This window comes from Pelomicrobium sp. G1, assembly GCF_051905455.1.
Lineage (GTDB): Bacteria > Pseudomonadota > Gammaproteobacteria > Burkholderiales > UBA6910 > Pelomicrobium.
Genome location: NZ_JBQACR010000020.1, coordinates 1 through 46,427, shown reverse-complemented (window position 1 = coordinate 46,427; position 46,427 = coordinate 1). Strand labels below are relative to the sequence as shown.

Here is a 46,427-nt window from a genome sequence, read left to right as displayed (position 1 = left end):
CGGATTGGAGCATCGTCGTTTCTCGCGTTTTGTTGTTGGGGCGTTAGAATGAGTGAATTATTAGAGGTTCCCTTAAGTTTGCGCTCCGATAGAGCCGAAACAGATTCATTGGAGGATTGCAGGAAGGATGGCCAGCGGGACCCGGGCAAGCGGCGGGATCGGGCGCAGCAGCCCCAACAACGCCGAAGTAAAGTCGTGAAACTTCCTAATCAGGGGGATGAGGGAAATTCCGTGGCGTGTAAGTAGACTTCCGCATTGCTGGGCGTGATCCTTTTTCTTATGGTTGCGGCAAAAAGGGGGGCGCCCGAAGGGGACGACCGGTCGCGTGCAAGCCCGCCTCTCCGGTATGCTTGCTTATCGATTGATTTTCGTATCTGCTTACAATCGAACACTTGAGCTAAGCTCACCGACACGAAGGAGGATTGTTATGCCCATGAAGTCAACGTGGTGCGTCGGTTGGAAGCCGAAATCGTTGATCCTCGCCTCGGCTCTCGCCCTTGTGCTGGCGGGACTTTTGCCTGCCGCTCCCGTCTCCGCCGATGAGACCAGTTGCTCTCCCTTCACGCCGTTGATCAAAGGGCAGGAGGAGTTCGTCTACGTCTGGACCCTCGGCGTCGAGGGGGTGGGCGACGGCTCCGACAAGCTGGTGACGGTGGACGTGAACCCCAAGTCCAAGAAGTTCGGCAAAGTGATCCATACGGTCTCCGTGGGCAGCCGCGGCGAGGCACACCACATGGGACTTTCCGACGATCGCCGCTACCTGTGGGCGGGGCAGCTCGACTCGAGCAAGATCTACGTGTTCGACATCGCCACCGACCCGGCCCAGCCTAAGCTGGTGAGAACGATCACCGATATAGCGGATAAGACCGGCTACGTGGGTCCCCACACCTTCTACGCCATCCCCGGGCGCATGCTGATCCAGGCCCTGTCCAACAACAAGGACCATGGCGGGATCACCGGCATCGCCGTGTACAACAACCAGGGCGAGTTCGTGGCCAAGTACGACATGCCCCTGGGCGAGATCGGCGGGGTCAAGGGCGACGGCTACGGCTATGACATCGGCATCAATCCCCAGAAGAACACGATGCTCACCACCTCCTTCACCGGGTGGAACAACTACATGATGGACCTGGGCAAGCTGATCCAGGACCAGGAGGCGATGAAGCGCTTCGGCAATACCTCGGTGATCTGGGACTTCAAGGCGATGAAGCCCGTGAAGATCTTCAATACGCCGGGGGCACCGCTGGAAGTGCGCTGGTCCTGGAAGCCCGGCGACAACTGGGCGGTGACCACTGCGGCGCTCACCTCGGCCATGTGGGTCTTCAAGCAGGATGCCAAGGGTGAGTGGCAGGCCCATAAAGTGGCGGACATCGGCGATCCGACGAAGGTGCCCTTGCCGGTAGATATCAGCCTGAGGAGCGACGCCAAGGGCTTGTGGGTCAACACCTTCATGGATGGGACGGCGCGCTATTTCGACATGTCGAATCCCCTGCAACCAAAGCAGGTGTACGCGAAAAAGATTGGATCTCAGGTCAACATGGTGTCCCAGAGCTACGACGGCAAGCGGCTTTATTTCACCAGCTCGCTCCTCGCCAACTGGGACAAGAAGGGGCCCGAGGACGAGCAGTTCCTCAAGATGTACCACTGGGACGGCAAGGAGCTCAAACTCGCCTTCCATATCGACTTCTACAAGGAAAAGCTCGGGCGTGCCCATCACATGAAGTTCCAGGTGCGGGACCTGAAGAAGCTCAAGCCCCTGGAGGCGGCGCTGCCCCCCGACCACGCCAAGCTCGCGGTGAAGGAGTGATGGCTACCCGGCTCATCGCCAACAATAACCTCCCTCAGAGCCTTCGCCTCCTGCTTGCAGGAGGCGTTTTTTTCCTACTGGGCCTCCCGCTCGCCCAGGCTCACGGGGAGAAGGACGGGGCGCCGGCGGCGGCCCCCGTCATGGACTTCGTGCCCCCTGCGCCGGGGACTTACGTCCTCCATCCCATCATGCGCGCCGCCGACGGCGTGGTATTGGACTCGACGGGCCAGCAGCGCCGGCTTTCGGAATTCACCGGCGGCAAGGTGACCCTCCTCACCTTCATGTACACGTCTTGCGCCGATCCTGGCGGCTGCCCTTACGCCCTCTACGTGTTCCACCAGGTGAAGCGGTCGGTGGAGGAGGACCCCCGCCTGTACGGCCGGGTGGGGCTGGTGACCTTAAGCTTCGATCCTCTGCGGGACACGCCCGAGGTCCTGGCGGGACAACAGGCGCTCCAGGCCGGGCGCCCAGGCGCGGTGGCCTGGCACTTCCTCACCACGGCCTCCCTCAAGGAGCTGCTGCCCATCCTGGACGGCTACGGCCAGGACGTGGCCATCGAGCTCGATGAAAAGACTGGCAAGCCCACGGGTTTCTACAACCATGTGCTCAAAGTCTTTCTCATCGATAAAGCCCGTGAGGTGCGGGAGATCTACACGACCGCCTACCTGCTGCCCGCGGTGGTGGTGAACGACATCAAGACCCTCCTCATGGAGGAGGGCCACGCGCTGCGATGAAGGCGGCGGCCGCCCTGCTCGCCTGCGCCGTCTCCCTTTCGGCTTGCCAGGGAGGGCATGACGGCCGAACGAGCCCGGCGGATTCCTTCCGCCCGGCGCCGCCCCTGGGGCTGCCCGAGGTGCCGGTGCCGCCCGACAATTCCTTAACCCCGGCGAAAATCGAGCTGGGGCGTAAGCTCTTCCTGGACCGGCGGCTCTCTCACAATGGCACCCTCTCTTGTGCCATGTGCCACGTGCCGGAGCAGGGGTTTACCTCCAACGAGCTGGCGACCCCCATCGGCCTGGAAGGGCGCAGCCTGCGGCGCAACGCCCCCACCCTGTACAACGTGGCCTATGCGGCGAGCCTGTTCCACGACGGCCGGGAGACGAGCCTGGAAAACCAGGCATGGGGGCCGCTCCTCGCCCGCAGCGAGATGGGCAATCCTTCCGTCGGCTACGTGATCGAGAAAATCAAGGCCCTGCCCGACTACGACGGGCTATTTGAGCAGGCCTTCGGGCGCGGACCCGACATGCTGACCGTCGGCCAGGCGCTCGCCGCCTACCAGCGCACCCTTCTTTCCGCCAACTCCCCCTTCGACCGTTGGTACTACGGCGGAGAGAAAAACGCGCTGACGCCGGAAGAGCAGCGGGGTTTCGAGATTTTCCGCGGCAAAGGAGGCTGCGCCGCCTGCCACGCCTTCGGCGAAAAGCATGCCCTCTTCACCGATAACGGCTTCCATAACACCGGCATCGGCTGGGCCCGCAGCATGGGTGTGAAGGGAAAACATTCCGTGCAGCTTGCCCCGGGGCTCACAGTGGAAGTGGAAGAGAAGATGCTCCAGGACTTCGAGCCGCCGCTGCCCGACACGGGTCGGTTCGAGGTCACCTTCGATCCTCGAGACCGCTGGGCCTACCGTACCCCCACCCTGCGCAACGTCGCCCTCACCGCGCCCTACATGCACGACGGGTCGCTGGCCACGCTGGAGGAAGTGGTGGAGTTCTATGATCAGGGTGGAATCGACCATCCCCTGAAGGACCCCCTGCTCAGGCCCCTCGGCCTAACGGCCGAAGAGCAGCAGGCCCTGGTGGCTTTCCTCAAGACCCTCACCGGGGACAACGCGGACCGGCTCGCCCGGGACGCCCGGGCGGCGCCTTAGTCTCCAGTCCATCGTTCGTCCGCATTCACTGCCGATGCTTGCCCCCTTGCTCCGAGGAAGCAAGGGGGTGGATGGGCTGCAGCGCATAGGCTGGCAGAGACGTAGCAGCAACCCATCCCCACCCCAACCCGTCCACGGCCCGGCAGGCAGGCCGGGCCGGCTCCGCGGGCGCAGAGCAGTGCTCTGCGAAACCCCCGCTCCGCCCCCTTGAAGGGGAGGGAGCCCATCCCCACCCTAACCCGTCCACGGCCCAGCATGCTCGGCCGTGCCGGACAGCAGGTAGCGATCAAAGTCAGGAAAGCGGCGTAGGGCTTGATCGACCGGCAGCGCGCAAGCTGCGCTTCAGCGCACCCGATCCGCGCCAAAAATCTTGTTTCGGCTGTCCGGTGCGTTTCGCCTTCGGCTCAACGCACCCTACGAGACGGAAAGCCCCTCACCCCAGGCCCAGGGAATCCCACAGGGCGTCCACCCGCTTCTTCACTCCCGGGTCCATGACGATGGGTCTGCCCCAGGTGCGGGTGGTTTCTCCGGGCCACTTGTTCGTCGCGTCGATCCCCATCTTGCCGCCCAGGCCCGACACGGGGCTGGCGAAGTCCAGGTAGTCGATGGGGGTGTTCTCCACGATGACCGTGTCGCGGGCCGGATCGACCCGGGTGGTGAGGGCCCAGATCACCTCCTTCCAGTTGCGCACGTCCACGTCGTCGTCGGTCACCACGATGAACTTGGTGTACATGAACTGGCGCAGGAAGCTCCAGACGCCGAACATGATTCGTTTGGCGTGGCCCGGGTACTGCTTCTTCATCGACACCACCGCCAGGCGATAGGAGCAGCCCTCGGGCGGGAGATAGAAGTCCACGATCTCGGGAAACTGGCGCGTGAGGATGGGCACGAACACCTCGTTCAACGCCACCCCCAGGATCGCGGGCTCGTCCGGCGGCTTGCCCGTATAGGTGGAGTGGTAGATCGGATCGCGGCGCATCGTGATGCGCTCGATGGTGAACACGGGAAATCGCTCCTGCTCGTTGTAGTAGCCCGTGTGGTCGCCGAAGGGTCCCTCCAGGGCCGTTTCTCCCGGATGGATCGCCCCTTCCAGCACGATCTCGGCGGAGGCGGGCACCGAGAGATCGCTGTCGATACATTTGATAATCTCCGTGCGGCTGCCCCGCAGCAAGCCGGCAAACTGGTACTCGGACAGGGTGTCCGGCACCGGGGTCACCGCCCCCAGGATCGTGGCGGGGTCGGCCCCCAGGGCCACCGCCACGGGAAACGGCTTTCCCGGGTGGGCCTCGCCGTGGTCGCGAAAGTCCAGCGCCCCGCCCCGGTGGGCGAGCCAGCGCATGATCACCCGGTTAGGGCCGATCACCTGCTGGCGGTAAATGCCTAAATTCTGGCGCTTCTTGTAAGGCCCCCTGGTCACCGTGAGCCCCCAGGTGATGAGGGGGCCGGCGTCCCCCGGCCAGCAGGTCTGAACCGGCAACCGGGAAAGGTCCACGTCGGCGCCCTCCCACACTATCTCCTGGCAGGGGGCCGAAGACACCTCTTTGGGTGCCATCGACAGCACCTGCTTCAGAAGCGGCAGCTTGTCCAGGGCGTCCCGGAAGCCCTGGGGCGGCTCCGGCTCCTTCAAGTAGGCGAGGAGCTTTCCCACCTCCCGCAAGGCCTCCACCGATTCCTGCCCCATCCCCAGGGCGACCCGCCGCGGGGTGCCGAAGAGGTTCCCGAGCACCGGGATCGCGTGCCCCTTGGGCTTCTCGAACAGAAGGGCCGGCCCCCCCGCCTTCAGCACCCGGTCGCAGATCTCAGTGATCTCGAACCGCGGATCCACCTCCACGGCGACGCGCTTGAGCTCGCCTAAGGCTTCGAGACGGGAGAGAAAGTCGCGCAGGTCGCGGTATTTCATGGGAAAGAGGGAGTCGGGCTCGACCCATTATAGGGGAATGGCCGTTTCGTCCACCTTCAAAAGCCGAGTGTTAAGCGGATCGACATTGGAGGTCTTTCATCGGCCCGGCGGCCTCCAGGGAGGGCGGCAAGGATGGCGAAGCCCTCGGCGCCCGCCGCCGGGAAAAAATGGAAAAAGATCAAAGAATACAGTGGCGTATGACATGAAAATGGAAAACGCGAGGGCGCCTTGGAGAGGGGGCAATGCCTTGGGGCAACACCCTTTGCTGGCCTTTCCGCCCGACTGTCGGCGCTTTTATCAAACTGGCTCTGTGGTCCCTGAGGGCTTTTGGATATCCGGCTGATTTCAAGGGGAAAGGTGACGATGGCACCGCCTTTGCTTTGGACGATTTTGGACAATTTCAACAATGTCAGACTCTGCGAAAGGGGGTCCGCCATGAGAACAAAGCTACGCAAGACCGTGCTGACGCTGGCATTCGTGGCAGGGGGGTTGGGGCTGGCGGGCACCGCGCAGGCGGGTGCCTTCATTACCAATGGGACCATTACGTTAGGGGTAAACGACGAAGGGCACCTCAACGTCTTCCCAACGGATGCGGGGGTGGTCGGTACCTATCCGGGCGTGTCCTTGAGCGGGACCACGCCGGTGGGCCTCCGGTATAACCCCACGGGGGCGGAATCCACCGCCCCGGGCTGCGTCTGCGAAGGATGGGGGGCGGGGATCGTGAGCCTCGGCGTGAGCGGCTACGCCAACCGGGCGGTCGATGGGATCGTGAATCTCTCCCTGGTGAGCTTCTCCGCCACCGCCAGTACCGCGACCTCGGTGGTTGACATCCTGGGGGCCTCCGGCGCACCCGTTCTGCGGGTCACCCACTTTTATCACCCCAGCCCGTCCGTCAATCTTTATCAGGTTGATGTCACCATCCAGAACCTGAGCGGCATGGACCTGGCGGCGGGAGACCTGGTGTACCGCCGGGTGATGGACTGGGACGTGGAGCCGACGGCGTTCAGCGAGTTCGTGACCATCCAGGGCGTGCCGGCCCTGTTAGGAGTCGCCAACGGCAACAACGTGCGCCGCACAGGGAACAACGGCTTCGACACCGCTAACCCCCTGACGACCTTTGGTGCCACAATCTTCGGTGGCGCCTGCACGGCGGCGGAGTTACTCAACAGTAATTTCACCGACTGCGGTCCAGCCGATCACGGCGCCGTGTTCGACTTCGAGTTCGAGGCCCTAGCGAACGGGGCGTCGCGCTCCTTCGTCACCTACTACGGTGCGGCGGGCACCGAAGCGGATGCCGATGCGGCGCGAGCCCTCGTGGGCGCGGGGCTCTACTCCTACGGGCAGTGCGATTCCAGCTCCGACTCCTCGTGCAGCCATATCACCGGCGCGCCGAACACCTTCATCTTCGCCTTCGGCGCGACGGGGGGCGTGCTGGAACCCCCGCCGCCCACCGGCGTCCCCGAGCCAGGGTCCCTCGCCCTGGTGGGGTTGGGGCTCATGGGGCTGGCGGCCCTTCGCTCCCGCAAGCGGCGCTGAACCGACCCACGCTCGACATCCACCCCTTTCCGGCCCGGCTGGAAAGGGGTTTTTGTTTTTTCCGGGCCCGGGGCGATAATCGCTCACGCAGCATGATCGATGGAAGCCCGTCCATGGAGGTGATGCCGGTGCCTACTCGCCTTGCAAGCCGCTTTTGCCTGACCGTTCTCGCCCTGCTGGCGCTGGCGGCGCCCGGCGCCGCGCCCGCCGTGCCTTTCGAGCTGCTGGTGCCTCGCACCTCGCCCCCGGGAGCCCCCAAGACCGAGGGCGCGCCCGGCCAGGCCAAGCTCCAGGCCGGCTACGAGGCGCTCAACGGGAAAGACCTGACCACGGCGTCGAAAGCCTTTACGGAAGCCCACAAGCTCGACCCGAAAGCGCCCGAGCCCCTGCTGGGGCTGGCGGAAGTCGCCCGCCTGAAGAAGGATCTGAAGGGCGTCGAAAACTGGCTGCGCCAGGCCCTGGCCGCCGCCCCGGAGGATGCGGCGGTGCAGCGGGCGTGGGGGCGCTATGAGTTCGTCATGGGACGCTATCCCGCCGCCGAGGCCGCGTTCCAGAAGGCGATCCGCCTCGATCCCCGGTCGGCCGGGGCTTACCTGGACCTGGGCGACTTGTACATGACGGCGCTCGACAAGCCCAAGGAGGCTGCCGAGGCCTACGGAGAGGCGGTGCGGCTCGATCCCCGCCACGGGGGCGCCCGCCACGGGCTCGGCATGGCGCTCGCCGCCCAGCGAAGATTCGACGAGGCGGAGGCCGCGTTCCGCAGGGCCGCGGAGCTTTCCCCGGGAAATCCCCTGCCGCTCCAGGCCCTGGGCCGGCTCCACCTCTCCCGCGGGAAGATGGACCCGGCCCTGGCGGCCTACAATGAACTGCTGCAAGCGAATCCGGATTTCGTGCCAGCGCTCCTGGACCGGGGCGACCTCTATTGGGCGAAGGGCGAGAAAGACAAGGCCATCGCCGACTACCAGCGGGCCGTGCAGGCGGCGCCGAAAAACGCCGACGCCCAGTTCAAGCTGGGAACCGCTTACCACGGGAGCGGCCAGAAGGCGGAGGCCGAGAGGGCCTACCGGGCGACCTTGGAGGCGAACCCCCGCCACGCGCCGGCCTACAACAATCTGGCGTGGCTGCTGGCCCAAAGCGGGCAGCGCCTGGACGAGGCGCTGCGGCTCGCCAAAAAAGCGGTGGCGCTGGCGCCCGACATGGGCACCTTCCACGACACGCTGGGAACGATCCACCTCATGCGCCGAGAGCTGGACCCGGCCATCGCCGCATTCCGGAAAGCGGCCGCCACGCAGCCGCCCCAGGCCGAGTTCTACTACCGCCTGGGGGTCGCCTATAGTCGCAAGGGCAATCGCCAGGAAGCGATCGCGGCGCTCAAGAAAGCCCTGGAGATCCAGAAAGACTTCACCTACGCCGCCGATGCCCGCAAAGAGTTGGAGAAGCTGGGCGGCGGTTGAGAAGCGGAAGGCCTGGATCGCGCGGCGCTGCTGGGTGCAGCCCGCCCGCGCCGCGCACCTCGCGCCAGCACGGTAGGGTGCGCCTCGGCGCACCGCTTGGTAGGTCCCCTCTCATGGCGGTGCGTTTCGGCTGCGCTCAACGCACCCTACGCCCTCGCCGTAGGGTGCGCTTTAGCGCACCACTCCGGAGGTTCTTCCCCGCTGGGCGGTGCGTTTCGCTCTCACCCAACGCACCCTACGGATGGGGGTTGTCGGGGGCGCTTCGACGCCTAAACCCGTAGGGTGCGCCTTGGCGCACCGCTTCGGCGCTTCGAGACCTGTACCGGTGCGTTTCGGCTGCGCTCAACGCACCCTACGGGATTTCACGGTATCGAATTTCGCTCGATCTCCGCTCGCAGCGATTCCTTGTCCGTTTGAGTAGCGAGGGGCCCGAGCCGTACCTTTTCGGCCAAAGCCTCAGCCAGCGCTTCCGCTTTTGGTCCACGCCCCAGACACGCCGGCGGCCTTGAGCCGCTCCACGAAGTTCAGCGTGTCGAAAGGCGTAGTCGTCAAGCCACCTCCTGCCATCGGTTCGGCTTCTAGGCACGATCTTCGTACGGGCGAATTTCCAATACGCTGGGGCGCTCACAGCGTGCTCGCCACGATCCCGGCGAAGATCGCAGCGCCCACCCAGTTGTTGTGGAGGAACGCCTGGAAGCAGCGCTGCCGGTCCCGGTCCCGGATCAGGACGTACTGGTAGGCGGCGAGCCCCGCCGCTGCCGCGAGCCCCAGGTAGTACGCAAACCCGAGCTTGAGGGCGATACCCACGCCGGCGAGGATCGCGAGAAACGCCCCGTGGGCCGCCATCACCCCCGCCACGTCGTGGCGCCCCAGGGTGATGGCGGAGGTCTTGATGCCCAGCTTGAGATCGTCGGGGCGGTCCACCATGGCGTACTCGGTGTCGTAGGCGATGGACCAGAAGACGTTCCCGACGAGCAGCGCCCAGGCGACCGGGGGCACGCTTTCCGTGTGGGCCGCGTAGGCCATGGGGATGCCGAAGCCGAAGGCGACGCCGAGATACGCCTGGGGGAACGGGAAGAAGCGCTTGGTGAAGGGATAGGTGACCGCCAGGAGCGCCGCCGGCACGGCGAGGAGCACCGTGAGGCGGTTCAACTGGAGCACCAGCAGGAAGGCGCCCAGGGCCAGGACCGCCGCCACGGCGAGGGCCTCCCCCGGCGCGACGCGCCCGGTGGCCAGGGGCCGGTGGCGCGTGCGCTCCACATGGGGATCGATGTCCCGGTCGGCGAAATCGTTGATGGCGCACCCCGCGGAGCGCATGAGTACCGCGCCGGCGACGAAGATGGCCACCACGGTCCAGTCGGGGCGGCCGCCGCTGGAAAGCCACAGGGCCCAGAGGGTGGGCCACAGAAGCAGCAGGATACCGATGGGGCGGTCGAGCCGCACCAGCCGGGCGTAGGCGTCGAGGCGATCAGCGAGGATCACGGCCTGAGTTGGAGAACACCGGGAAGGAACACTTCGGTCACCAGGAGCGGGCGCTCCTCCAGGCGGAAGAGGGAGCGCCTCGCCCACAGCTCCGGCGGCCGCACGGCGAGGCGCGCCGCGGCGCGGCGAAACAGCCCGTCGCAGGGGCGCAGCCGGCTGAACTCCAGGGGTGTGCGGCGGACCCGGGGATCGGTGAACAAGGCCTCTCCCAAGGGCTGGTCGCCCAGGCGCGACAGCCAGCGCCACGGCCCGTTCAGATCCCGGCGCGCCGCCACCGAGTGGGCGAACACCACGGGGACCTCAGCGCAATATAGGAATACCTCCCGCACCAATGCCCGCTCCCGGGGCTTAAGGCGGAGTCGCTCCCGCTCGTCGGGCAAAGGCAGGGCGAATCCCTGGGCCAGGGGTTGCACCCTGAACGCCGCACAGGCGCGGCGCAGCCGGGCGGTGAGGGATCCCCGATCCAGGAGCCATCCCCGGTAGGCGCCCGGGCAGCCGCCGAGCCGGCCTCGCCAGACGATGAAACGGGAAGCGGCGCTCATTCATCTTCGCAAAAAAGGTGAAACGGAATTATGCCAAAGACGGCGCGGCGCGCTGAACGTTCAGCCACGGGTGAGCACGGATATCCACGAATGGGAAAACAACCTCACCCGCATCGCTAAAAATCCGCGCCCATGGGTGGTCCGCCGTAGGGTGTGTAGAGCGCAGCGAAACGCACCGAACGGCATTATACGGTGCGCCGCGGCGCGTCCTGCGCCGCACCCCATCCCCCTCCCGGCCTCCCCCTTGAAGGGGGAGGTGGACTCGGATGGCGGCCTCCCCCTTGAAGGGGGAGGATGACAGGGGCATGCCGGGCCGTGGACGGATTGGGGTGGGGATGGGCTCCCTCCCCTTCAAGGGGGCGGAGCGGGGGTTTCGCAGAGCACAGCTCTGCGCCCGCGGAGCCGGCCCGGCCTGCCTGCCGGGCCGTGGACGGGCTGGGGTGGGGATGGGCTCCCTCCCCTTCAAGGGGAGGGTTAGGGAGGGGATGGGTGCCCTCCCACGCGCCCGTGGGCAGCTTGAAAGGTAGCCCATGGATCTTGTTTGCATGGGTGTTAAGGCGAGGCATGGGAGGACAGGTTACAACCCCATGTGAATTTCAATAAATCTTTTGCTTTATTCGCGAACATCCGTGTCCATTCGTAGCCAAACTAGGTCGGTTCGATTTTCTCATTTCTTCTTCCGCGCCCGCGGATGCGCCGCGTCGTACACCTTGGCCAGATGCTGGAAGTCGAGGTGGGTATACACCTGGGTCGTGGAAATGCTCGCGTGGCCCAGCATTTCCTGCACCGCCCGCAGGTCGCCGCTCGACTGGAGCAGATGGGAGGCGAACGAGTGGCGCAACACGTGGGGATGAACGTTGGCCGCGATTTCCTGGCGCCTGGCCCAGCCCTTGAGCCTGGCCTGGATCGCCCGCGGGCTCAGGCGGGCGCCGGTGCGGGCGAGGAAGAGCGCCGCCTGCCGGGCTCCGGCGAAGCGGCCGCGCACTGCGAGCCACGCCTGCAGCGCCTCCAGGGCGCAGCGCCCCACCGGCACCACCCGGGTCTTCGCTCCCTTGCCGGTCACGCGGACCGTACCGTCGGCGAGATTCACGTCGTCCACGGTGAGGCCCGCCAGCTCCGCGAGCCGCAGCCCCGAGGAGTAGAACAGCTCGAACGCCGCTTTGTCCCGCAGGGCCAGGGGGTCCTGGGCCTGGAACGCCAGGAGCCTCGCCGCCTGGTCCGGGGAAAGCGCCTCGGGCAGCGTTCGCTTCACCCGGGGCGAGCGCACGCCCAGGCAGGGGTTGGCGCCGAAGCCGTGATCCCGGGCCAGGTAGTTGAAAAAGGTGCGCCACGCCGACAGGGCCCGGGCCAGGCTGCGGCCCGAAAGGCCCCGGGCATGGAGGGTGGCGACGAAGCGGCGGATGTGGTGGGCATCCAGCCCGGAGAGGGGCGTGGTTTTGGCCAGCTCGAGCAGCAGGTCCACGTCCCGCCCATAGCTCTTCACGGTATGGGGGCTCAAGCGCCGCTCCATAGCCAGGTGGGCCAGGAACCCCTGGCGCAGGGCCTCCGGGCCGGGTCGTGGGCGCTCGCTCACCACAATCCCTGGCCTGGATGCCTCAAGAGGAAGCGTTGAACCGGGCCACCGCGGCCCCCGCCAGCTCTCCCAACCGGGCCAGGTAGACCGTTCCCATTTCCGGGTAGAAGCGCCGTGCATCCTCGCTCGCCAGCACCAGGAGCCCCAGGGTGCGCCCGTAACGGATGGGCACCAGGGCAAAGGAGCGCAGTCGAGCCGCCGCTTCGCCGAACCAGGCGAGGGGCTCCGGCGGAAGATGGCCGCCGCAATGGCCTTGGGTCAACCCCTCGGCGAGAGCGTGCACGTCGGCGCTCACCGGGGCGAGCTCCGGCAGGTCCAGGGAATCCGCTTCCACACCCCAGACCCGCATCGCTACATGGGGCACGCCGAAATCCTCCCGCAGGTTGAAGGCGAGGACGTAGAGCGCCGAAGCCAGGTCCCGCGCCGCCATCAAGCCCAGGCTCAGGCGATGCATCTTCTCCCCGATGGCATCGTTTTCCTCACCGAAGCCGATCAGCTCCCGCAACTTTTCTTCCAGCAGCTTGTTCTTCTCCCGCAGGGCGAGCATCTGGCGTTCCGACAGGGGGATGGCGCGGCCGCCGTGGGGATGAGGCACGTAGATTTCCGCCATCTGCTCGGCATAGCGCTCGAAGAACTCCGGATGGTCCTGGAGATAGCGCGCCACGTCGTCGGGATTCATGGGCATCATGGATTTCGTTCTCCCCATTATCGATCTATTCGATCTCGATCACGCCTTCGAACACGGTCTGCGCCGGCCCGGTCATCCACACCGGCCGGCCCTCCCCTTCCCAGCGGACGGTGAGCCGTCCTCCCCGGGTGCTCACCTCGACCTCGGGATCGAGCCGCCCCCGCTGGATGCCGGCCACCACTGCCGCGCACGCCCCGGTGCCGCAGGCCAGGGTCTCCCCCGCCCCCCGCTCGTAGACCCGAAGGCGGATGTGCCGCCGGTCCAGCACCTGCATGTAGCCGGCGTTCACCCGCTCGGGAAAACGGGGATGGCACTCGATCAGCGGGCCTTCCCGCTCCACCGGCGCCGCGTCCACGTCCTCCACGATCTGCACCGCGTGGGGATTGCCCATGGAGAGGACGCTCACTTCCCGCACCGCGCCGTCCACTTCCAGGGAATAGGTGAGGGCGCGGCTCTCGGCCAGGAAGGGGACGTCCCGGGGCTCGAAGCGGGGGACGCCCATGTCCACCGTCACCTGGCCGTCGGCTTCCAGCCGGGGCACGATCACCCCCGAGCGGGTCTCCACCCGGATCTCCCGCTTGGCGGTCAGGCCCTTCTCGTGCACGAAGCGCACGAAGCAGCGGGCGCCGTTGCCGCACTGTTCCACTTCGCTTCCGTCGGCGTTGAAGATCCGGTAGCGGAAGTCCACGTCCGGCCGGGACGGCGGTTCCACCAGGAGGACCTGGTCGCAGCCCACGCCGTAGTGCCGGTCGGCCAGGCGCCGCAACTGATCCCGGGTGAGAACGATGGATTGGCGCATTCCGTCCAGCACGACGAAGTCGTTGCCCAACCCCTGCATTTTGGTGAAGGGAAGCCGCATGAGCCTCAGCCGGGCGCAGCGCCCCAGGCGAGGAGGTGGCGGTCGCTCACCACTTCCACGCGAAAGCCACCGAGCCCCGCCCCGGTAAGCTGCTTCTCCACTTCTTCCGGGCGATAGGCGGCCCGCAGGGAATTGCGAAAGTCCCGGCGCAGGACTTCGGGGGCGCCGGCGGTGTAGGTCGCCACCAGGCGCTCCAGCTCGGCTTCGCTTCCGGGCCGCAGCAGGTCCATCACCAGCACCGCCGCCCCTGGCCGGGCCGCCTGGCGCACCGCCGCCCAAAGGGCCTGGGGATCGGCCAGGTGGTGCAGGAGGCTGTTGCTGATGACGGCATCGAACCCCCCGGGAAGCGCCCGCGCGGGCAGCCGCAGGCGGGCGAAGCGGATGCGCCCCCCGAGGCCCGCCCGCTCCACCGCCTCCCGCGCCAGGACGAGCATGGCCTGCGCCCCGTCCACGCCCAGGATGTCCGTCCCTGGATAGGCCCGGGCGAAGCGCAGGGTCACGTCCGCCGGGCCGCAGCCCAGGTCCACCACCTTTCCGCCGGCGAAGGCGGGAAAGCGGTGGCGGAAATGTTCCACGAAGGCCTGATGGGGCTCAGAGAAATCCGCTTCGGCGTAGGCCCGAGCCTGGGCGGGATCGTCCATCAGCTCCGGCTCGGGAACGCGCTCCATTATCATCCAGGGGGCTGCGGGCATCGCAGCGGAGTTCGTGATCATCGAACCGCTATTCTACTCCTCGGCACTCGCTCCCTCTTGAGCGCCGCTCGACCGGTTGACAAGCGTTTCATTGCCAGGTCCGATCCCCTCACGGCAAGGTGGCGCAAAGGGCCTCAATACACCGGCGGCTCACCTGGCGGCCGGGTCTTGAAGCGCTTGTGGAGCCAGAAGTATTGCTCCGGCATCTCCAGCACCCGCTCCTCGATGAAGGCGTTCATGCGCCGGGTGTCCGCCTCCACGCTTTCTCCGGGGAAGTCCTCCCACGGGGGATAGACCTGGATGCGGTAGCCGCGCCCGCGGGGAAGTTGCCGGGTGACCACGGGCAGTACCTTGGCGCCGGTCAGGCGGGCGAGCCGGGAGAGCCCCGTGATGGTGGCGGCGGGAACGCCGAAGAAGGGCACGAAGATGGCGTCCCGCGCCCCGTAGTCCTGGTCCGGCAGATAGTACAAGGGCAGCCCCTGGCGGATCGCGGCGACCAGCCCCCGGATGCCGTCTCGGCGCGACACCAGGGTGACCGGCTCGAACCGGGTGCGGGCGCGCCGCAGCAGCCGGTCGATGTACGGATTGCTCTGGGTGCGGTACATGGCGCAGGCGGGCCAGTCGGCCGCCAGTCGCACGGCCCCCAGGTCCAGCCCCACGAAATGGGGCACCAGCAGGATGACCGGCTGCCCCTGGATCGCGTACCAGTGCTCCACCCCCTCCAGGGTCACCAGTTGCTTGAGCCGGGCCTTCGATCCCCACCAGGCGATGCCTTCCGCCAGCGCCGCCCTCCCCAACGCCTGGAAGTGGCGCCGGGCGAGCCGCTCCCGTTCCGCCTCCGGCATGGACGGAAAGCACAGCCGCAGGTTGGTGAGGGTCACCCGCCGGCGGGCGCCGGCCAGGCGATAGGCGAGGCGGCCCAGGCCGCCGCCCAGGGCCGCCAGCAGCGGCAGGGGCAGAAAGTGGAGCAGCCACAGGGCGGCAACGCCCAGCCGGGCCCCCATGGCGGCTAACCCGCTCCCCACCCTGCCCCATCGGCGGAGGAAAATGGGCGCAAGAGGAGCGGGCCCGGCAGCCGCCTCGGATTAGCGTCCGCCACGGGTGATGCCCCGCTTCGACTCCCGGATGAACCGGACCAGCTCCGCCACCATGGGCGAGGAGGATTCCCCGAGGGCCGCCAGGGCCTGCTCCAGCAGGAGGCCGGAGAGGAAGAGCGTCCGGTAGGCGCGCTTGAGTTCCCGGATGTCCTCCTCGGCGACCCCGGCCCGCTTGAGCCCCACCAGGTTCAACCCCCGGGCCCGGGCGGGTGAGCCCTCGGTGATGACGAAGGGCAGGGCGTCCTGGGAGATGCGGGCGAGCCCTCCCAGCATGGCGAGCCGCCCCACCCGGCAGAACTGGTGGATCGCCACGTGGCCGGAAACGAAGGCCCGATCGCCCACGGTGACGAACCCCGCCACCAGGGCCCCGTTGGCCACGATCACCTGGTTCCCGAGCTGGCAGTCGTGGCCCACGTGGCTTCCCGCCATGAGGAAGCAGCCGTCGCCGATGCGGGTGACGGCCCCCTCGGTGCTGCCCCGGTGCACCGTGACCCCTTCCCGCAGGACGTTGCCTTCGCCGATGACCACGGCGCTGGGCCAGCCCTTGAACTTGAAGTCCTGGGGTTCGCCGCCGATGACCGCGTGCTCGCCGATGCGGTTGCGGGGTCCCAGGCGGGTGTAGCGCTTCACCACCGCGTGGGCGCCGATGGAGCAGCCCTCGCCGATCTCCGTGTCCTCCTCGATCACGGCGTAAGGGCCCACTTCCACGCCGGGCGCGAGGCGCGCCCCCGGCGCGACCAGAGCGGTGGGGTGGATCGCTAGGCCGGACATTTCACGAGGGCCTCGGGAGGATGGTGCGGGGCCGGGCGAGGGAGGTTCCCCGCAGCCGACGAAGCCCGTGGCAGAGCCCACGGGCGAGGAGCGCAAGCGAAAGATGGCCCCCCGCCCCCGCCAGGACCCGAGGAGCTCTGCGGGGCAAATTGAGCATGGGCATCCCCCCAACCAAGGCGCTGATCTCTTTGCACCTTGGCCTGATTTTAGGGGCGTCTTCGTGAAATGTCCGGGCTAGGCTCACCTCCTCACCCCGCGGCCGCCAACACCGTCTCGCACACCCGGTCCACCTGCTGCGCAGCGAGGTAGGGATGCATAGGAAGGGAAAGCACCTCCTGGGCCGCCGCCTCGGTGTGGGGCAGGCGCAGGTCCCCGCAGACCGCCTGGTAGACCTCCTGGTGATGGAGCGGAATCGGGTAATAGATGGCGCTGGCGATGCCTGCCTGGGTCAGAGCCTCCCGGACGGCGTCGCGCCGAGGGCTCCGCACCGTGTACTGGTGATAGACGTGGCGGCCGTAGCCCGCCTCGGCCGGCGGGGCGACGGGGCTGCCTTTGAGCCGCGCCGTGTAGCGCGCCGCCGCCTCCCGGCGCCGGGCGTTGAGCCGCTCGATGCGCTTGAGCTTCACCCGCAGAATGGCCGCCTGCAGCTCGTCCAGGCGGCTGTTGTAGCCGAGCACGCAGTGGTGGTAGCGCACCCGGCTGCCGTGGTCCCGCAGCACCCGCACCTGCTCGGCGAGGGCGTCGTCGTCGGTCACCACCATGCCCCCGTCCCCGTAGGCCCCCAGGTTCTTGCTGGGATAGAAGGAGAAGCAGCCCGCGTCCCCCAGGGCGCCCGTCTTACGGCCCCGGTAGTCGGCGCCGAAGGACTGGGCGCAGTCCTCGATCACCTTGAGTCCCCGGCGGCGCGCCAGGGCCAGAATCGGCTCCATGTCCGCCGCCTGGCCGTAGAGATGCACCGGCAGGATGGCCCGGGTGCGTTCGGTCACCGCCGCCTCCAGCGCTTCGGGGTCCAGGTTGAACGTCCGGGGATCGATGTCCACGAACACGGGGCGAGCGCCGATGTAGGAAATCGCCTCCGCGGTGGCAATGAAGGTGAAGGCGCTGGTGATCACCTCGTCGCCGCATTGCACGCCGGCCGAGCGCAGGGCGAGATGGAGGGCATCGGTGCCGGAAGCCACCGCGACGGCGTGCTTAACTCCCAGATAGGCCGCCACCTCCCGCTCCAAGGCCTGGACCTGGGGGCCCAGGATGAAATGGCTGGAGGCGAGCACCGCGCCCACCGCCCGCTCGATCTCGCCGCCGAGCTCCCGATATTCCGCCTTCAGGTCCACCATGGGGATATTCATCTGTCATCCCTTCGCGAGCCATTCGGTCGCGGCGCTTCGCCGGTCGCGCCGATTCATGGCCTGGGTGATGGCCAGCGCCACCTCCAGCGCCCGCCGGCCCTCCGCCCCGCCCACCGCGGGCCGGCGGCCCTCCCGCACGCAGGCGACGAAATCCCGGATCTCGGCGGCGAGGGGATCGGGCTTCTCGAACCGCCGCTCTTCCACCCGGATGGGAAGTCCCCCTTCTGCCGCCCCGCCCCCCGGCTCCCGGCGGGCCACGGTCAAGCGGTGCTCCAGGGTGTCCACCGTGACGTAGGCGTCGGGCTGAAAAACCCGCAGCTTGCGCATGGCCTTCTGGGACACCCGGCTGGCGGTGACGTTGGCCACGCAGCCGTTCTCGAATTCGATGCGGGCGTTGCCGATGTCGATCTCGTCGGTGAGCACCGGGGCGCCGGAGGCGCGCACCTCCGCCACCGGGCTCGCCACCAGATCGAGGATCAAGTCGATGTCGTGAATCATGAGGTCCAGGGTCACCGCCACGTCGGTCCCCCGGGGCTTGAACGGGGCGAGGCGATGGGATTCGATGAACACGGGCTCGCGAACGATCTCCCGCGCCGAGAGGAACGCCGGGTTGAACCGCTCCAGGTGCCCTACCTGGAAGGTGAGGCCGCGGCGTTCGGCGAGCTCCTGCAACGCCTGGGCCTGGGCCAGCGTTTGCGTCACCGGCTTCTCCACCAGCACGTGCACCCCCGCCTCCAGGCAGGCCCGGGCCACGTCGAAGTGGCGCTCCGTGGGCACCACGATGGAGGCGAGATGGATCTCCCCGGCGAGGAGCGCCCGGAAATCGTCGACGGGCCGGGTGCCCAGCTCGGCGGCCACCTGCCTCGCCCGTTCCGGATCGGCGTCCGCCACGGCCGCCAGGGCCACGCCGTCCAGGGCCGCGTACTTCTGGGCGTGCAGGCGCCCCAGGTAGCCCACGCCGATCACGGCCGCCCGCAAAGCGCTTGCTCCTTTATTCACCCTCCCCGTCCTTTTCTCCTTGGGCGGGTGGCGGCGCCACCCCAGCGGGGACCTTGTAGCGGTTGTAGCTCCACAGGTATTGCTCGGGGCATTGCCTCACCAGGGCCTCCACCGCGGCGTTCAACGCTTCCGCCGCCTGGACCGGATCCGCCGGCAGCCGTGGCAAGGGGGTCAAGCTCAGGCGGTAGCCCGCCCCCCTGGGCAGTCGCCGGGCGAACACCATCAGCACCGGGGCCCCCGTGCCCTCCGCCAACCGCCCCACCAGGGTCATGGTATAGGCGGGACGGCCGAAAAACCGCGCCCACACGCCGTCGCCCCGGCCGGGGGCCTGGTCGGGCAGCACGCCGATCGCTTCGCCCCGCTTAAGCGCCTTGAGGAGCTGGCGCACGCCTCGCAGGTCGGTGGTGGCGAGCTTCGCCCGGCCGCGGCTGCGCCCGGCGATCATCAGGGGTTCGAGCCAGCGCACTCGAGGTGGCCGGTACAGGATGGTCATGGGCAGCCGCCGGGAGAGGTAGAGCCCCGCGATCTCGAAGCAGCCCAGGTGGGGCGTGAGCAGGATCAGCCCGCGCTTCGCCGCCAGAGCCGCTTCCACGTGCTCCCAGCCCCGGCACTCCCGCACCAAGGCGTCCGCCCGCCGGGGATCGCCGAACCACACCTTGGGAAGCTCCGCCACCGCCTTGCCGGTTTCCGCCACCGTGCGGCGCAAAAGCCGGCGGTAGCCCCGGGGCTCGGGGCACACGCCGCTCGCCTTCAGGTTCTCCCGCAAACGCCTGGCATAGCGAGGCGAGGACAGGTACACGCCCCGCCCAAGCACGCCGCCGATGGCATGGAGCCAGCTCAAGGGGAGGTAGGCCGCCCAGCCCAACAGGGGTTTCAGCATGGGCTCGCCGTTCAACTCGGAGGGGGTATCTGCTATCCTATTGACCTTTTTCGGGCCCTGGCTAGAACCCTTGCCGCAGAGAACGATGAACGAATTTCTTTTTACTTCCGAATCCGTGTCGGAAGGCCATCCCGACAAGATGGCCGACCAGATCTCCGACGCTGTGCTGGACGCTATCTTAGCGCAGGACCCGAACGCCCGGGTAGCGTGCGAGACCATGACGGCCACCGGCCTGGTGGTCATGTCCGGTGAGATCACCACCCGGGCGGTGGTGGACTACAACCAGATCGCCCGCGGCGTGGTCAAGCGCATCGGCTATGACAGCTCGGAGATCGGTTTCGACTACCAAACCTGCGCGGTGCTCACCGCCTTCAACCGGCAGTCGCCCGACATCGCCCGGGGGGTGGACCGGGACAAGGACCAGGAGCTGGACCAGGGCGCCGGGGACCAGGGCCTCATGTTCGGCTTCGCCTGCGACGAGACGCCCCAGTTGATGCCGGTGCCCATTTTCTACGCCCACCGGCTCATGCAGCGCCAGGCGGAGCTGCGCAAGGACGGGCGCCTGCCGTGGCTGCGGCCCGACGCCAAGTCCCAGGTCTCCGTGCGCTACGTGAACGGGCGCCCAGTGCACATCGAGACGGTGGTGATCTCCACCCAGCATGCCCCCGACATCTCCCACGCCGCCATCACCGAGGCGGTGGTGGAGGAGATCGTCAAGCCCGTGCTGCCCAAGGAACTGATCAACGCCGACACCCGCTACCTGGTGAATCCAACCGGCCGCTTCGTGGTGGGTGGCCCCATGGGCGACTGCGGCCTCACGGGTCGCAAGATCATCGTGGATACCTACGGCGGTTATGCCCGCCACGGGGGAGGCGCCTTCTCCGGCAAGGACCCGTCCAAGGTGGACCGCTCGGGCGCCTACGCCATGCGCTACGTGGCCAAGAACCTCGTGGCGGCGGGGCTCGCCAGCAAGTGCGAGGTCCAGATAGCCTACGCCATCGGGGTGGCGAAACCCGTGTCCCTCATGGTGAACACCTTCGGCACCGGCCGCATCTCCGACGAGCGGATCGTGCAGTTGATCGAGCGGCATTTCGATCTGCGGCCCCGGGCCATCATCCAGACCCTGGACCTGCTGCGGCCGATCTACACCCGCACCGCGACTTACGGCCATTTCGGCCGGGACGAGCCGGAATTCACCTGGGAGGCGACCGACAAGGCGGAAGCCCTGCGGGCCGACGCGGGGATCAAAGCGCCCGCCGTGGCCTGAGCGGGTTCCGTCCGGCGCCGACGTTGCGCTATACTTGCATCCACTGAGGAGCGCTGCGACCCGACCACCCAAAGGACGCCGCGGCATCGTGTATTGGTGAGGGGTGTTGTCCTTTTGGTGGTCGGGCCAGGCTCAGGGAAATCAACGGCGCTCGCATCTCGATGAGGTGCGAGCGCTTTTCTTTTTCTGCGGAGAGAAACCCATGAGCGCGGTTCCCCATTCCGACTTCACCGACTTCCAAGTGGCCGACCTCAAGCTTGCCGACTGGGGGCGTAAGGAGATCGCCATCGCCGAGAGCGAGATGCCCGCCCTCATGGCGATCCGGGAGGAATACGCGGGGCAGCAGCCCCTGCGCGGCGCCCGCATCGCCGGGTCACTGCACATGACCGTCCAGACGGCGGTGCTGATCGAGACCCTCAAGGCCCTGGGGGCGGAAGTGCGCTGGGCCTCCTGCAACATCTTCTCCACCCAGGATCACGCCGCCGCGGCCATCGCCGCCGGCGGCACGCCGGTGTTCGCCTACAAGGGGGAGAGCCTGGACGAGTATTGGGAATTCACCCATCGCATCTTCGAGTGGGGGGACGGGGGCACTCCCAACATGATCCTGGACGACGGGGGCGACGCGACCCTGCTGGTGCACCTGGGGGTGGCGGCGGAAAAGGACCCGTCGGTACTCGCCGATCCCAAGAGCGAGGAAGAGCGGGCCCTCTATAGCGCCATCAAGAAGCGCTTGGCGGCCAAGCCCGGCTGGTACGCCACCCTCGCCCGCAACATCAAGGGGGTGACCGAAGAGACCACCACGGGCGTGCACCGGCTATACCAGATGCAGAAGGAGGGGCGGCTGCTGTTTCCGGCCATCAACGTCAACGACTCGGTGACCAAGAGCAAGTTCGACAACGTCTACGGCTGCCGCGAATCGCTGGTGGACGGCTTGAAGCGGGCCACCGACGTGATGATCGCGGGCAAGGTGGCGGTGGTGTGCGGCTTCGGCGAGGTGGGCAAGGGCAGCGCCCAGGCGCTGCGGGGCCTGCAAGCCCAGGTGTGGGTGACCGAGATCGATCCCATCTGCGCGCTTCAGGCGGCGATGGAAGGCTACCGCGTGGTGACGATGGACTACGCGGCGGACAAGGCCGACATCTTCGTCACCGCCACCGGCAACGTGAACGTGATCACCCACGAACACATGCGGCGCATGAAGCACAACGCGATCGTCGCCAACATCGGCCACTTCGACAACGAGATCGACGTGGCCAGCCTGCGCCAGTATCCGTGGGAGAACATCAAGCCCCAGGTGGACCACGTGATTTTCCCCGACGGCAAGCGCATCATCCTGCTGGCCGAGGGGCGGCTGGTGAACCTGGGCTGCGCCACCGGCCATCCCTCCTACGTGATGAGCTCCTCCTTCGCCAACCAGGTGCTGGCCCAGATCGAGCTCTACACCAACACCCACCGCTACCCGGTGGGCGTCTATATGCTGCCCAAGCGGCTCGACGAGAAGGTGGCCCGGCTGCAGCTCAAGAAGCTGGACGCCCAGCTCACCGAGCTGACCGATGAGCAGGCCCGCTACATCGGCGTGCCAAAGGAGGGCCCCTACAAACCCGACCATTACCGCTACTGAGCATGGACCTTTGCCTGAAGCTCCTCGACCCCCGCGAGCGCGTCTTTCTCTACGGAACGACGCCTCCCCGGGAAGACTCACCCGAGGAGGTGGTGCGCACCGCCGCGTCCCGGCTGCACGAACGGATCAAGGGCCTGCCCCTGGACGGCTTGGTGGTCTACGACATCCAGGACGAGAGCGGACGCACGCCGGTGCCGCGGCCGTTTCCGTTCCAGCGCACCATCGATTCGCGCATCTATTCCAACCGGCTCTCCTCGCTCACGGGGCTGCCCGTGGTCACCTACAAGTGCATCGGCCAGATGAGCGAGCCCGAATGGCGGGCCTGGCTGGACGAGACCGCCCGCGTCCATCGCGTATCCTACTTGTCCGTCGTGGGCCGCGCCACCTCCCGAAGTGCCGCCGGCGACGCCATCTCGCTGCTGCGGGCCATCGAGCTGGCCACGGCGCATCCCGCGGACCTCACCCTCGGCTGCGTCGCCATCGCCGAGCGCCACGCCGAGCGGCACGGGGGACTGGCCAGCGAAAGCCAGCGCATGCTGGCCAAGGCGCGAAGCGGCTGCCGCTTCTTCATCTCCCAGGCGGTCTATCACGCCGAGCCCACAGTGCGCATGCTTGCCGACTACGCCCGGGAATGCCGGGAATCCGGGACCGAGCCCCGGCGCGTGATCCTGACTTTCACGCCCTGCGGCCGGGAAAAGACCATGAACTTCATCAAATGGCTCGGGATCGCGGTGCCGGAGGAAACTGAACGGGCCATCCTCACGGCCTCCCAGCCCCTCGCCAAATCCATCGAGATCTGCCGGGACAACCTGCGGGAGATCCTCTCCCACGAGTCCTACGCCCACCTGCCCATCGGGATCAACGTGGAGAGCGTATCCATCAACAAGGACGAGATCGACGCCTCCATCGACCTGTTCCACGCCCTGGCCGAGGTGCTGGAGAAGCACCGCCCGAGGCGCACTTCGACCGCGTGAGCCGTTGACTCATCCGGAAGTACTTTGATCAAGATCAAATCGTCGACGCGGAAAAAGGAATAACTTGCTCTCTGACAGAACGCAGGAGGGATGTTTCCATGGGGAGCCGCGTTTCGAAGCTTCTCGGCTGGGCCACCCCCTTGTTCCCGGCTTTCGACTGGGCGACTTTGGCGGTGCGGCTGGGCCACGAAAGGGGCGCCTGCCTCATGCGCCGGCAAGGGCGTTGCCCCGGCCGGGATAGGTGCCACGACTGCCCCTGGGCGGAAGGCGTTTCCCGCCCCAACGGATCCCGCTGACGGCCACTCCCGCCGTCAGGCACGCCCGCGCGGCCGCCCGATAGGGCGTTCGCCGTGGGGCGTCCGTTTCCATCGGCAACACACCCTACTTCTCCCACGTTTCCTTAAGGAACTCCGCCCTCCCCTACCCGGCCTTTTCCCGCCGTGCGAGAAAAGCTTTTCCTTGGGCAACAAGCACATGCCATCGATTCGGGGAACATGGCATGCGAAATGCTGGGTTGCTGGACGGGGTTTCGGGCCGAAACGGGGAGCGCCTGCCCGCCGTTTCGGCCGTGCCGCCAAAAAAAGCTGCAAAGACAACAGGTTGTCCTGCGGGGCAGGACAGCGAGTGGCCACCTAGAGGAGGACAGTCCATGCCGAAACGCTCTGGCGTCGTTTCCGACCCTCGCGCTCCGGGCGCGGTCTCTGAACGAGATATCGTCCCCCGGTCCCCCAGCCGGCGGGACTTCATTCGGGGAAGCCTGGCCTTCGCCGGGGGCGCTCTGGCGACCGGCGGCGCGATGGTCGCCGGCACGGGCATCGCCCGGGCCGCCGCCCTTCCCGTCCCCCCGAGCAACCAGTCCATGGGGCGGCCCATCCCCCAGCAGATGTACGGGATGCCCTCGAAATACGAGGCTCACGTATTCCGCGAGCGCAGCTCCGTGTTCAAGAACCGGCAGAACTTCTCCGACTGGAGCATGACGCCGCTGCAGCATCAGACCGGGATCATCACCCCCAACGGCCTCAACTTCGAGCGCCACCACGCGGGAACGCCCGACATCGATCCGGCCACCCACCGCCTGGTGATCCACGGCATGGTGAAGCAGCCCCTGGTCTTCACCATGGAGGACATCACCCGCTACCCCTCGGTGTCCAAGTTCTATTTCCTGGAGTGCTCGGGCAACACGCTCACCGACTGGACCAAGGCCGCCTCCCCCACGGTCCAGCAGAGCCATGGGCTGCTCTCCTGTACCCAGTGGACCGGCATCCCCGTGTCCTGGCTCCTGGACGAAGCGGGGCTCCTGCCCGGGGCCAAGTGGGTAGCGTTCGAGGGCGCCGACGGCTCGGCCCACACCCGCAGCATTCCCATAGAAAAAGTGCTGGACGACTGCCTCCTGGTCTACGGCCAAGGGGGCGAGATGCTGCGCCCCGAGCAGGGCTATCCCCTGCGCCTCTTCATCCCGGGCTGGGAGGGCAACGTGTCGGTCAAGTGGCTGCGCCGCATCAAGGTGGGCGATCAGCCGTGGCATTTCCGCAGCGAAACGGCCCGCTACACCGACCCGATGCCCGGCGGCAAGTGGCGCCAGTTCAGCTTCGTGATGGAATGCAAATCCGTCATCACTAATCCTTCGGGCGGGATGAAGCTAAAAGGGCCCGGCCTGTACGAGATCCTGGGCTTCGCCTGGTCCGGGCGCGGAAAGATCACGGCGGTAGACGTCACCGTCGATGGCGGCCGGAACTGGCAGGAAGCCCAACTGGAGGAGCCCGTCTTCGACAAGTGCCTCACCCGCTTCCGCTTCCGCTGGAAGTGGGACGGCTCGCCCGCCGTTATCGCCAGCCGGGCGGTGGACTCCACCGGCTACGTGCAACCGACGGTGGAGCAGATCGGCAAAGTCCGGGCGTTGACCGGCTTCGTGCAGCACCACAACGGGATCTTTCCGTGGGCCATTAACAGCGCAGGGGAGGTGAAAAATGCGGTCGCGTAACCTGGTTCTGGCGATGGCGGCCGCGTTGGCGGCGGCGAGCTGCGCCACCGTGGAACATATGAAGGCATCCATGAGCGCGGCCAAGCCGGCGGTGGCATATGGCAAGCCCATCAGCCTGGCGGAGATCGCGTCATGGGATATCGACATCCGCACCCCGGACGGCAAGGGGCTGCCCCCCGGCAGCGGCACGGTGGCCCAGGGCAAGCAGGTCTACGAGGCGAAGTGCGCGGCGTGTCATGGCGCGGATGCCAAGGGCGGGCCTCAGTACGGCACGATGGTAGGGGGCATCAACTCCTTCACCACCAACCAGCGGGTGCTCACGCCCGGGAGCATGTACCCCTACGCGCCGATCCTTTTCGACTACATTCGCCGGGCAATGCCCATGGATCGGCCGCAGTCGCTCACCAGTGACGAGGTCTACGCGGTTTCGGCCTACATTCTTTACTTAAACGGCCTGATCCCGGAAAACTTCGTCATGAACGCCCAGACCATGCCCACGATCCAGATGCCTAACCGTAACGGCTTTATTCTGGATGATCGGCCGGACGTGAAAAACGAGCGCTGCATGCGGGACTGCAAGCCGATCCGCAGCTAGAGACCGGGGGACGGGCGACCAATGCAGACTCAGGCGACGCAAAAGGTTTATACGGAGGACGAGGCCCGGGTCCGGCTAGCCACGGAATTGCCGTTCTGGTACGTGGAGGACGGTCACATCTGCCGCCGCTATCGGGCGAGCGGCTGGAAGGCAGGCCTGATGGTGGTAAACGCCATCGGCCACTTGGCTGAGGCGGCTTGGCACCATCCGGAAGTGTGCCTCGCCTACGGGACGGTGACGGTGCGGCTGTCGACCCACAAGGCGGGGGGCCTCACCGAAAAGGATTTCGCCCTGGCGAGAAAGATCGAAGAGGTGGTGCACTGGGAGCCCGCCCGAGAGTGCGGTGCGCTGCGCGGCACGCCCAATCACGAGCCCCGATTCAAGTACATCGACTACGACCGGCTGGATCCGGCGGCGTGAAGAGGACTTTCCCGCACCCTCGAAAATATTGATGAGGTAACGGCTTCCTCCTCCCTGTCGTGAGGCTTCGGCCGGGAACGCGTTCCCGGCCTCTTTTTGCTCGCGGTGCCCCGGCGGAGGGAGCGTGTGTATAATGTAAGCGATTGCATCCAAAAAAAGCCCGTCTCGGTCGCGCGCCCGGCGCGACGCCGAGGAAGCGGACCCGACGGCCCGAGGAGGATGAAAGGGTGGCGCAGCGACCGGGGTACGACCCGCGGGGGATTTTGCTCTGCGGGAGCCTGATCCTCATGCTGGCGCTGGGCATACGCCAGTCCTTCGGCCTGTACCTGCCACCCATGACCCTGGATCTCGGTTGGGGGCGGGAGACCTTCGCCTTTGCCATCGCCTTGCAGAACCTGGTGTGGGGCCTGGCCCAGCCCTTCGCCGGCGCCATTGCCGACCGCTACGGCGCAGGCCGGGTGCTCGCGGTCGGCGGCGCCTGTTACGCGGGGGGCCTTGCTCTCATGGCCTTGGCCACCAGCGGCGCGGAATTCGCGTTGACCGCGGGCCTCCTGGTGGGCCTGGGTCTTTCGGGCACGAGCTTCGGCGTGGTGATGGGGGTGGTGGGCCGCGCCTTCGACGACCGGTCCCGCTCCGCCGCCCTGGGGATCGTGGGGGCGGGGGGTTCCTTCGGCCAGTTCGTGATGCTCCCCTACGGCCAGTTTCTGATCGAAAGCCTGGGCTGGCAGTGGGCGCTCGCGGTCATGGCCCTCTCCTCGGCCCTGATCGTGCCCCTGGCCGCCGCCCTGGCCGGGCGCCCGGCGGGATTCGGCGCCGGCGGCGCATTGAACTTCTCCCAGGCGCTGGCGGAAGCCCGCGGCCACCGGGGATTCTGGTACCTCACCCTGTCTTTCCTGGTGTGCGGCTTTCAGACCCTCTTCATCATGCTGCACCTTCCGGCTTATCTCCTGGACCGGGGCATGACGGCGGCGACGGGCATGACGGCCCTGGCCCTCGTGGGGGCGCTCAACATCCTGGGGTCCTACGCCTTCGGCGTGCTGGGCAACCGCCGCAGCAAGAAAAACCTTCTCGCCACGATCTACCTGGTCCGGGCGGCGACCATCGGCGTTTTCCTGCTGGTGCCCGTCACGGCCCTGTCGGTCTACGTTTTCGCCGCCGTGATGGGTTTCACCTGGCTCGGCACCGTGCCCCTCACCAACGGGCTGGTGGCCCAGATCTTCGGCGTCAATTTCCTGTCCACTTTATTCGGCATCGCTTTCCTAGGTCATCAGGTAGGCAGCTTCCTGGGCGCCTGGTACGGGGGCTACATTTTCGATCTCACCGGCTCGTACCAGGCGGTGTGGCTGTTCGCGATCGGGCTGAGCCTGGTGGCGGCGGGCCTGTGCTGGCCCATCGACGAGCGGCGCATTGAGCGGGCGCGGGCCCCGGCGGAGGCATAGGCAGATGTCCCGGCCGAAGACTTCGGACGAGCACCGAAGCGGCAAGGCCCCCGCTTCCCAGGAGCGCCGGATGCCAAAGACCGAGCCCATTTTCCACCACGCCCTGTTCCCGGTGCTGCACGCCCTGCCCTGGCCGGCCGTGCTCCTGGACGAGGAAGGTCGGATCGTGTGCGCCAACGCCGAAATGCAGCGGCGGGGCCTGCGCCTCGATCCCCAGGCGCCCCCCCTGCTGCAGGAGGCGCTTCCCGACTACGCCGCGGCCCTGCGCGGCGGCATGGAAGAAGCCCAGGAGGCGCTGGTCACCCGCCAGGCGCAAGGCAAGGAGACGGTGGAGCGGGTGTGGCTGCGCCCCATCGCCAGCGGCGCGGTGCTGATCGTCACCGACGAGACGCGCCTTGCCGAGCTGGAGACCGAGCACGCCCAGACCGTGCGGCTCGCCTCCCTCGGCTTCATGCTGGCCGGGGTGTGTCACGAGATCAGCAACCCCCTGGCGGCGATCCACTCCATGCTCCAGATCCTCGAGTCCAGCGGCCGGCGCGATCCCGAAGTGCTGGAACAGGGCCTCGCCAGCATCTCGGCCAACGTGCGCCGCATCCTGGAGATCTCGCGCCAGCTTTCCGGCTTTTCCCGGGCCGCCACCGAGCCCCGGCGCCCCGTGGCGGTGGATTCCGTCCTGGAGGAGGCGCTCGCCCTGGTGCGCCACGAGCGCACGTACCGGGAGGTGGCCGTCGAGCACCACAAGGACCCGGCGGCGCTAGTGCGTGCAAACGCGCGAGAGCTGCTGCAGGTGTTCTTCAACGTCTTGGCCAACGCCGTGCAGGCCATGGAAGGGCGCGGGCGCATCCTCATCACCACCCGGCGGTTGGGGAATGAGCAGGTGGAGATCATGATCCAGGACGACGGGCCCGGCATCCGTCCCGAGCACCTCCCGAAGCTCTTCGACCCCTTCTTCAGCACCAAGGCGCGGGGGGAAGGCACCGGGCTCGGGCTTACCATCAGCAACGAGATCGTCCACGAGCACGGCGGCCGCATGCGGGCCGAGAGCACCTATGGCAAGGGCGCCCGGTTCTACATCGAGCTGCCCCTGTGGAGGCGACCGGAATGAACCATTCCAACCTGAAAATCCGCGCCCGCGACGAGCGCATCCTGGTGATCGACGACGACCTGGGCGTCGGCGAGTGCATCCAGTGCATGCTGCGCATCGCCGGCTACGAGAGCGTGTTCGTCACCACCGCCGCGGCGGGCCTGGAACGGGCTCAGAACGAGGCCTTCGACTTGGTGGTGAGCGACCTGCGCCTGCCGGACCGGAGCGGCATCGACGTGATCCGGGCGTTGCGCGAAGCGAGCCAGGACACGCCGGTGATCCTGATGACCAGCTACTCTTCCATCGAGAGCGCCATCGAGGCGCTGCGCACTGGCGCCACCGACTACATCATCAAGCCGTTCAACAACGACGACTTCCTGTACTCGGTGGAACGGGCCCTGGATGAGCAGCGGATGCGCAAAGAGAACGCGATGCTCAAGCGGAGCTTGAAACGCGTCTACTCGAGCCGCCGCATCATCGGGGAAAGCGAGGGCATCTTGCGGGTGCTGGACATGATCCGGCGGGTGGCCGCCTCCGACGCCAACGTGCTGATCGAGGGCGAGAGCGGCACGGGTAAGGAGCTGGTCGCCCAGGCGATCCACTACGCGAGCCCCCGTGCCGAGGGTCCTTTCGTTCCCATCAACTGCGGCGCGATTCCCGCCGACCTCCTGGAGTCGGAACTGTTCGGTCACGCCAAGGGGGCCTACACCGGGGCGGTGGCGGCAGCCGACGGGCTGATCCGGGAGGCGAGCGGCGGAACCCTGTTCCTGGACGAAATCTCGGAACTGGCGCTCAACCTGCAGGTGAAGCTCCTGCGGGTGTTGCAGGAGCGGCAGGTGCGGCCGCTGGGGTCGAAGCACACCTACGCCACCGACGCCCGCTTCCTCGCCGCGAGCAACCGGGACCTGAAGCAGGCCATGGAGCAAGGCCTGTTTCGCGCCGACCTGTATTACCGGCTCAACGTGATCACCATCCACGTGCCTCCCCTGCGGGAGCGGGGCCGGGACGTGGAAATCCTAGCCCAGCACTTCATCGAGGAGCACAGCCGGCGGCTGGGTAAGCGCATCACCGGCATGAGCCCGGCCATGCGGGATTTCCTCTACAGCTATCCCTGGCCGGGCAACGTGCGCGAGCTGGAAAACCTGATCGAGCGCAGTGTCATATTGACCGAGGGCAGCGTCCTCTCCCTCCAGGACCCCCCCGCCAAGGGGGCGGCGACGGCCCCCGGCGCGGGGACGGCCGGCGAGTTCCTCGACCGCCCCTTGCCCGTGGAGGAGTACATGAAGGAGGTGGTGCGGCGCTACCAGGACACCCACAGCGAGATGGAGCTGGCCGCCATGCTGGGGGTGGGCCGCAAGGCCCTGTGGGTGCGGCGCCGGCGCTGGGGACTGTACCGAAACGGCGATCCTCGAAGGGAGGGCACGGGAAGAGGAGGCCTAAAACGGTCCGCCTGAACCGGTGGAAGCGTGTTTCCATCCGCACGCGATGTTTCGATCGGAAACCCGGCCCCCGCGGAAGCGGGGAGCCCCGAAGCCCGGGCGAAGGGTTAAGTCCCTGTCCCCAATCGATACTTCGGTTTGGCACATGGCTTGCTAGAAGCCGATACATTCCCAACCGTCCACTCATCGGAGGAGCGAGCCGTGGCAGGAGCAGCGACCGAGCAAAAGCGCAAGAAAGTCACCATCCCCATGCTCATGGAGAAAAAGAAGCGCGGGGAGCCGATCGTGCAATTGGCCGTCTACGATTATGCGAACGCCATCATCGCGGATCGGGTGGGGGTGGACATCCTGTGCGTGTCGGACACGGGCGGCATGGTGCTGTTCGGCCACGAGGACACCACCTCGGTCTCCTTCGAGGAGGTGATGTTCATGGCCCAGGCGGTCAAGCGCGGCTCCCAGTACGGGCTACGCATGGTGGACATGCCCTACATGAGCTTCCACCTCTCCACCCAGCAGGCGGTGGACAACGCCGCCAAGTACGTCTCCCAGGGGGGCGCCGAAGTGATGAAATGCGAGGGCAACCAGCACCACGCCAAGTACGTGGAGGCGATCGTCAAGGCCGGCATCCCGGTGCAGGGCCACATCGGCATCACTCCCATGCGCATCCCCCAGCTCGGGGGCTTCGCCGCCCAGGGCAAGACCGCCGACCGGGCCAAGGAGCTGATCGACGACGCCATGGCCTTCTACGACGCCGGCTGCTTCTCCATCCTGTGCGAGGTGACCACCTCCGAGGTGTGCCAGTATCTGGCCGAGACCCTGCCGATTCCCATCATCAGTCTGGGGGCGGGCAACCGGGCGGACGGGGTGCACATCATCGGCTCGGACCTCTTCCACCTGTACGAGAAGCACACCCCGCGCCACTCTAAGGTCTACGTGGACCTGATCCCCATCATCGAGCAAGTCTACAAGGACTACATCAAGGACGTGCGCAACCGGGACTACCCGGGCCCCGAGCACACGGTGTTCATGAAGGAGGAGGAGCTCAAACGCTTCCAAGAGATGGTGGGATGGAAAAAGAAGTAGCCCCCGGCACCCCGGACGTCCTGTCCCAGGGCGTGGCCGCCTTCCTCGCCTCCAGCGCCTTTTTCGCCGATCTCACCACGGATCAGTTGGCGGCGCTCGCCCCCCTGTTCCGGGTGGAGGAATACCCCCAGGGCGCCGAAATCTACAACCTGGGCGACCAGGCGGTGGACTTCTACGTGCTGGTGGAGGGGCTGGTGCGCTTCACCATCGGCCGCGGCGGACGCCAAGCCACCGCGGGGGAGCTCATCCGCAGCGGCGAGATCTTCGGCTGGGCGGCGGTAGTAGAACGAGCCCAGCGGCGCATCGCCACCGCTTACTGCCTCACCGCTTGCAGGGTGCTGGCGATCAACGGCAACGAATTCCTGAAAGCCATGGACCGGGACCACAGCATGGGCTACCACGTGATGAAGCAGCTCAACTTCCTCATCACCGGAGAGCTCACTTCGTTCGCCTCCGGATGATATAGGCATAAACCGCATAGCCCGGCAGGCAAAAAGAAAAATTTATAACTATGAAAGATTTTTCTATTGCTTCCGGATATCTTCTGCGTTAAGAAGTTTGGACCTCGGAGGGGTTCGGTCAGATGAGCCGGCCGACGAGAGATCAAGCTCGCAGACGAAAGGGGGTGTGGACGGAAGGAGCCTGAGAGCCGTCCGCCGAGGGCTCGACCAGCGATAGTTGAAAGCGCCGGATAAGGAGAAGGCGGCAGGGTTTCCGCCGAGAAGATAGGGCATCGAGCGCAGGGAAAGCAGGGCCGTTCCCGGTGCAGGTGTTTTGCCTACGCCGGAATCTGCAGCAAACCTTAACGAGCAATCAGCCGACATGTTTGGGAGGTTTTCATGTTCACCAGCAATCCATTCGCCGCGGTGACGGAGCTTGTGCCTCCCTTCGCCATGCAGGTGTACGTCACCCTGATGGCAATCGCCGTTGCCGCTGGAACGCTGTTTGACATCTACCACAAGGGCAGCGGCAAGTACTTCGCGCTGCGGAGGGAAAGATCGAAGACCGCAGCCCCGAGACAGCTCAGCGGAGCCGAGAGGTTTTCGATAGCGATCAGGACCTTCGCGGAGGGGGCGGTCTCCGGCGAGTTCTGCAAATGGCTGAGGCGCCTGTCTCATCTTTTGATGATGTACGGCTTCCTGCTGTACGTGATCACGACCCTGGTGATGGTCTTCGGCTATGCCGGCGCCGCCCACACGCCGGCCGTCCTGCCGATCCTGTGGAACCTGGGCGCCCTGATGATCCTCGCCGGCGGTCTGTGGTTTTTCTTCTTCCTCAGAGTGAACGTGGCCTACGAGGGCCATCCGCCCTTCCGCCTGGTGCGCGCTGATCTTTTCGTGGGTTCCCTTGTGGCGAGCGCCGCGCTCGCCCTGGTTTGGCATTTTGTGCAGACGACGCTCCAGAGCCCGGCGGCCACCCTGCTGTTCTTCGGTCTCTACATCTTCTTCACAACCCTGCTCTTCGTTTCCGTTCCCTGGTCCAAGTTCGCCCACATGTTCTACAAGCCCGCGGTGGCGTACCAGCGCAGAATCGAGGAGGCGAGCGGCGCCTCCGACCTGCCGACGCCCGCCGGCGGCCTCCACTGCAGGAACTGAAGCCATGCCGACCTACGTGGACATGACGCGCTGCGACGGCTGCGGCGAGTGCGTGGACATCTGTCCGTCGGACATCATGCACATCGATCCGGTCTACCGCCGGTCCTACAACATCGAGCCCAACTTCTGCTGGGAGTGCTATTCGTGCGTGAAGGCCTGCCCGCAGCACGCGATCGACGTGCGGGGCTATTCCGACTTCGCACCCCTCGGCCACAAGGTCCGGGTGCTCCGCGACCGGCAGAGCAACCGCGTCTACTGGAAGATCCGCTACCGCGACGGGCGGGTGAAGGAGTTCACCTTCCCCATCCGGACCACCCCCTGGGGCTCCATCAAGCCGCCGTCGGAATACGAGCGGCCCGACGCCAGGGCGCTCGCCTCGCCGATGCTGGCCCACGAGCCCGAGGCGCTCAAGGTAGAAGCGCTGCCCGTGCTGCCGCGGCCGGAAAAGGGGTGACGCCATGGCCAGAAGAACCCGGTTCGTTGACTCGGACATCCTCATCATTGGCGGCGGCTTCGGCGGCTGCGGGGCCGCTTACGAATCCCGCTACTGGGGCCGGGACCTGAAGATCGTCCTGGTGGAAAAGGCGAACATCGAAAGGAGCGGCGCCGTCGCCCACGGGCTCTCGGCGATCAATTGCTACATGGGCATGCGCTGGAACGAGAACCAGCCTGAAGACTTCGTGCGTTACGCCCGCGGGGACCTCATGGGCTTGGTGCGCGAGGACCTGGTCTATGACATCGCCCGCCACGTGGATTCCACGGTGCACAAGTTCGAAGAGTGGGGCCTGCCGATCATGAAGAACCCCCAGACCGGCCGGTACCTGAGGGAAGGCAAGTGGCAGATCATGATCCACGGCGAGAGCTATAAGCCCATCATCGCCGAGGCCGCCAGAAAAGCCGCGAGCGAGGTATACAACCGCATCATGGTCACCCACTTGTTGACGGACAGGAGCGACCCCAATCGCATCGCCGGCGCCGTCGGCTTCAGCGTGCGCAGCGGCGACTTCTACGTCTTCCGGGCGAAGGCGGTGATCGTCGCCGCCGGCGGCGCCTCCCACATTTACCGGCCCAGAGCGATCGGCGAAGGCACCGGCCGGACCTGGTACGCGCCGTGGAGCAGCGCGTCGGCCTACGGTCTCCTGATACCGACGGGCGCGAAGATGATTCAAATGGAAAACCGCATCGTGCTTGCCCGCTTCAAGGACGGCTATGGCCCGGTCGGTGCCTGGTTCCTGCTGCTCAAGTCCCAGGCCACCAACGCCTACGGCGAAAGCTACGAGGCGAAGTACCTGGACCAGCTCAACGAGATGGTGGGGGAAAAATACACCAAGAGCCATCCGTTTCCCACCTGCCTGCGCAACCACGCCATGATCGAGGAGATGAAGGCCGGCCGGGGCCCGATCTACATGCAGACCCAGCACGTCCTCGACACCAAGGAAAAAGAGGAGATCGGCTGGGAGGATTTCCTCGACATGACCATCGGCCAGGCGGTGGTCTGGGCGTCCCAGAACATCGATCCCAAGGAGAGGCCCTCCGAGCTGATCACCTCCGAGCCCTATGTCATGGGCTCCCACGCCACCTGCTCCGGCGCCTGGGCGAGCGGGCCGGAGGACGTGGCGCCTGCGGATTACCAGTGGGGATACAACCGCATGACCACGGTGCAGGGGCTCTTCGGGGCGGGGGACACGATCGGCGGTTCCGCCCACAAGTTTTCTTCCGGCTCTTTCACCGAGGGAAGGCTGGCCGGCAAGGCGGCAGTCCGCTACGTCCTGGACCGGAAAGGCGACGAGCCCCGGCTGGACGAAACCCGGGTGAACAAGCTCGAGCAGACCGTCTTCAAGCCGCTGGAAAACTACCGGGTGGGAAGGAACGAGATCGTCGCCGGCACCGTCGCTCCGGGCTATTTGCTGCCCCTTCACGGCCTGCAGCGGCTGGAGAAGCTCATGGACGAGTACGTGGGCGGCTACAGCACCTTTTACGTGACCAACGAACCGCTGCTCAATCGGGGCCTGGAGCTGCTCACCATGCTCAAGGAGGACCTCGAACATCTCGGCGCCGAGGACCTGCACCAGCTCCAGCGGGCCTGGGAGCTCCACCACCGGGTCCTGACGGCGGAAGCGGTGGCCCGGCACACGCTGTTCCGGCAGGAAACCCGCTGGCCGGGCTACTACTATCGCGCCGATTACCCGAAGCTGAACGACGCCGAGTGGCACGTTTTCACCGCCTCCCAATACGATGCCGACACGGGCGAATGGCACATGAGCAAGCTGCCCGTGCACCACATCGTTGAGCAGAAGTGACCCTGCTCCTTTTGCTGGTCGTCGCCTTCCTGGTGGGCGCCCTGATCGGCGCGGTAGGCATCGGGGGAATCCTGCTGATCCCCGCCCTCACCGCCTTGGCCGGGCTGGTCATCCACGAGGCGATGGCGACCGCTCTCTTCACCTTCCTCTTCACCGGGCTCCTCGGCACCTGGCTGTTCCAGCGCCGAGGCAGCATCGACTGGCGCCTGGCCGTGCCGGTGTGCGCCGGCGCCGCCGTGTTCGCCTTCTTCGGCGCCTGGGCCAACTCCCGGCTCCAGGCCCCCGCCCTCGGCGCCATCCTCGCCGGGATCATCATCTTCGCCGGCGTCTATACCCTCGCTTCCTGGCACGGGGCGCCCAACCCAGCGCTGGACGACCATCCGTCGGGACAGAAAGCGCTCCTCCTCGCGATCGGCGCGGTCTCCGGCTTCGGCTCCGGCCTCACCGGCGTGGGCGGCCCGGCCCTCTCCGTGCCCCTCATGGTCCTGTTCGGCTTCCCGGCGCTGCCCACCATCGGCGTATCCCAGGTGATCCAGATCCTGGCGGCCGCCTCGGGAACCCTGGGCAACCTGCAATACGGCACGATCAATTTCCAGGTAGCCGTCCCGGTCACGGTGATGGAGATCGTGGGCGTGGCGGTCGGGGTGAAGATCGTCCACGCCGTCAACGTCCAGCTCGTGCGCCGCTTCGTCGCCGTGCTGTGCGTCGTGGTGGGGGCGGGACTCCTGGCGCGGGCCTTGAGCGTCGTGTAAGCCGCGGACGGGCACGAATTCTCGCGATTAAAACTGGTCGTTTTCTCATTCGTGGGCGTTCGCGTTCATTGGTGGCCGAAGAAGCCTTTGTGATCGATCATGCAGGCGAGTCTTCTGGAGCCTCCCCTCACCGCCACCTTTCGCGCCCGCGGCATCCCCCTGGACCCCTTCGGTCCCAGGCTCTTCGTTCCCCGCCATTTCGGCGATCCCCTCGCCGAGCAACGCGCCACCCGCACGAGCGCGGGCCTCTACGATTTCTCCTTCATGGGCTGCTTCGAAGCGCGCGGACCGGAGGCCCTGTCGTTTCTCCAGCGCCTACAAACCCGGGATCTGGAGGGGCTTGCCCCCGGGCGGCTCGCCTACACCCTGCTCCTGCGAGAGGACGGAAGCGTTTTCATCGACGCCACCGTCTGGCGCATCGGGGAGGCGCATTATTGGATCGTGACCGGGCGGCGCTCGGACATCGACCATGTGGGACGGGTGGCCGCGGATTTTGACGTCCAGATCCAGGACCGCTCCGGCCGGGACGCCGTCATCGCCCTCCAGGGACCCGCTAGCGCCGCCCTGCTCCGGCGCTGCGGCGCCGGCGCCTTGCCGGGTTATTTCGCTTTCCTCGAAACTCGCTTGTTCGGGGAGCCGTGCCGGGTGGCCCGCATCGGCTACACCGGGGAGCTGGGCTACGAAATTTTTGTCGATAGAGCAGCCACGAAGGCGCTGTGGGAAGGGCTGGTCGATGCGGGCCGGAGCGCCGGCCTCGCGGAATGCGGGTTCGCTGCGGCGGACGCTCTGCGGGTGGAGGGCGGGTTCATCCTCTTTTCCCGTGAGCTGGCGGATCCCGCGACTCCCCAGGAGCTGGGCCTCGGCCGGTTGCTCTCGGCCCGTAAGCGCTACTTGGGCGCGGCCGCCCTCGCCCGTCGCCCGGAGGGGAAAAGACTGACAGGGCTTTTGCCCGAGCCGCGTTTCCAGGAGGAGGTGCTGGCTCTCGACCCGCCCCTAGGGCCGCCCGCGCCCGGCCTCGCCGTGCTCACCAGCGCGGTCCGCTCAGCCCTGTTTCGGCGGACGCTCGCCATGGGGTTCGTGCACCCGGAGGACCGCTACCCGGGCACCCGGGTGCGCCTGGGACCCGGACTGACCGGGCGCGTGGCGCGGCTGCCTTTCTACGATCCGTTGAAGCGGGTGCCGCGAGCACCGGTTGACGGCTGAATGGACCATAATCGAGCACTGGCGCTTCGCTCTGAACGGGTCAGGGATGACCTGCGGGCTCCGTCGCGCCGCTGTGCAGGAACTGGCATCAGCCCTAAGACCATGAGTCCGAAGCTTAATAGCCTCCTCGATCCGCCTTATCCGGTTCCCTTGCATTTGTTGCCACCAGCCCCTTGACGAAACCCGACTTTCGGATGGGGGACCAGCGTGATCTGCGGCCCCTCGCCGCGAAAGTGAGGCGGCCATGACGACGTATGCCGGTTCGCCGCTGGAACGGCGGGGATGATCCATGTCTCGAGCTCATGAAGAACCCCGACGTCCCTCGCGATGCGGTATTTAATACTGTGGATGCATTCCCGATCCCGAAACTCGCAAAGGTTCTCGCTGGTACCCCCGCACGGCCCGTTCGCGAGCCCTTTGGGACACGTTTCTGGACAAACATACTGGGTCGCGGCCAGGCGGCACATCCCGCACGTCTCGCACCCGAAGAGCGGCCCCTTGATCGCCCGCTCCACCCGCTCTAGTAGCGCGTCCCCCAACCCGTGTCGCCTGATCGGCCGCAGCAAGGGCGCCATGGCGCGGGCTGCGAGGCCCCTATCGAACATGAAACTGTGAACCCGATCCATAAGGGAGTACTTGACTCGCTCCCTTGTTCGGGTGCGCCTCACTCGCGGCCTGGCGAGGTACCAGGGCTCGTGAGCGGGGGCGGGGTCTGCCTGTCCGCCCTCCGGCAGCGCAAGGGCCTCGTTCCACGCTTTGCTCCATGTAACGCGGTCGGTGCATAGGTCCGAGAGCTCGCGCAGCTCCGCTTGCAGCGCTCTGAGCTTCTCGATCGAGTGGATACCTGTGATCTGCACACCTGCATACCCGTAAAAGCGCACGCCCAGAATTTGCAGGGCCAGGCGGCGCAATACGCGCGAAGCGCCCTTGTCCGACATCAGACGCTCTTCCGCCTCCAGCAGCGAAAGCATCGAATCTGTCACGGTGACGCCCGGAAGCTGGTGTTGGCGCATGTAGCGCGCTCGCGCCGCAGAAAGCGGCATCACGTTCGCCACGAGAGGAATACGGTAACCGCGCGCCTCCACCCAGAAAAGCGCCTCCTCGTATTTGAGCATGTCAAACCCGATCTGGGTGATGATGAAGTTCGCGCCAGCGCCGACTTTTTTTCCAAGCTTCAAATACTGGGCCATGGCGTCCTCTTCGCGATACTTGAATGGATTCAGGGCTGCAGCAATCAGCAGGTTCGGATATGCACGGCGCGCTTCGTAGATCGCCGGCACTGATTCCAAGTAACGGGGCCGCCGGTCCATCGGCTCTTCCTTCAGGCGGTCGCCGGTGAGAATCAATATGTTCTCGAGGCCGTTGTCCTCCATGCGCTGGAGGAAGTCTTGAAATTGATCGAGCTCCCGCCCCTTGCCAGAAAAGTGCACCAGCGGCTGCTTTCCGCTATGGTCGAGCAAATGAGAAGCGGCCGCGATAGGGTCAGGATCGCGGTCGGACACGACCCGGTCGGTTACCGAGAAGCCCGCGAGACCCGATTCGTCCTTCATGATCTCCGCGATGCCGCCGAGCTTGTGAAGCTCGTCTCGGAGCACTTTGTCCACGGAGGGGATGAACTCGATCGTCCAGAAAAAGCGACCGTCGCGCAAAGATTCGCTCAGCGCATTCGCACCCGGCTGTATTGCGTGCCCGACGTGGATTGCCAAAGGCGCAACGCTACTCATTCATCCCTTTCGCCATCGCGACGAGGCGCTCCATTTCTTTGGCCGCGGCAGTGCCCTTGACAAAACCCTTGAGAGCCTCTTCGTACAGGAGTCCGAGAGCCTGGTCCTTCAGGTCTGCATAGATGTCCGACGTGAGCATGTGAAACTCGCGTGGCCGCGGCAGCGGAACATCGATGACCGCCTTCACTGCAGTCGGCTTGTAGCTCAGGATCACCAGGCGGTCCGCAAGGAAGATCGCCTCTTCCACCTCGGAGGTTACGAACAAGGTAGTCATATGGTTTTCTTCGAAGAGCCCCAGGAAGTACTCTTGCATCAGCCCACGCGTCATGTGATCGAGGCCGCGGAACGGCTCGTCCAGCAGCATGAGCCTCGGTTTGTTGATCAGGGCCCGCGCCACCTCCGCACGGCGCTGCATTCCGCCCGAGAGCTCTTCGGGAAACCGATCTTCGAAGCCCTTGAGCCCCACCTTTGCGAGCAATCGGATCGCCTCTTCTCTCGCGCTGTCGGCTGGGATGCCCTTCTGAATGGGGCCATAGGCTACATTGTCGAGCAGCGACATCCAGGGAAACAACGCCGTCTCCTGGAACACGACGATTCGGTCTGGCCCGGGGCGCTCCACGCGGTCCCCATCGATGGTGATCTCGCCGAGACTTGGTTTCTCATATCCTGCGATCAGCTTGACCAGCGTGCTTTTACCGCAGCCGGATGGTCCGATCAGCACCGTCAGTTTCCCTGGGTCGATATCGAAAGAACACTTGCGCAAGACGACCTCAGGTCGGTCCCCTCGCGCGTAAACCTTTCCCACGTTCGCAATCCGCGTGTGCCCTACCGTGGAGATCGCCGTTAAGCTCCTCATTGCATTCTCCTATGCGAGCTCCCGCTCTCCCGCGGCGAAAGCCTTCACCGCCTCTTCGTGCACCGCCTCGATGGCCTCGTCCTTGAGCCGCATAAACTCCGGTGCAGCGAGAATCTTCGTGCTGCGGGGCCGGGGCAGGTCGACCAGGATGGTCTGCTTGATCCGCCCTGGCCGCGTCGTCATCACCAATACCCGGTCGGCGAGATAAATCGCCTCCTCCAAGTCGTGAGTGATGAACAGGACCGTCTTGTGCGAGAGGTCGTAGAGCTCGAGCAGGGCGTTGTGCGTCACCGTCTTGGTGAGGGCATCCAGACCGCGGAACGGTTCGTCCAGCAGAATGACCCGGGGGTCGTTCAGGAGCGCACGAATGATCTCCACGCGCCGGCACATCCCCGACGAAATCGAACCTGGATAGAGTTCTTCGATATCGGTAAGCCCTACCCGAGCGAGCAGCTCTCGCGCCCTCACGACCGCCGCCTCCTCGCTCATGCGCTTTTGCACTACCGGGCCCCGAATGAGGTTTTCCCGAATCGTGGCCCAGGGGAACAGCGCGCCGTTCTGGAACACGACGATGCGGTCCGGCCCTGGTTTCGGCCTGGCGCCTGGCCGGTTGACGCATTCGCCGTCCAGGTAGATCACGCCGTCGGTCAGCGTGTCAAAGCCCGCGATGGCGTTGAGCAGCGTCGACTTTCCACAGCCAGACGGCCCGACGATGGCACAGAACTCCCCAGGACGGATCTCGATCGAGCAGTCATCGACCGCCACCACGGCGCGGCCGAGAGGATCATAGATCTTGCCAGCGTTGCGAATGGAAACCCATCCCGAGCGGTTCATCACCGCCCGCTCGTGTCCCGCAAACGCCCGCGCCAGCTCCTGCAGCAGCTCGTGGCCTTCCCTTCCGCCGTATTCCCGGCATTTGTCCTGGAACCACCGTCCGTTCAGAGCGAGCACCTTGCTCGCCCGCTCGCACCGCGCCGAAATCACGCGCCTGGGCATCCCCTGAACCAGGGCAGCAAAGCCGAACAACTGTCCCGGAGCGCTCACTTCGCGCGCCACGGAGAATTGTTCCTCGGCGGCCTGGACCTCGGGATGTCCCACCTTTCCATCCACCAAGATGTAAAAATCTGTTGCTGGATCGTTTTTAGCGAAGATGAATTGACCTTTCTCAAAGGACTGCTCAACGGCGACTTCCGCAGCCTCCTTGAGAACCTCTAGAGGCGCCTTTCTCAGGAATGAGCTCAGGCGCAGCAGCTTGAGTTTTTCCTCGGTGGTAAGCATGACGACCCCTCGATGCGCGTTCCTTGAATCGCAGGTTCCGGACCAGTGCAGCGTCCGTCCCTCAAGCGCGGCGCCAAGGCATGGCAATCTTCCCTATCCAGCTCATGATCCCGCTGGAGATCATGCCAGCGACGCCGATGCTCAACATGCCGATGACGATCCCCACGAGTGACTGGCCCATGTAAGCTTTCCATGTCAAGTAGCCTAGGCCGTTGTTGCCGGAAGCCATCTCCGCGGCGATCACCACTTCCCAAGTAATCCCGATGGCGATGGTGAGCCCCGTAAATACGGAGGGTAGGGCGCCAGGCACCAGAATCTTCCAGAACAGCGCCCTCGGGCTCGAACCTAACGACCTGGCCGCCTGGATGTAGCGCACGTCGATGTTGTCGATGCCGGAGAGCACGTTGATGAAAATGGGGAAAAAAGCCCCCATGAAGGTGAGGAACACCATGGTCATCTCCGCTGACGGCCAGAACAAGATCGACAGCGGCAGCCACGCCAGCGGCGGAATCGGCCTGAAGATCTCAAGAATGGGAAATGACATGTACCGGAATTTTCGCTGCAGCCCCATCGCGAGCCCCAATGCGAGCGCCAATCCAGCGGCGATGAAGAAACCCAGAAATACCCGGCATCCGCTGCTCACCCAGCTCATCCAGTAGCCTTCCTGTGCCATCTGCTCAGGGATCCCTTTGACCACCTCGACCGGCGTCGGCATGACCGCCATCAACCCCACCATGCGCGCGAGCTGCCAAATCAGGAAGAACGACAGGATGCCCAGGACGCCCTGCCAGATCACGGGATTCTTGATACGGGTGACCAGTCGTGTCTGCCAAGAGGGACGCAATGCCTTCGTCGCCGTATTCACGCCACACCTCGCTCCTTGCTCTGCCACGCCATTAGCCACTCTCCGACTTTGCGGATGATGGCGCTCGAGACATAACCCAGCACACCCAGGGTGATCATTCCGATAAAGATGTTCGGTAACGCGACCTGGACGTATCCGTCGAAGATCATGTATCCGAGGCCGGAGCGTCCGGCGATCAGTTCTCCCCCGACCAGGGAGAACCAGGCCACGCCCATCGCGATCTGAAGCCCGGTAAAAATGAACGGCAAAGCGCCCGGGACCACGACCCGGATTAGTACCTGCCAGCGGTTGTAGCCGAGACAAGCGGCGGCGCGAAAATACGATTCATGAATCGAGCGCACCCCCAGGTAGGTATTCAGCACCGTCGCGAAAAATGCCGACAGCATGGTGACGAAGATGACCGGCATCTCCGTCCCATAGAGCATCAGCACAGCCAACGGAACCCAAGCGAGGGGCGGAATCGGGCGCAACATCTCGACCACCGGGAAGATCAGGTTGCGCATGAGCCGGCTCCAGCCGAGCAGGATGCCGAGGGGCGTTCCCACCAGGATGGCAATCGCAAACGCCGTATACACCCGAAGCGTGCTGACCGCGATGTGCTCGTAATAAACCGGCGTAAACAGCGAGACGCCGTATTTCGGCTCCAAGCTCACCCATTCCCTGAACAGGAACAAAGGGTCCGGAATGAATTCGAAGCGGGGCAGCGAGAAGAACTTGGTCAGGACATACCAAATCGAAAAGAAGCCCGCAAACCCGAGAATCCCGTACAGGAATTTATGGCCCTTGAGAAACCTGGTCGCACGGCTTGCGACATCCCCTGCCGCCACAGGCCAATCGCTCGACTGCGTCAATCTTCTGTCATAGTCGTCAAGCAGGCCAGCTTCCGCTATCCGAAGCCCCGCGCCAGGAACAGGTGTCGTCAGCGCTTTAATCACTGGGATTCGTGCCATAGTCCGTCCGTTTTAAATTGCAACTCCTCTCGGAGCACGTCATGCGCCTGGCAGAATGCTGCGGCCTTTCTCATAGGCTGATCGTCTACTTGATCAGCTCATCGCCTTTGAAGGGATTCTTGGTTCCTGCCTTGATTTCGAACAATCCCTTGCTTGGATCGAGCCCCAACTCCTTGAACGCCTGAACCACCAAATCGTCCTGCAGCGCTTCCGGGTGCAGATCCGGCTCATGGACGACCTGGATCTCGCGCAGAAAGGCATAGCCTCGTTTCAGAAGCTCGCGCACTTCCGGGGTGAATGTCATGACCCCTTTCAGGGCTATGTCGTCCGCCCCTGTCTCTGCGGGCGGCCTTCCGTAGATGGCATACCAGAGGTTTTCCTTGGTGTACTCGGGCAGCTCCTTCTTGACGTAGTTGATGGTCTCGATCGGGCGATCGCGCAGAAAATAGAGCGCTTCGATGTTGGCCTTCAGCCAAGCGATGGCAACATCGCGGTTTTTCTCGATGAAGTCCTTACGCATGACCACCGTGTTGGCGTCGCCCTCTCCGTACGCCGCAGGGGAAACCGCGAACCGGGCGTGGCCGTCGAACACCGCCTTCGACAGGTGAGGCTCGTACAATGCGGCGGCGTCGATCTTCTTGGCCTGCAGGCTGGTGACGATCACTTCTGCTTGCATCTGCTGCCAGGTGACCTTGATGCCTTCTTTCTTGAGCATGTACTGACCGAGCCTATCGGCGCAGCTCCCCTTCGGCACTCCCACCACTTTGCCGTCGAGCCACTTGATGGCCTCCTTGTAGCCACCGAACTTGGGTGCATCAGAGCGCACTAGCAGCATGCCGCACATACGACCGTTGGAGATCTCGTTCACGGCCACGATGTTGATGGGCGCCAGGGCACGCTTGGTCGTGGCGACGATCGACGGGTTGTCGCCGATGTAGCCGATCTGCTGCTTATTTGCAATCAGGTCGGTGATCACCGGGGGGCCCTGAAGATTGCGCTTCCAGTTCACTTTGCTGCCCTTGGGAAGCCATTTTTCCCATAGCCTGGCCTCCTTCATGATCACCGTGTCCCAAGCTCCGGTCCATGCCAGCCAGTAGTTGCTGCTGATCTCTACCGGCGGTCCGTCTAGCTGCTTGGCCTTGGCCGCGATACTCCTGTAGTCTGCGTCGTTATACCCGGCGGCAACCGCAGGGGCCGAAGCGATCGCCGCCGCAGCCGTGAACGCCAACGCCAGGCGCCTGAAGGAACGCGATGTGCGGCGGTGTGCATGCATGACAGATCCTCCTCCTTATCGAAACGTATCGCTCTCCGCTTCGGGTAGGCCGCTTACCAGACCGCCTGCGCGGATCCAGATTTCGCAGCTCCTTCCATCTTGAGAAACTTCTCGTGCTCCTCGGGCGTCATGTGGAAGCTGTCCTCCTCCAGCGGGTAGGCGCCGGCAACAGTCTCGTCCCGGTAGCGGCGCAGGCCTTCTTCGATCATGGGACCCACATTGACGAAGCCGCCGCGATTTTTCGGTATGGGAAACGCGCTGTAGCCCACCACGTCGCCGCTGATGTGATAAACGCCGTCATTCACCCGGCCACCCCCCAACGTAATCACGGGCACCGGCAAGGTGCGGGTAAGGTACGCCGCGACCTCGGTGGGCACCTGCTCCACGATGAAGCCGAACACGCCGGCATCGACAAAGGCCCGCGCGGTCTCGGCGATCTCCCGCGCTTCTTGAGCCGTCTTGCCTTTGATGCCGAAGCCGCTTTGCTCGGTACGGCGAGAGGCCATCATGCCGATGTGCCCCATGACCGGGATCCCGGCCCGCACGATTTCCGCGATGTATTCGGCGGTATAGCGGTTGCCTTCGCATTTCACCGCGTCCGCGCCGCCCTCGGCGATCAGGCGCCCGGCGTTGGTGATTGCTTGTTCCTTGGACGCATGATAGGTGAGGTAGGGCATGTGAGCGACGATAAAGCCATAGCGTGCAACTCGGCTGACTGCCTGGGTCATGAAGAGCTGCTCTTCGAATTTGACCGTCGTTGGGTCCTTATGTGCGAACAGCGACATCGGGCCCGCGTTGCCGATGATGAGCAGATCGAAGCCGACCCGGTCGGCGATGGCCGCCATCGGTGCGTCGTAAACTCCGATCGCCGTGATCGGCTCTCGACGTGCCTTTTTCTGGCGCAGATAGTTCAAGGTGACTTTTTTTCGAATGTTCTCCGACATGGTTTACTCCTGGTCAAGACGCCTTACGGTTCGAGTCATTTTTATCCCGCAGCAGGTTGCCTTTCTGTCACTAGCGTGACATTTGATGGATTTAATATGTCTCCAACGCGACATATTTATGCTAAGATAGGCGTGAGGATTGCCGATTTACCTGGAGCCCGCCCGGGAACGACGAATGGCTAACGTTGCGCCGTGGTACTGGAAGAAAGTCAACCTGTTCGACGAAGCCGATTCGCAGGCCCGCCAGGCGTTTTTCCAATGCGCCGAGCGGCACGAATATCGCAAGGGCCAGCATGTGTTCCGAGCTGACGATCCAGCAACCCGCGTATTTCTCCTGGAAAGCGGGGTGGTCAAGATTTACCAGCTCTCGCCTCAAGGCGCCGTGACCATTTTCTGGTTCTGCGTTCCGGGAGATCTTTTCGGGGCGGGGGGAATCACGGGATCTTTCGAGCAATCGGTGTATGGCCAGGCCGTAGAACGATCGACGGTTTTCACGATTCCACGCAAAGCGTTCGAGCAGGTACTAAAGGCGCATCCGCAGCTCGCAATAAACGTCATTCGACTGATGGGCGCGCGACTACGCCTCGCCTGCGACGCGATGACAGACAAGGTGTCCTTAAAGACAAATGTGCGCCTGGCGCGACTGCTGCTGCGCCTGGCGCAGAATTGGGGTTATCCGTGCGAGAAGGGAATCGAGCTCAGGGTCAAAATCACCCACCAGGAGCTCGCAAACATGATTGGCGCTTCTCGCCAGAGAGTGAATGAAAGCCTGCAGGTGTTTCAACGGAGGGGCTGGGTCAGTGTCGACGGCAGAAGGATAACGATCGCAAGCCCTGAGGAAATCCAGCGCTTGTTGGATGACGGTACGTTGTGACCGGATGCGTGGCGCGGCGGCCCTTCCATGATCCGATGAAGCGCCTGCCGCCAAGCCTCGCCGACTGATTATCAGACGGCAGCCCGGGCTCCACCCTGATGGAACCCCCGAACAAGTCATGCTCAGGCGCGCTCGGCGGCGGCGATGATGTTACCGAGCAGCATGGTCGCCGTCATCGGCCCCACGCCCCCGGCACCGGAGTGATCCAAGACGCCCTTTCCTTCATCGCCTCCAAGTACCGCTCGCGATCACCACTCCGTCGATGATATTCGCAGCTATGTCAATCCAGATTTGCTAGAACAATCCCACCACCTTGCCGTTTTCGTCCAGGTCGATTTTTTCGGCCGAGGGCACCTTGGGCAGCCCCGGCATGGTCATGATGTCGCCGCAGATCATGACCACGAACTCCGCCCCCGC

43 protein-coding genes, 1 pseudogene and 1 riboswitch are annotated in these 46,427 nt (G+C 65.4%); of the genes and pseudogenes, 22 read left to right on the top strand and 22 right to left on the bottom strand.

All coding sequences use genetic code 11. The annotated features are described in order from the left end of the window. Positions 1-433 precede the first annotated feature (433 nt). Genes ACTFO6_RS16340 through ACTFO6_RS16330 form a run of 3 tightly spaced genes read left to right on the top strand, consistent with a single transcriptional unit; the run spans position 434 to position 3,677 of the window. The gene (locus ACTFO6_RS16340; protein WP_439935505.1) at positions 434-1,807 is read left to right on the top strand and encodes a selenium-binding protein SBP56-related protein; all 1,374 of its coding nucleotides are present in this window, start codon (positions 434-436) and stop codon (positions 1,805-1,807) included. After that, complete coding sequence (locus ACTFO6_RS16335) at positions 1,807-2,541, top strand: SCO family protein (RefSeq protein ID WP_439935504.1); 735 nt, start codon at positions 1,807-1,809, stop codon at positions 2,539-2,541. The genes ACTFO6_RS16340 and ACTFO6_RS16335 overlap by 1 nt, the downstream gene beginning before the upstream one ends. Then, complete coding sequence (locus ACTFO6_RS16330; RefSeq protein WP_439935503.1) at positions 2,538-3,677, top strand: cytochrome-c peroxidase; 1,140 nt, start codon at positions 2,538-2,540, stop codon at positions 3,675-3,677. Before ACTFO6_RS16335 ends, ACTFO6_RS16330 begins: the two co-directional genes overlap by 4 nt. A 433-nt stretch (positions 3,678-4,110) precedes the next feature. Here ACTFO6_RS16330 and ubiD read toward each other — a convergent pair whose 3' ends face one another. Beyond that, entirely contained in the window at positions 4,111-5,577 is a 1,467-nt protein-coding gene (gene ubiD / locus ACTFO6_RS16325) for a 4-hydroxy-3-polyprenylbenzoate decarboxylase (RefSeq protein WP_439935502.1), read from the bottom strand. 56 nt (positions 5,578-5,633) lie between these two features. Next, entirely contained in the window at positions 5,634-6,014 is a 381-nt protein-coding gene (locus ACTFO6_RS16320) for a hypothetical protein (protein WP_439935501.1), read from the bottom strand. Here ACTFO6_RS16320 and ACTFO6_RS16315 point away from each other — a divergent pair. Continuing rightward, positions 6,013-7,113 carry a PEP-CTERM sorting domain-containing protein gene (locus ACTFO6_RS16315; RefSeq protein ID WP_439935500.1) on the top strand — a complete coding sequence of 367 codons (1,101 nt, stop codon included), beginning with the start codon at positions 6,013-6,015 and terminating at the stop codon, positions 7,111-7,113. The genes ACTFO6_RS16320 and ACTFO6_RS16315 overlap by 2 nt on opposite strands. A gap of 113 nt (positions 7,114-7,226) precedes the next feature. Next, positions 7,227-8,567 carry a tetratricopeptide repeat protein gene (locus tag ACTFO6_RS16310; protein WP_439935499.1) on the top strand — a complete coding sequence of 447 codons (1,341 nt, stop codon included), beginning with the start codon at positions 7,227-7,229 and terminating at the stop codon, positions 8,565-8,567. 624 nt (positions 8,568-9,191) lie between these two features. Here ACTFO6_RS16310 and ubiA read toward each other — a convergent pair. From ubiA to ACTFO6_RS16255, 11 genes are all read right to left on the bottom strand, one after another. After that, positions 9,192-10,049: a 4-hydroxybenzoate octaprenyltransferase gene (ubiA, locus tag ACTFO6_RS16305; RefSeq protein ID WP_439935498.1), complete on the bottom strand. Its 858-nt coding sequence runs from the start codon at positions 10,047-10,049 to the stop codon at positions 9,192-9,194. Next, positions 10,046-10,591: a chorismate--pyruvate lyase family protein gene (locus tag ACTFO6_RS16300; RefSeq protein WP_439935497.1), complete on the bottom strand. Its 546-nt coding sequence runs from the start codon at positions 10,589-10,591 to the stop codon at positions 10,046-10,048. Before ACTFO6_RS16300 ends, ubiA begins: the two co-directional genes overlap by 4 nt. Positions 10,592-11,258: 667 nt before the next feature. After that, positions 11,259-12,164: a tyrosine recombinase XerC gene (xerC, locus tag ACTFO6_RS16295; RefSeq protein WP_439935496.1), complete on the bottom strand. Its 906-nt coding sequence runs from the start codon at positions 12,162-12,164 to the stop codon at positions 11,259-11,261. Positions 12,165-12,186: 22 nt separating this feature from the next. Next, positions 12,187-12,843 carry a DUF484 family protein gene (locus tag ACTFO6_RS16290; RefSeq protein WP_439935495.1) on the bottom strand — a complete coding sequence of 219 codons (657 nt, stop codon included), beginning with the start codon at positions 12,841-12,843 and terminating at the stop codon, positions 12,187-12,189. Between the two features lie 34 nt (positions 12,844-12,877). Further along, positions 12,878-13,711, bottom strand: coding sequence for a diaminopimelate epimerase (dapF, locus tag ACTFO6_RS16285; protein ID WP_439935494.1), 834 nt, complete (start codon positions 13,709-13,711; stop codon positions 12,878-12,880). 5 nt (positions 13,712-13,716) lie between these two features. Then, positions 13,717-14,379 carry a class I SAM-dependent methyltransferase gene (locus ACTFO6_RS16280; RefSeq protein WP_439935493.1) on the bottom strand — a complete coding sequence of 221 codons (663 nt, stop codon included), beginning with the start codon at positions 14,377-14,379 and terminating at the stop codon, positions 13,717-13,719. Positions 14,380-14,537: 158 nt separating this feature from the next. After that, positions 14,538-15,407 carry a lysophospholipid acyltransferase family protein gene (locus ACTFO6_RS16275; protein ID WP_439935492.1) on the bottom strand — a complete coding sequence of 290 codons (870 nt, stop codon included), beginning with the start codon at positions 15,405-15,407 and terminating at the stop codon, positions 14,538-14,540. An 81-nt stretch (positions 15,408-15,488) separates the two neighbouring features. Then, positions 15,489-16,271 carry an acyl-ACP--UDP-N-acetylglucosamine O-acyltransferase gene (gene lpxA / locus ACTFO6_RS16270; protein ID WP_439935491.1) on the bottom strand — a complete coding sequence of 261 codons (783 nt, stop codon included), beginning with the start codon at positions 16,269-16,271 and terminating at the stop codon, positions 15,489-15,491. Between the two features lie 248 nt (positions 16,272-16,519). Next, on the bottom strand, positions 16,520-17,617 hold the full coding sequence (locus tag ACTFO6_RS16265; RefSeq protein WP_439935490.1) for a DegT/DnrJ/EryC1/StrS family aminotransferase: 1,098 nt from the start codon (positions 17,615-17,617) through the stop codon (positions 16,520-16,522). 3 nt (positions 17,618-17,620) lie between these two features. Further along, positions 17,621-18,616 carry a Gfo/Idh/MocA family oxidoreductase gene (locus ACTFO6_RS16260; RefSeq protein WP_439935489.1) on the bottom strand — a complete coding sequence of 332 codons (996 nt, stop codon included), beginning with the start codon at positions 18,614-18,616 and terminating at the stop codon, positions 17,621-17,623. Beyond that, a complete protein-coding gene (locus ACTFO6_RS16255; RefSeq protein WP_439935488.1) occupies positions 18,609-19,496 on the bottom strand; it encodes a lysophospholipid acyltransferase family protein in 888 nt (295 codons plus the stop codon). The genes ACTFO6_RS16260 and ACTFO6_RS16255 overlap by 8 nt, the downstream gene beginning before the upstream one ends. A gap of 85 nt (positions 19,497-19,581) precedes the next feature. Here ACTFO6_RS16255 and metK point away from each other — a divergent pair, with 85 nt between their 5' ends. The 16 genes from metK (at position 19,582) to ACTFO6_RS16175 (ending at position 37,246) form a co-directional block, all read left to right on the top strand. Then, positions 19,582-20,763 (top strand): methionine adenosyltransferase, encoded by a 1,182-nt coding sequence (gene metK / locus ACTFO6_RS16250; RefSeq protein WP_439935487.1) that lies wholly within the window; start codon positions 19,582-19,584, stop codon positions 20,761-20,763. Positions 20,764-20,802: 39 nt separating this feature from the next. Continuing rightward, a riboswitch (S-adenosyl-L-homocysteine riboswitch) is annotated at positions 20,803-20,923 on the top strand. A 42-nt stretch (positions 20,924-20,965) separates the two neighbouring features. After that, complete coding sequence (gene ahcY, locus ACTFO6_RS16245) at positions 20,966-22,381, top strand: adenosylhomocysteinase (protein ID WP_439935486.1); 1,416 nt, start codon at positions 20,966-20,968, stop codon at positions 22,379-22,381. Positions 22,382-22,383: 2 nt separating this feature from the next. Then, positions 22,384-23,355: a hypothetical protein gene (locus ACTFO6_RS16240; RefSeq protein WP_439935485.1), complete on the top strand. Its 972-nt coding sequence runs from the start codon at positions 22,384-22,386 to the stop codon at positions 23,353-23,355. Between the two features lie 649 nt (positions 23,356-24,004). Next, on the top strand, positions 24,005-25,336 hold the full coding sequence (gene soxC / locus ACTFO6_RS16235) for a sulfite dehydrogenase (protein WP_439935484.1): 1,332 nt from the start codon (positions 24,005-24,007) through the stop codon (positions 25,334-25,336). Beyond that, complete coding sequence (locus tag ACTFO6_RS16230; protein ID WP_439935483.1) at positions 25,323-25,931, top strand: c-type cytochrome; 609 nt, start codon at positions 25,323-25,325, stop codon at positions 25,929-25,931. Before soxC ends, ACTFO6_RS16230 begins: the two co-directional genes overlap by 14 nt. A gap of 21 nt (positions 25,932-25,952) precedes the next feature. Beyond that, positions 25,953-26,351 carry a 4a-hydroxytetrahydrobiopterin dehydratase gene (locus ACTFO6_RS16225; protein WP_439935482.1) on the top strand — a complete coding sequence of 133 codons (399 nt, stop codon included), beginning with the start codon at positions 25,953-25,955 and terminating at the stop codon, positions 26,349-26,351. A 287-nt stretch (positions 26,352-26,638) separates the two neighbouring features. Beyond that, the gene (locus ACTFO6_RS16220; protein WP_439935507.1) at positions 26,639-27,790 is read left to right on the top strand and encodes an MFS transporter; all 1,152 of its coding nucleotides are present in this window, start codon (positions 26,639-26,641) and stop codon (positions 27,788-27,790) included. Between the two features lie 70 nt (positions 27,791-27,860). Further along, entirely contained in the window at positions 27,861-28,895 is a 1,035-nt protein-coding gene (locus ACTFO6_RS16215) for a sensor histidine kinase (RefSeq protein ID WP_439935481.1), read from the top strand. Continuing rightward, positions 28,892-30,328, top strand: coding sequence for a sigma-54-dependent transcriptional regulator (locus ACTFO6_RS16210; protein ID WP_439935480.1), 1,437 nt, complete (start codon positions 28,892-28,894; stop codon positions 30,326-30,328). Before ACTFO6_RS16215 ends, ACTFO6_RS16210 begins: the two co-directional genes overlap by 4 nt. 186 nt (positions 30,329-30,514) lie before the next feature. Continuing rightward, on the top strand, positions 30,515-31,396 hold the full coding sequence (panB, locus tag ACTFO6_RS16205; RefSeq protein WP_439935479.1) for a 3-methyl-2-oxobutanoate hydroxymethyltransferase: 882 nt from the start codon (positions 30,515-30,517) through the stop codon (positions 31,394-31,396). Continuing rightward, entirely contained in the window at positions 31,381-31,857 is a 477-nt protein-coding gene (locus ACTFO6_RS16200; RefSeq protein WP_439935478.1) for a Crp/Fnr family transcriptional regulator, read from the top strand. The genes panB and ACTFO6_RS16200 overlap by 16 nt, the downstream gene beginning before the upstream one ends. A gap of 378 nt (positions 31,858-32,235) precedes the next feature. After that, positions 32,236-32,991, top strand: a complete 756-nt coding sequence (locus ACTFO6_RS16195; protein ID WP_439935477.1) for an adenylyl-sulfate reductase — start codon at positions 32,236-32,238, stop codon at positions 32,989-32,991. A 4-nt stretch (positions 32,992-32,995) separates the two neighbouring features. Then, positions 32,996-33,445, top strand: a complete 450-nt coding sequence (aprB, locus tag ACTFO6_RS16190) for an adenylyl-sulfate reductase subunit beta (RefSeq protein WP_439935476.1) — start codon at positions 32,996-32,998, stop codon at positions 33,443-33,445. A gap of 4 nt (positions 33,446-33,449) precedes the next feature. After that, positions 33,450-35,291 (top strand): adenylyl-sulfate reductase subunit alpha, encoded by a 1,842-nt coding sequence (aprA, locus tag ACTFO6_RS16185; protein ID WP_439935475.1) that lies wholly within the window; start codon positions 33,450-33,452, stop codon positions 35,289-35,291. After that, positions 35,288-36,043: a sulfite exporter TauE/SafE family protein gene (locus ACTFO6_RS16180; RefSeq protein ID WP_439935474.1), complete on the top strand. Its 756-nt coding sequence runs from the start codon at positions 35,288-35,290 to the stop codon at positions 36,041-36,043. The genes aprA and ACTFO6_RS16180 overlap by 4 nt, the downstream gene beginning before the upstream one ends. Before the next feature lie 99 nt (positions 36,044-36,142). Then, positions 36,143-37,246 (top strand): aminomethyltransferase family protein, encoded by a 1,104-nt coding sequence (locus ACTFO6_RS16175; protein WP_439935473.1) that lies wholly within the window; start codon positions 36,143-36,145, stop codon positions 37,244-37,246. A gap of 137 nt (positions 37,247-37,383) precedes the next feature. On the opposite strand, the gene ACTFO6_RS16170 is transcribed toward ACTFO6_RS16175, so the two are convergent. The 8 genes and pseudogenes from ACTFO6_RS16170 to ACTFO6_RS16135 all read right to left on the bottom strand — a co-directional run bounded on the left by ACTFO6_RS16170 (position 37,384) and on the right by ACTFO6_RS16135 (position 45,136). Beyond that, a complete protein-coding gene (locus ACTFO6_RS16170) occupies positions 37,384-38,970 on the bottom strand; it encodes a methylenetetrahydrofolate reductase C-terminal domain-containing protein (protein WP_439935472.1) in 1,587 nt (528 codons plus the stop codon). Continuing rightward, positions 38,963-39,775, bottom strand: a complete 813-nt coding sequence (locus tag ACTFO6_RS16165) for an ABC transporter ATP-binding protein (protein ID WP_439935471.1) — start codon at positions 39,773-39,775, stop codon at positions 38,963-38,965. Before ACTFO6_RS16165 ends, ACTFO6_RS16170 begins: the two co-directional genes overlap by 8 nt. Before the next feature lie 60 nt (positions 39,776-39,835). Further along, on the bottom strand, positions 39,836-40,660 hold the full coding sequence (locus tag ACTFO6_RS16160) for an ABC transporter ATP-binding protein (protein ID WP_439935506.1): 825 nt from the start codon (positions 40,658-40,660) through the stop codon (positions 39,836-39,838). Between the two features lie 84 nt (positions 40,661-40,744). Continuing rightward, a pseudogene (locus tag ACTFO6_RS16155) lies at positions 40,745-41,104 on the bottom strand (cyclic nucleotide-binding domain-containing protein); the annotation flags it as partial. Between the two features lie 61 nt (positions 41,105-41,165). Continuing rightward, positions 41,166-41,969: an ABC transporter permease gene (locus ACTFO6_RS16150; RefSeq protein ID WP_439935470.1), complete on the bottom strand. Its 804-nt coding sequence runs from the start codon at positions 41,967-41,969 to the stop codon at positions 41,166-41,168. Next, entirely contained in the window at positions 41,966-42,904 is a 939-nt protein-coding gene (locus tag ACTFO6_RS16145) for an ABC transporter permease (protein ID WP_439935469.1), read from the bottom strand. Before ACTFO6_RS16145 ends, ACTFO6_RS16150 begins: the two co-directional genes overlap by 4 nt. A gap of 100 nt (positions 42,905-43,004) precedes the next feature. Then, a complete protein-coding gene (locus ACTFO6_RS16140; RefSeq protein WP_439935468.1) occupies positions 43,005-44,192 on the bottom strand; it encodes an ABC transporter substrate-binding protein in 1,188 nt (395 codons plus the stop codon). A 53-nt stretch (positions 44,193-44,245) separates the two neighbouring features. Next, positions 44,246-45,136 (bottom strand): 3-methyl-2-oxobutanoate hydroxymethyltransferase, encoded by an 891-nt coding sequence (locus tag ACTFO6_RS16135; RefSeq protein WP_439935467.1) that lies wholly within the window; start codon positions 45,134-45,136, stop codon positions 44,246-44,248. Positions 45,137-45,311: 175 nt separating this feature from the next. Here ACTFO6_RS16135 and ACTFO6_RS16130 point away from each other — a divergent pair, with 175 nt between their 5' ends. Continuing rightward, the gene (locus ACTFO6_RS16130; protein ID WP_439935466.1) at positions 45,312-46,010 is read left to right on the top strand and encodes a Crp/Fnr family transcriptional regulator; all 699 of its coding nucleotides are present in this window, start codon (positions 45,312-45,314) and stop codon (positions 46,008-46,010) included. A 294-nt stretch (positions 46,011-46,304) separates the two neighbouring features. Here the strand turns inward: ACTFO6_RS16130 and ACTFO6_RS16125 are convergent. Continuing rightward, positions 46,305-46,427, bottom strand: a 123-nt coding sequence (locus ACTFO6_RS16125) for a formate--tetrahydrofolate ligase (RefSeq protein ID WP_439932770.1), incomplete at its 5' end; no start/stop codon positions are given.

Excerpts from the sequence above, each read along its gene's own strand:
- ACTFO6_RS16340 (WP_439935505.1), top strand. The coding sequence starts at position 434 with ATGAAGTCAACGTGGTGCGTCGGTTGGAAGCCGAAATCGTTGATCCTC.
- ACTFO6_RS16335 (WP_439935504.1), top strand. The coding sequence starts at position 1,807 with ATGGCTACCCGGCTCATCGCCAACAATAACCTCCCTCAGAGCCTTCGC.
- ACTFO6_RS16330 (WP_439935503.1), top strand. The coding sequence starts at position 2,538 with ATGAAGGCGGCGGCCGCCCTGCTCGCCTGCGCCGTCTCCCTTTCGGCT.
- ubiD (WP_439935502.1), bottom strand. The coding sequence starts at position 5,577 with ATGAAATACCGCGACCTGCGCGACTTTCTCTCCCGTCTCGAAGCCTTA.
- ACTFO6_RS16315 (WP_439935500.1), top strand. The coding sequence starts at position 6,013 with ATGAGAACAAAGCTACGCAAGACCGTGCTGACGCTGGCATTCGTGGCA.
- ACTFO6_RS16320 (WP_439935501.1), bottom strand. The coding sequence starts at position 6,014 with ATGGCGGACCCCCTTTCGCAGAGTCTGACATTGTTGAAATTGTCCAAA.
- ACTFO6_RS16310 (WP_439935499.1), top strand. The coding sequence starts at position 7,227 with ATGGAGGTGATGCCGGTGCCTACTCGCCTTGCAAGCCGCTTTTGCCTG.
- ACTFO6_RS16300 (WP_439935497.1), bottom strand. The coding sequence starts at position 10,591 with ATGAGCGCCGCTTCCCGTTTCATCGTCTGGCGAGGCCGGCTCGGCGGC.
- ACTFO6_RS16290 (WP_439935495.1), bottom strand. The coding sequence starts at position 12,843 with ATGAATCCCGACGACGTGGCGCGCTATCTCCAGGACCATCCGGAGTTC.
- dapF (WP_439935494.1), bottom strand. The coding sequence starts at position 13,711 with ATGCGGCTTCCCTTCACCAAAATGCAGGGGTTGGGCAACGACTTCGTC.
- ACTFO6_RS16280 (WP_439935493.1), bottom strand. The coding sequence starts at position 14,379 with ATGGAGCGCGTTCCCGAGCCGGAGCTGATGGACGATCCCGCCCAGGCT.
- ACTFO6_RS16275 (WP_439935492.1), bottom strand. The coding sequence starts at position 15,407 with ATGGGGGCCCGGCTGGGCGTTGCCGCCCTGTGGCTGCTCCACTTTCTG.
- lpxA (WP_439935491.1), bottom strand. The coding sequence starts at position 16,271 with ATGTCCGGCCTAGCGATCCACCCCACCGCTCTGGTCGCGCCGGGGGCG.
- ACTFO6_RS16265 (WP_439935490.1), bottom strand. The coding sequence starts at position 17,617 with ATGAATATCCCCATGGTGGACCTGAAGGCGGAATATCGGGAGCTCGGC.
- ACTFO6_RS16255 (WP_439935488.1), bottom strand. The coding sequence starts at position 19,496 with ATGCTGAAACCCCTGTTGGGCTGGGCGGCCTACCTCCCCTTGAGCTGG.
- metK (WP_439935487.1), top strand. The coding sequence starts at position 19,582 with ATGAACGAATTTCTTTTTACTTCCGAATCCGTGTCGGAAGGCCATCCC.
- ahcY (WP_439935486.1), top strand. The coding sequence starts at position 20,966 with ATGAGCGCGGTTCCCCATTCCGACTTCACCGACTTCCAAGTGGCCGAC.
- ACTFO6_RS16240 (WP_439935485.1), top strand. The coding sequence starts at position 22,384 with ATGGACCTTTGCCTGAAGCTCCTCGACCCCCGCGAGCGCGTCTTTCTC.
- soxC (WP_439935484.1), top strand. The coding sequence starts at position 24,005 with ATGCCGAAACGCTCTGGCGTCGTTTCCGACCCTCGCGCTCCGGGCGCG.
- ACTFO6_RS16230 (WP_439935483.1), top strand. The coding sequence starts at position 25,323 with ATGCGGTCGCGTAACCTGGTTCTGGCGATGGCGGCCGCGTTGGCGGCG.
- ACTFO6_RS16225 (WP_439935482.1), top strand. The coding sequence starts at position 25,953 with ATGCAGACTCAGGCGACGCAAAAGGTTTATACGGAGGACGAGGCCCGG.
- ACTFO6_RS16220 (WP_439935507.1), top strand. The coding sequence starts at position 26,639 with ATGCTGGCGCTGGGCATACGCCAGTCCTTCGGCCTGTACCTGCCACCC.
- ACTFO6_RS16215 (WP_439935481.1), top strand. The coding sequence starts at position 27,861 with ATGCCAAAGACCGAGCCCATTTTCCACCACGCCCTGTTCCCGGTGCTG.
- ACTFO6_RS16210 (WP_439935480.1), top strand. The coding sequence starts at position 28,892 with ATGAACCATTCCAACCTGAAAATCCGCGCCCGCGACGAGCGCATCCTG.
- ACTFO6_RS16200 (WP_439935478.1), top strand. The coding sequence starts at position 31,381 with ATGGAAAAAGAAGTAGCCCCCGGCACCCCGGACGTCCTGTCCCAGGGC.
- ACTFO6_RS16195 (WP_439935477.1), top strand. The coding sequence starts at position 32,236 with ATGTTCACCAGCAATCCATTCGCCGCGGTGACGGAGCTTGTGCCTCCC.
- aprB (WP_439935476.1), top strand. The coding sequence starts at position 32,996 with ATGCCGACCTACGTGGACATGACGCGCTGCGACGGCTGCGGCGAGTGC.
- aprA (WP_439935475.1), top strand. The coding sequence starts at position 33,450 with ATGGCCAGAAGAACCCGGTTCGTTGACTCGGACATCCTCATCATTGGC.
- ACTFO6_RS16175 (WP_439935473.1), top strand. The coding sequence starts at position 36,143 with ATGCAGGCGAGTCTTCTGGAGCCTCCCCTCACCGCCACCTTTCGCGCC.
- ACTFO6_RS16170 (WP_439935472.1), bottom strand. The coding sequence starts at position 38,970 with ATGAGTAGCGTTGCGCCTTTGGCAATCCACGTCGGGCACGCAATACAG.
- ACTFO6_RS16160 (WP_439935506.1), bottom strand. The coding sequence starts at position 40,660 with ATGAACCGCTCGGGATGGGTTTCCATTCGCAACGCTGGCAAGATCTAT.
- ACTFO6_RS16140 (WP_439935468.1), bottom strand. The coding sequence starts at position 44,192 with ATGCATGCACACCGCCGCACATCGCGTTCCTTCAGGCGCCTGGCGTTG.
- ACTFO6_RS16135 (WP_439935467.1), bottom strand. The coding sequence starts at position 45,136 with ATGTCGGAGAACATTCGAAAAAAAGTCACCTTGAACTATCTGCGCCAG.
- ACTFO6_RS16130 (WP_439935466.1), top strand. The coding sequence starts at position 45,312 with ATGGCTAACGTTGCGCCGTGGTACTGGAAGAAAGTCAACCTGTTCGAC.